Here is a 57671-nt window from a genome sequence, read left to right as displayed (position 1 = left end):
ACACCGAACGGGGCCACGCCGCGGTCGTATCCGGGCGCGAACGACAGGGCGCCGCCGGCCCCCGCGATGCAGTGCGCGGCGGTGAGCACGAGGTCGCCGTCCGTGCTGTCCAGTACAGAGCCGGTGCAGACATGGATCGGCGTGCCGGCCAGGAACAGCGGACCGACGCGTGGGTCCGGTGCGGCGGGCGCGGCGGTGGCCGGGACCCCGGCCACCCAGGCAGCCAGCAGAAGGACCGCTGCGACTGCCCCCGTGCCGAACGCGCAGGAGGGTGTGAGCACAGGACCATCATGCTCCGCCCGGCGTGCGCGGGCGGGCCGATTTCTGCTGCCCGCCGTACGGGTCAGCCGCGTTGCGGAAGCTGCTGCAGCGCCCACTGGTTGCCGTCGGGATCGGCGAAGTACACGAAACGCCCCCACGCCAGATCCTGAACCTCGCTGACGGGAACACCGCGGGACGACAATTCCGCGTGGGCGGCATCGGCGTCGTCGATCACGATCTGCAACCCGTGCACCGAGCCGGGCGGCGTGTCGACCAGGCCCTCGCCGACGGCGATCGAGCACGCCGAACCGGGCGGGGTGAGCTGGACGAACCGCACATTCTCGTCCACGCGGTGATCGTGGTCGACGACGAAGCCGACCTGGTCGGCGTAGAACGCCTTGGCCCGGTCCACGTCGGACACCGGCAGGATGATCAGCTCGATTTTGAAGTCCATGACCGGATGCTAGCGACGGTCTCCGACAACCGGGCCGAAACTGGCCGGCCCACGCTCACGCCTGCTGCGCGGCCTTCTCGGCGGCCTGCGCCTGCGCGACCTGTTGCGGGGTGAAGCGGATGAACAGCGCGGCGAATCCGGCGATGAGGGCGCAACCGGCGCTGCCGACGAGAGCGAAGGTGTAGCCGTTGCCCAGTGCCTCGAGTTGCGCCGGGTTCATGTCCGCGACCTTGCCGGAGACGCCGCCGAGCGACAGAGTGCGCGAGGTGGCCATCGCCCCGATGACGGCGAGGGCGAGGGGGCCGCCGAGCGTCTGCGCCACCTGCGCGATGGCGGCGAGCGGACCGATCTCGGTTTCCGACACTCCGGCGATGGCGCACAGCGGGAGCGGGACGACGGCGAGTCCGACGCCGAACCCGATCCCGATGACCGGTACGAACAGGTTGGCCAGGTAGGTGGCGGAACTGTCGAGGGTCGACCCGTACAGCAGCCCGACCACCATGATCGCGGCGCCGGCGACCACCAGCCATCGCGGCTGGATCCGCACGGCGAGCTTGGACGCCACCGCGGCGGCGCTGCCGAGGCCGAACGCGAACGGGATGAACGCGAGCCCCGCTTCGAGGGGGCTGTAGCCGAGGATGTCCTGGACGAACAACGCCACGAACGCGGCGACCGTGAACATGACGGCACCGGCGAAGAAGATCGCGACGAGCGTCGCCACCCGGTTCTTGTCGTGGAACAGCGAGAACGGCAGCAGCGGGTTGTCGGCGGTCCGTTCGACGTAGAGGAACGCGCCGAACAGCAGCAGTCCGGCGACGAGCGCGCCGACCACGTACGGACTGCCCCAGCCGAGTTCCGGGCCCTCGGTGAGCGCGAACACGACCCCCGTCGCGGCGACCGTCGCGAGGACCGCCCCGGGAACGTCGAGGGCCAGGCGTTCGCCCGCGGTCTCCTTGAGCGCCACGAACGCGCACCCGACGATGACGACCCCGATGGGCACGTTGATGAGGAAGATCAGGCGCCACGACACCTCGGTGAGGGCGCCGCCGATGATCAGGCCCGCGATCGACCCGATGCCCGTCATGGCCGCGAAAATCGCGATGGCCTGGTTACGCGCGGGTCCGGCCGCGAACGTGGTCGCGACCAGGGCCAGCGCCGTCGGCGACGCCACCGCGGCGCCGACGCCTTGCAGGAACCGGGCGGCGATCAGCATGAACTCGCCGACCGCGAGGCCGCACAACAGTGAGGCGACGGTGAACAGGGCGACACCGCCGACGAACATCTTCTTCCGGCCGAACGCGTCACCGAGCCGTCCGCCCAGCAGCATGAGGCCACCGAACGCGAGCGCGTACGACGTGAGCACCCAGTTGCGACCGCTGTCGCTCAGACCCAGGTCGGCCTGCAGCGGCGCGAGCGCCAGGTTGGCGACGGTGCCGTCGAGGACCACCATCATCTGCAGCCCGCTCAGCACGACGATCGCCAGCCCCATCACGCGGGTGGCGGCGGGCGGATTCACCGCGGTTCTCGCCGCAGACGGGTTCGACGACGGCGCGCCTTCGGGTACTCGGGATTCAGACACGGGGGTTCACGTTACCCAGCGTCCACAGAAAACCCGGCCACGGGCCCGATGACCACGATGGCGGGGGGACGGATCTGCTCTTCCTTGACCCGCGCGGCGACGGTTTGGAGATCGGCCCGGAGGGTGCGCTGCGTCCGGAGGGTTCCCTCCTGGATCACCGTGACCGGGGTGTCCACGGGACGCCCGCCGTCCATCAGGACCGTCGCGAACGCCTCGATGCGTTCGACGGCCATCAGCAACACGATCGTGCCCTTCAACCGGGCCAGCGCCGACCAGTCGACGAGTGAATCCGGGTGGTCGGGGGCGACGTGACCGCTGACGACGACGAACTCGTGGGTGACGCCTCGATGCGTGACCGGGATACCTGCGGCCGAGGGCACGGAGATGGCGCTGGTGATGCCGGGGACGACCGTGACGGGCACACCCGCGGCGGCGCACGCCTCCAGTTCCTCGTAGCCGCGCCCGAACACGTACGGGTCGCCGCCCTTGAGTCGCACCACGAACTTGCCGGCCTTCGCGCCGTCGATGAGGGCGGCGTTGATCGCCTCCTGCGCCATCGCGCGGCCGTAGGGAATCTTCGCGGCGTCGATGACCTCGACGTCCGAGCCCAGTTCGGCGAGCAGTTCCGGCGGGGCGAGGCGGTCGGCGACCACCACGTCGGCACGGGCGAGCAGTCGGCGGCCGCGCACGGTGATGAGGTCGGGGTCGCCCGGGCCGCCGCCGACCAGTGCGACGCCGGCCGCGGGCGACTCGGCCGTGTCGGCGACCGCACCGGACTGCAACCCCTCGACGAGGGCGGTGCGCACGGCCGCGGACCGGCGGTGGTCGCCGCCCGCCAGCACACCGATGCTCATCCCGTCGTAGCTCGCGCTCGCCGGGGTGACGGCCGTCCCGTAGCGGGCGTTGTCGGCGCGCACGCAGAACACGCGGTTCCGTTCGGCCTCGGCGACGATTGCGGCGTTGGTGTCCGGTTCGTCGGTGCACGCGATGGCGTACCAGGCGTCGGCGAGGTCGCCGTCCCGGTATTCGCGAAGTTCCACTGTGATCTGTCCCGCAGTCGCCATGCCCTCGACCGCCGGTGTGACCTCGCGGCTGATCAGATGCACCCGCGCGCCCGACGCGATCAGGAGCCCGAGCCTGCGCTGTGCCACCGTTCCGCCACCGACCACGACCACACGACGATCGGCCAAATTGAGTCCGACCAGGTAGTTGGTCTCGTCTCCGGTGGCAGCAGTCACGCGCTCTCCCCGTTTCTCCTGAAATTCCTGCACGGCTTGTCTCGAACCTACGAAACTTTACGGGCTGCCGCGACGACGACGCCATTCGCGGACCACTTGGTCACGATCAGCGGCCCACCGCCCGCGCCGAGCACGGCCGCCGCTTCCGCGACGCTCGGCGATCCCGTCGCCGAGTGCACCCGGTCCGACGGGTTGGCCACCTCGACGGTGGCGAGTTCCGCCGCGGCGAATCCGCGGACGGGGACACCCAACTCCGACGCGGCGTCCAGGAGGGCCGGTTCCGCAGCCTTGCGGTCGAGGGTGCACAGGCAGTGCAGAGTCGCGTCCGAAGATGGGCTGGCGGACGCCAGCACGTGCCGGACGGCGGCGAGGATGTCGGCGCGGCCTGCTGCCGCGCGGAACCCGACGCCGACGCAGACGTCAGCCATGAGCGGAGAACGTGCGCGCCGCGGCAACGAAACGGGCGACCGCCTGCGGGTGACCGGCGGGATGGGTGTGCAGGTACGAGGCGTGCACACCGCCGCGCACGAAGCCCTCGCGCGCCGGGGGGCCGTCCCAGGGGCGCCATCCCCACGCCGGCGCGAAGCCGTCCGCCTCCGCCGCGGCGAGCGAGGTGCGATGGAACTCGTGGCCGACCACCCGCTCACCCGCCGCGAAGAGGATGGAGTCCGTCACGGCCACCGCTTCGCGGTACCCGAGTGTCAGGCGAGACCCGAACGTGGCGTCCACCCCGACCACGGAGGCCATGGCGTGGCCGTCGAGGGTGCGCGCGAGGTAGAGAAGACCGGCGCATTCGGCATGGATCGGCGCCCCCGCAGTGGCGAGTTCGCGGATCTGCGCCAGGAGCGCGGCGTTCCCGGCGAGCGCGACGGCATGCTCCTCGGGGAAACCGCCGGGCAGCACCACGCCGCTCGTACCGGGCGGCAACGGATCGTGCAGGGGGTCGAACGTGGTCACGTCCGCACCGGCCGCGCCCAGGAGTTCGCGGTGCTCGGCGTACCCGAACGTGAACGCGCGCCCCCCGGCGATCGCCACGGTGGGTCGCGGGCCGGGCGGAGGTGATCCGACCTCGGCGGCGGGATCCCACACCGGGCCGTCGACCGTCGAGGACGCGAGCGCGCGGATCGCCGGGAGGTCGAGGTGGCGGGCGGCGAGGCGGGTCATCGCGTCGACGGCGTTGACCGCGTCGGCGCCGTGTTCGGCGGCCGGGATCAGCCCGAGGTGGCGTGAGGGGACCTCCAGTTCGGCCATCCGCGGCACGGCGCCGAGCACGGGGAGCCCGACGCGGTCGCACGCCTGCCGCAGCACCTGTTCGTGCCGCGGGCTGCCCACCCGGTTGAGAATCACTCCGCCGATGCGGACACCGGAGTCGTACGTCGAGAAGCCGTGCAGGACCGCCGCGAGGCTCTGACTGTGGCCGCGGGCGTCCACCACGAGCACCACGGGCGCACCGAGCAGCGCGGCCACCTGGGCCGTCGATCCCTCGGCCGACGGCTCGTGGGACGCGGCGTCGATCTTGCCGTCGAACAGGCCCATGACGCCCTCGACGACCGCGAGGTCGCACCCCGAACTCCCGTGCCGGTACAGCGGGGCGATCCGCTCCGCGCCGACCATGACCGGGTCGAGGTTGCGTCCCGGACGTCCCGCCGCGAGCCCGTGGTAGCCGGGGTCGATGTAGTCGGGGCCGACCTTGAACGGCGCCACCGCACAGCCGGACTCGCGCAGCGCTCCCACCAGACCGGTTGCGACGGTGGTCTTTCCGCTGCCCGACGCGGGTGCGGCGATGACCACCGCGGGTACTGCGGGGAGGGTGGTCACCACTCGATGCCTCGCTGGCCCTTCCGGCCGGCGTCCATCGGATGCTTGATCTTGGTCATCTCCGTCACCAGATCCGCCGCGTCGATCAGCGCCTGCGGGGCGTCGCGGCCCGTGATCACCACGTGCTGGTTACCCGGCCGGTTCCGCAGGACCTCGACCACCTCGTCGACGTCCACCCACCCCCACTTCAGGGGATACGTGAACTCGTCGAGCACGTAGAAGCGGTGCTCCTCGGCGCCCAGCCGGCGCGCGATCTCGGTCCACCCCTCCGCGGCCGCGGCGGCGTGGTCTTCCTCGCTGCCGTGCTTACGCGTCCACGACCAGCCCTCGCCCATCTTGTGCCACTGCACCGCGCCGCCGACACCGGTGTCGTCGTGCAGTTGACCGAGCGCGCGGAAGGCCGCTTCCTCCCCCACCTTCCACTTGGCGCTCTTGACGAACTGGAACACCCCGACGTCGAATCCCTGATTCCAGGCGCGCAGCGCCATGCCGAACGCGGCAGTCGACTTCCCCTTGCCCGGTCCGGTGTGGACCGCGAGCACGGGAGCGTTGCGCCGCTGACGCGTGGTGAGGCCGTCGTCCGGAACGTTCTCGGGAACACCCTTGGGCATGTGTCTTCTCTCTCCCTACCGAATTCCGCGTCCGGGTCAGGCCGCGGCGCGGACGACGCCCGCGACCTGCTGCGCGGACAATTCGCCGAGCCGGACGTAACCACCCCGCAGCAGGCGGGACAGCTCCGCGGCCAGCCCGAGCCGGACCATCCCGGTCTCGCAGTCGACGACCACCGACGCGACCGCGCTGTCGGCGAGCAGCCCCGCGGCCACCTTCGCCCGGTGCAGTGCATCCTTGCCGCCGGTCGCCCGTCCGTCGGTCAGCGCGACGACGAGGGCGCGGCGCTGCGGGTCGCGGAGCCGTTCTCGCAACACGACTTCGCGCGCGCGCAGAAATCCTTCTGCCAGTGGCGATTTGCCGCCCGTCTTCATTCCCTGCAGGCGGCGGACGGCGATGTCGACCGATGAGGTGGGCGGCAGGACGAGTTCCGCAGCACGCCCGCGGACCGTGATCACCGCCACCTTGTCGCGGCGCTGGTAGGCGTCGCGGAGCAGTGAGACGACGGCGCCGGTCACGGCCGACAACCGGTCACGGGCCGCCATCGACCCGGAGGCGTCCACCACGAACACCACGAGGTTGCCCTCGCGGCCTTCGCGGATCGCTCCGCGCAGATCGACGGAATCGAGGATCATCCGCCCGGCGGTCCGGCCCCGGGCCACCTGCTGCCCGGCGGCGGCGAACAGCGTGCCCACCAGGTGGAGTCCGTGCCCCGACTCGGCGGTCGAGCGCACCGCGCGACCGCGGGACGAGCGGGAACGGGAACGCCTGCCGGGCGCGCCCTCGCCGACTCCGGGTACCTCGAGAAGCTTGGTGGTGAACTGGGTGCCGGTCGGCGCGGCCGGGCGCTCCGGCGGTGCCGGTGCGCCGCCTCCGGGCCCGTCGGGATCGTCGGGTCCCTCGGGGTCGGTGTCCGTGCCGTCCGCCGCAGGCGGTGCGCCGGGCGGAGATCCGGGTTCCTGCTCCGGCGGTTCCCCGGCGCCGGACCGCGCGTCCTCGTCGGCCTGCCGGAGCGCGTCGTCGAGTTGCTGTTCGTCGAGACCGGGTTCGTCGAACGGATCCCGTCGGCGACGATGCGGCAGGGTCAGTTCGGCGGCCACCCGCACGTCCTCCGCCTCGACGGCCCCCGCGCCCCGCCACGCGGCGTGCGCGGTCGCGGTGCGGGCGAGAACGAGATCGGCGCGCATGCCGTCCACATCGAACGACGCACAGAGAAAAGCGATTCGGCGCAACTCGACGTCGTCGAGCACGACGGCGTCGAGCCGGTCGCGGGCCTCGAGGATGGCGGCGGCGAGGGCGGCGTCCTGCTCGGCGTAGCGCTCGACGAACCCTGCGGGATCGCGTTCGAAGTCCAGACGACGTCGGACCACCTCCATGCGCACGTCCACCTCCCGCGACGCCACGACGTCGACAGCGAGCCCGAACCGGTCGAGGAGCTGCGGCCGGAGTTCGCCCTCCTCCGGATTCATCGTGCCGACCATGACGAACCGGGCGGCGTGCGAATGCGAGATGCCATCGCGCTCGACGTGAACGCGGCCCATCGCCGCGGCGTCGAGGAGCACGTCCACCAGGTGGTCGTGCAGGAGATTGACCTCGTCGACGTAGAGCACACCCTGATGAGCGGCCGACAACAGTCCGGGTTGGAACGCGCGCTCACCGTCGCGCAGAACCTTCTCGAGATCGAGGGAACCGACGACGCGGTCTTCCGTGGCTCCGACGGGCAACTCGATCAGCCGCGCCGGGCGGGTGCCGTTCTCGTCCTGCACCGCCGGCAACAGGGCGGTCAGAGCGCGGACGACCGTCGACTTGGCCGTCCCCTTCTCACCGCGGACGAGGACGCCGCCGATACCGGGATGGACAGCGCAGAGGACGAGCGCCAGCCGCAACCGGTCCTGGCCGACCACCGCACTGAACGGAAATCCCCACGAAAAGTCGGGTCGAACCTGGTCCACTTCACGATCCGTACGCACGCTGCATCCCTTCACGTCCCGGTTTCCTCGCCGAGAGCTTTGGCCGGTACGAACGCCGCGGCAATCTGGCTGGGAGACCGGATCGGCAACCAGGGTGGTGGCAGCCGGTCAGAGATCCGTCACAGTGGCGGGACCGCGCCTGATTCGAACAGGACTTCCCCGCGGACATTCACCTGACGACCCTAGTCGGCGCTCACTTCCCCGCGCTCGACGGGGCCGCCTCCGCAACCTCGTACGTATGGGCGGCACCGCCGCCGCGACGCATGGGGACGTGCGGAATGCCGTCCTCGACGAACTCTTCGCCGTCCGGGCGGAAACCGTGCTTGGCGTACATGTCCACCAGGTATGTCTGCGCGTTGATGCGGCACGGCGCGTCACCGACCTCGGCGAGCGCGGCGCGCAGCAGACGCGTGGTGTGTCCCTGACCGCGCGCAGGCCGCGCCGTGCACAGCCGGCCGATGCGGAACGACTTGTTGCCGTCGGCGTGCTCCTCGAGGAGGCGGAGCGTGCAGACCACCTGACCGTCCTGCTCCAGCCAGAAGTGGCGCGTCTCGGCCAGCAGGTCCCGGCCGTCGAGTTCCGGGTACGGGCACGCCTGCTCGACGACGAAGACCTCTACGCGGAGCTGGAGCAACTCGTAGAGCGTCTTGTTGTCGAGATCGAGTGCCCACGAACGCTTGAGTGCTGCAGTTGCCGTCATGACAGGCAACTATCGCACAGCGCCCGCGAGTGTGCCCGACCGTGGACCTCGGCCGGGCGGTCGGTCAGACCGCGACCGACGCGTCCTCGACCTTGCTGGTGTCGAGCTGGAGCACCTTCGACGTCCAGTCCCACACCTGCGAGAACAGGCCGGTGTCGTCGGAGAGCTTGATGCCGAGCGAGGGCACCATTTCCTGGAGCTTCGGCTTCCACGACTCGTACTGGGTCGGGAAGCAGCGCTGCAGCACGTCGAGCATGGCGGGCACCGCGGTGGACGCACCCGGCGACGCACCGAGCAGGCCCGCGATGCTGCCGTCGCCGGCGTTGACGACGGCGGTGCCGAATTCGAGGACGCCACCCTTGCCCTTGGCCCGGCGGATGACCTGGACGCGCTGGCCCGCGGTGATCAGCTCCCAGTCCTTGCCGAGCGCCTTCGGGACGAACTCTCGGAGGGTCTCGATGCGGCCGGCCTCGGACATCGCGAGCTCACTGATCAGGTACTTGACGAGACCGAGTTCGCTGACGCCGACGCCGAGCATCGACAGCAGGTTGTTCGGCTTGACCGAGCTGAGCAGGTCGGTGACGCGGCCCTGCTTGAGGAACTTGGGCGACCAGCCGGCGTACGGACCGAACAGCAGTCCGGGCTTGTTGCCGATCACGCGGGTGTCGAGGTGCGGAACCGACATGGGGGGCGCTCCGACGGCGGCCTTGCCGTAGACCTTGGCGCGGTGCTGGTCGATGAGCTCCGGGTTGGTGCAGCGCAGGAACGCGCCGCTGACGGGGAACCCACCGAAGCCCTTGGCCTCCTCGATGCCGGACTTCTGCAGCAGGTGCAGTGCACCGCCGCCGGCGCCGACGAACACGAACTTGGCGCGCACGACCTTCTTCGCACCGTTGCGGCGGTTGGTGACCTTGACCACCCAGCTGCCGTCGGACTGCTTGGTGAGGTCGGTGACCTCGTGCCCGAAGTGGACGACGCCGCCGGACGCGCCGACGTAACCGAGGAGCTGCTTGGTGAGGGCGCCGAAGTCGACGTCGGTGCCGTCCTGGGTCCAGTTGAGGGCGATCGGATCGCTGAAGTCGCGGCCCTTCGCCATCAACGGCAGGCGACGGGTGAACTCGTCGGGGGCGTCGATGTACTCCATGCCCGCGAACAGGGGGTGGCCGGCGAGGGCGTCGTAGCGGGCCCGCAGGTACTTCGCGTTGGCCTCGCCGTGCACGAAGCTCACGTGCGGGATGGGGTTGATGAACTCCTTGGGCTGCGTCAGCACACCGGTCTCGACGCCGTGCGCCCAGAACTGCCGCGACACCTGGAACTGCTCGTTCACGTTGACGGCCTTCGTGATGTCCACGCTGCCGTCGGCGTTCTGCGGGGTGTAATTGAGCTCACACAGTGCGGAGTGCCCGGTGCCCGCGTTGTTCCACGGGTCGCTGCTCTCGGCGGCTACTGCGTCGAGCCGCTCGAATGTGGTGATCGACCAATCGGGCTGCACCTGACGCAGGATCGCTCCCAGCGTCGCGCTCATGATGCCCGCGCCAACCAGCACTACATCCGTTTTCGTCTCTACCGCATTCTGATCTGACACTGGAGTATCGACTTCCTTGTCCATAGCCGTACGCGCATACGCCTGCCGTGTTCGCCGGATAGGTTACCCGCGCGTATGAGCGAAAATCACCTGCCCCAATTGTGCGCCTCCCCGCACCCCCGAAACGCACATTAGATTGTGATCTGTGACTACTTGGGCTCCCGACGTTCTCGGCGACGGTTATCAACAGCTGACCATCCCTCTCGGCACCGACCCCGACGGGGAGGGCGAGGTGAAGGCGACACTGATCCGCTACCAGCCCGCGCAGGAAACGAAGAAGACCGGCCGCGCCGTGCTCTACGTCCACGGATTCACCGATTACTTCTTCCAGAAGCACCTGGCCGAGCACTTCGCCGAACAGGGTTATGCGTTCTTCGCACTCGATCTGCGCAAGTGCGGGCGCTCGCTCGAACCGGGACAGACGCCGCACTTCGTCTCCGATCTGAGCCTCTACGACGCCGAACTGGACGAGGCGTTGCGCCAGGTCCGGGAACAGACCGCCGACGGCGAGGTTCTGCTGGTCGCGCATTCGACGGGCGGCCTGGTGCTGCCGTTGTGGCTGCACCGCCTGCAGCGCAAGGCGGGCGGCACCGCGGCCCTCGGCATCAGCGGGGTCATCCTCAACAGCCCGTGGTTCGATCTGCAGGGTCCGTCGTACCTGCGGAACGTCGGGACGGTGGCCGTCGACGCGGTCGGGCGGGTCAAGCGCAAGTCGATCATCCCGAAGACCGGGCTCGACACGTACGGCGTGAGCCTGCACGTCGAGGGCAACGGCATCTGGAACTACAACCTCGACTGGAAGCCGCTGAGCGGTTTCCCCGTCACGTTCGGGTGGCTGCGCGCGGTGCGCCGCGGGCACGCGCAGTTGCACCGGGGACTCGACATCGGGGTTCCGGCCCTGATCCTGCGTTCCAAGGCATCGTACTTCGCGCCGCGATACGACCCCCGGGTCGATACGGCGGACGCCGTCCTCGACGTCCGGCAGATCGCACGCTGGGCGGGGTGCCTGGGCGACCGCACGACGATCGTGCCGATCGCGGGCGCCCGGCACGACGTGTTCCTGTCCGCCGACCAGCCCCGCGCCGAGGCATTCGCCGAGGTGGACCTGTGGCTCGAGTGGCTGCACGGCCACAACGCGGCGGAGGCGAACCGGTGACCCATTTCGATCTGGCGATCATCGGCTCGGGGTCCGGCAACTCGCTGCCCGACGAACGGTTCGCGGACATGAAGGTCGCGATCCTGGAGGAGGGCACGTACGGCGGGACATGCCTGAACGTGGGCTGCATCCCGACGAAGATGTTCGTCTACGCCGCGGAGGTGGCCCGCACGGTCACCGGTTCCGCCAAGTACGGCGTCGACGCGCAACTCGAGGGTGTGCGCTGGCCCGACATCGTCAAACGGGTCTTCGGCCGCATCGACCCGATCTCGGCCGGCGGGGAACGCTACCGCGCCGAGGACAGCCCGAACACGACGCTGTTCCGCGGGCACGCGACGTTCGTGGGTCCGCGGACCCTCGACACCGGGACCGGAGAGGTGATCACGGCCGATCAGGTGGTGATCGCCGCGGGATCGCGGCCGATCATCCCCGACGTCGTCCACGCATCGGGTGTGCCGTTTTACACGAACAACGACATCATGCGGCTGCCGGAACTGCCCGAGCGGATGGTGATCATCGGCGCGGGATTCATCGCCGCCGAGTTCGCGCACGTGTTCTCCGCGCTGGGCACCCGGGTGTCGCTGATCGCACGCAGTCCCCGCCTGCTGCGCCACCTCGACGAGGACGTCTCCCGCCGATTCACGGATCTCGCCGAGCAGAGATGGGACGTGCACCGCGGGCACGCCGTGGCGGCCGTGCGCCGGGACGGTGACGGCGTCGCCGTCGAACTCGCGGATGGCACCGTCGTCTCGGGCGACGTTCTGCTGGTGGCCACCGGCCGGCAGTCGAACGGGGACGCCGTCGGGGCCGCCGCCGGTGGCGTCGACCTCGACGACGAGGGACGCGTCGTGGTCGACGAATTCCAACGGACCAGTGCCGAAGGCGTTTTCGCGCTCGGGGACGTCTCCTCGCCGTACCAGCTCAAGCATGTCGCCAACCACGAGGCCCGGGTCGTTCAGCACAATCTGCTGCAGGACGCGTGGAAGGACACGTCGGGGCTGCGCGCCTCGGACCACCGGTTCGTTCCCGCCGCCGTGTTCACCGACCCGCAGATCGCGCACGTCGGGCTCACCGAGGCCGAGGCCCGCGAGGCCGGCTGGGACGTCACGGTGAAGGTGCAGGCATACGGCGACGTCGCGTACGGGTGGGCGATGGAGGACGACGAGGGTCTCTGCAAGGTCGTCGCCGAACGGGGCACCGGGCGTCTGCTGGGGGCGCACGTGATCGGCGCCCAGGCGCCGACAGTGATCCAGCCGCTGATCCAGGCGATGAGCTTCGGTTTGACGGCGCAGCAGATGGCACGGGGACAGTACTGGATCCACCCGGCGATGCCCGAAGTGGTCGAGAACGCTCTCCTCGGCCTCGACGTGCCGTTCGAGTGACGGTCGCCAGATCCGTCGCGCTGTTCGCCGTCGCGGCACTGTTCGAGATCGGCGGCGCGTGGCTGGTGTGGCAGGGCGTCCGCGAGCACCGGGGCTGGATCTGGATCGGCGCCGGTGTCGCGGCGCTCGGAGCGTACGGGTTCGTCGCGACGATGCAGCCGGACGCCAACTTCGGCCGCATCCTCGCCGCCTACGGCGGGGTGTTCGTCGCGGGCTCGCTGATCTGGGGCATGGTGGCCGACGGTTTCCGCCCGGACCGCTGGGACGTCTCGGGCGCCCTCATCTGCCTGCTGGGCATGGCTGTCATCATGTACGCCCCACGCTGAGCCCGGCCGGGCTCGGCGTGGGGCCGCGCCGGGTCTACCAGGGGCTGGTGCGGAGCACGATCTCGGTCGCGAGTTCCGCCGCCGCGGCCGCCGGGACGTTGCTGACACCGTCGAGTTGGACGACGCGGAAGTCGGAGTAGACGAAGCGTCCGCTGGCGTCCGCCTCGGCGCGCCGATCGGGGTCCCCGACCATCACGGTCGTGGGGAGTTCGACCGCCGGACAGTCGGATCCGCGCACCGCACCCGCGGCGTCGGGCGCCGCCGGATGTCCCCGGTCGGCGACGACGAGACTCGCGAAGCGCCCGAACTGGCGCGCCGCCAGCGACCAGGCCAGTTCGGCCCCTTCCCGGCTGCCGACGAGGTTGACCCACCCGACCTTCAGCTCGTCGAGCAGGCCCATGACCGCTGTTTCGTCTAGACCGGTGATGTCCTCGGGCACGATCGTGCGCAGGTCCGAATTGTGCAGGCGCTCGCAGACGCCGTCATAGACATCCGGCCCGTCGCCGGCCCCCGGTAGCAGGAGAACGGTGTGTTTGCTCTCCGGTCCGTCGATCCGGACCGTGCAGTTTCCATTTCCCACCGCCACGTGCGTCAGTTCCATGGGCTAAAAACTACGCGATCGGGGACCCCTCGCGCTCGAACCGCCCTGGTTCGCTGGTTCGCGACATGAGTACAGTTCATCGATCCGCTCGTCACCGTACCGCCTCGGCGCGGTGCCTCGGCAAACGATTCGGTGACTTCGCCGCACTCGACGGGATCGATTTATCAGTGCAGGAGAACAAGATCTACAGACTCATCGGCCGCAACGGCGCGGGCAAGACCACGTTCATGCAGATCCTCATCGGCCAGGAGTTCCCGACCTCGGGCACGGTCGAGGTCTGCGGGCAGGAGCCGCACGAGAATGCCGGGTGCTCGCGCTGCATCACCGGTGGTGGTCGGCCTGTTCACGCTCAGCGTCGGCACGCTCCTCACCGCGTGGCCGGTCGTCCGCCGCGCGACGGCCTAGCGCAGCAGGGTCGACGCGATGGCCGGCAGCCCGGTCGGGGCGCCCGCGCCGAGCAGCGTCTCGAGGGCGTGCAGATCGAGGTTCTGCTCCACCAGGTCCGCCAGCAGATCGAGTTGAGCGGTCCGGATCGCGGCGACGTCCGTGTCCGGGGCGGTGACGAAACCGGTTCTCCCCGCATGCTCGGCCACGTCGTCCAGCAGAAGCCGGCGGAAGCGGTCGGTCTCGAGCAGACCGTGCCAGTGCGTGCCGTACACGGCGCCGCGGATACTGCCCTCCGCGGCGCCGCTGCTCGCGTGGAGCAGCGGCGGATCACCATTCCGGCGCACGCGCCCATGATGGATCTCGTACCCGGACACCGGAACTCCGTGGGCGTCGCCGCGGACCTGGGCGAGCACCTTGTCCGGGGCGAACTCCACCTCGAGGTCGAGCAGTCCCAGGCCGGGCACCGCACCGCGGCCGGATTCGACGTCGTCGACGATGCCGGACCCGAGCATCTGGTAGCCGCCGCAGACACCGAGAACCGGGCCGCCGCGTTTCGCATGCACGGTGATCGCGTCCGCGATGCCGGTGCGGCGCAACCACTCCAGATCCGACACGGTCGACTTGCTGCCGGGCAGCACGATCAGGTCGGTGTCCTCGAGTCGCGACGGATCGCTGACCCAGCGCACCGACACCCCCGGTTCGCACGCGAGCGCCTCGACGTCCGTCGAATTGGAGATGCGGGGCAGGCGGATCGCCGCCACGCGCAGCCAGTCGTCGCCGACCGGTGGTGCCGGACGCCCGACCGGCGCGTCCCCCACCACACCCAGCGAATCCTCCGCGTCGAGCCACAGGTCCTCGGCGAAGGGAATCACCCCGAACGTCGGGCGACCCGTCATCGCCGTCAACTGCTCCAGACCCGGCGCGAGCAACGACACGTCGCCGCGGAACTTGTTGATCACGAAACCCGCGATCAGCGCCTGATCCTCCGGTGCGAGGACCGCCACCGTGCCGAACAGGTGAGCCAGCACCCCACCGCGGTCGATGTCGCCGACGACGAGCACCGGGAGGTCCGCCGCGCGGGCGAGGCCCATGTTCGCGAGGTCCGTGGCCCGCAGGTTGATCTCGGCGGGAGACCCCGCTCCCTCGCACAGCACGACGTCGTACTCGGCGCGCAGCGATTCCAGTTCCTCGGCCACCACCGCGCGCAGGTGCTGCCGGTGCTCGATGTAGTCGCGGGCCCCGACCGTCGTGACGGCACGCCCGCGCACCACCAGTTGCGACGTGCGGTCGCTGCCCGGTTTCAGCAGCACCGGGTTGAAGCGGACGCTCGGCTCGAGTCCGCAGGCCGCGGCCTGCAGGGCCTGCGCCCGGCCGATCTCGCCGCCGTCCAGCGTGACAACGGAGTTGTTCGACATGTTCTGCGCCTTGAACGGCGCCACCCGGACACCCCGCCGCGCCAGCATCCGGCACAGTCCGGCCACGAGCACACTCTTGCCCGCGTCGGACGTGGTGCCGGCGACGAGCAGGGCGCCCCTCCACCGACTCTCGCTCAAGGCAGGGTGAGGATCTCGTTGCCGGTCTCGGTGACCACGATGGTGTGCTCGAACTGGGCCGTCCACTTGCGGTCCTTGGTGACCACGGTCCAGTCGTCGTCCCACATGTCCCAGCCGATGTCACCGAGGTTGATCATCGGTTCGATCGTGAACACCATGCCGGGTTCGATGACCGTGTCCACGGAAGGCTCGTCGTAGTGGAGGATGACGAGGCCGTTGTGGAACGTGGTGCCGATGCCGTGCCCGGTGAAGTCGCGGACCACGCCATATCCGAAGCGGTGCGCGTACGACTCGATGACGCGGCCGACGACGTTGAGTGCCCGGCCCGGCTTGACGGCCTTGATGGCGCGCATCGTCGCCTCGTGGGTCCGCTCCACCAGCAACCGGTTCTCCTCGGCGACGTCGCCGGCGAGGAACGTGGCGTTGGTGTCTCCGTGTACGCCGCCGATGTAGGCGGTGACATCGATGTTGACGATGTCACCGTCCTGGATCACCGTCGAATCCGGGATACCGTGGCAGATCACCTCGTTCAGCGAGGTGCAGCACGACTTGGGGAATCCCTTGTAGCCGAGCGTCGACGGGTAGGCGCCGTGATCGATCATGTACTCGTGGGCGATGCGGTCGAGTTCGTCGGTGGTGACGCCCGGCGCCACCGCCTTACCGGCCTCCTGCAGGGCCTGCGCGGCGATCTTGCTCGCCACCCGCATGGCCTCGATGGTCTCCGGGGTCTGGACCCACGGCTCGTTGCCTTCCTTCGCCGTGGGCTTCCACGCGTACTCGGGACGCTCGATCCCCGCCGGTACGGCGAGGACGGGAGACACGATTCCGGGGCTCAGTGCTGTGCGGACAGACATGGGTACCAGGTTAGACCCGCACCTGGCCGGGGCGCCCCGGGACCCGCCGCGCTGACGCACCCGTGCGCCTTTCCGGTAGGGCGGGTTCAACCGGTCGTTGCAACATCCCTGATGATGGAGGGTGTTGCAGATGGTGATGATCGGTCGTCCGCCGGCGTCGGAGCAGTCGCGGTTGATGTTCTGGCAGTGTCGTACGCAGGGTGCCACGGTCGTGGAAGCGGCGTGCGCCGCGGAGGTGACCGCGTCCACCGCGCGCCGGTGGATCATCGACTCCGGTGGGGTTCGTCCCCGCCGGAGTCCACCCCGATCCGCCCGGTTCCTGTCCCTCGAGGATCGCGAACAGATCGACGTGATGGTCCGCGACCGGTGCAGCATCACCGCGATCGCGGCGGCGTTGGGGCGGCATCGCACCACGATCAGCCGGGAGATCGAGCGGGGCACCAACCGGCGCGGCTACTACGTCGCCTCCACCGCACACCGGGCCGCGCAGGCGAGGTCCCGGCGCCCGAAACCGGCGAAGCTCGCCGTCCACGACCGGCTGCGGGCGTTCGTGGAGAAACAGCTGACGAAGAAGTTCTCACCCGAGCAGATCTCCCGGACCCTGGTGCGCAGGTTCCCGAACGACCCGGAGATGCGTGTGTCCCACGAGACGATCTACCTCTCGCTCTACATTCAGGCCCGCGGCGGCCTCAAACGTGAGCTGACCAGCGCACTCCGGACCGGGCGGGCGTTGCGTAAGGGCCACCGCAAACCCGGCGAGCGGCGCGGCCGGATCCCGAACATGGTCAATGTGTCCGAGCGCCCNTCCGAGGCCGAGGACCGGAAGGTCCCCGGGCACTGGGAGGGCGATCTGATCATGGGCGAGGGCAACCGGTCGGCGATCGGCACCCTGGTCGAGCGCAGCTCCCGGTTCGTGATGCTGCTGCATCTGCCCGGCGGGCATTCCGCCCAGAACGTGCGGGAGGCGATGGCCGCGCAGATCGGGGAGCTGCCGGAGGCGTTGGCGCGGTCGGTCACCTGGGATCAGGGCACCGAGATGACCCAACACGCCCAGTTCACCGTCGACACGGGGGTGCAGATCTACTTCTGCGATCCGCACTCCCCGTGGCAACGGGGCACGAACGAGAACACCAACGGGCTGCTGCGCCAGTACTTCCCCAAGGGCACCGACCTGTCCGTGCATTCCGCCGAGCACCTACGGTTCGTCGCCGACGAACTCAACGACCGTCCCCGCAAAACCCACGACTGGCATACTCCAGCCGAGAAGCTCAACGAATTATTCGATGGTGCAACGACCGCATGAATTCGCCTTGCTCCAGCTACCAAAAAGGCGCACGAGCGGCGGAGCCGCCTAAATCAGGCGCCAGTCCTCGAGACCCTCGTACAGCGGGAAGTCGGCGGCGAGCTTCGACACGCGAGCCTTCAGCGTCTCGACGTCGGACGCACCGGCGAGCGCGGTGCCGATGATGTCGGCAACCTCGGTGAACTGCTCGTCGCCGAATCCGCGCGACGCGAGCGCGGCCGTGCCGATCCGGAGTCCGGACGTGACCATCGGCGGGCGCGGATCGAACGGCACGGCGTTGCGGTTGACGGTGATGCCGACCTCGTGGAGGAGGTCCTCACCCTGCTGGCCGTCGAGCTGCGAGTTGCGCAGGTCGACGAGCACGAGGTGGACGTCGGTGCCGCCGGTGAGGACACTGACGCCCTTGTCCACGACATCCGAGCCGGTCAGACGCTCGGCGAGGATCTTCGCACCGGTGAGGGTGCGCTGCTGACGGTCCTTGAACTCATCGGTGCCGGCAATCTTCAGGGAGACGGCCTTGGCGGCGATGGCGTGCATCAGCGGCCCGCCCTGCTGGCCGGGGAACACGGCGGAGTTGAGCTTCTTCGCCCACTCCTGCTTGGCGAGGATCAGACCGGAGCGGGGTCCGCCGAGCGTCTTGTGGACGGTGCTGGACACGACGTCGGCGTAGGGCACGGGGGACGGGTGCAGCCCGGCCGCGACCAGGCCCGCGAAGTGCGCCATGTCGACCCACAGGTACGCGCCGACCTCGTCGGCGATGGACCGGAACGCGGCGAAGTCCTCGTGCCGCGGGTACGCGGACCAGCCGGCGACGATGACCTTCGGCTGCGCGGCGACGGCGATCTTGCGGACCTCGTCCATGTCGATGCGGTGGTCTTCCTTGCTGACCCCGTACGACTCGACGTCGTAGAGCTTGCCGGAGAAGTTCAGCTTCATGCCGTGTGTGAGGTGGCCGCCGTGCGCCAGGTCGAGGCCGAGGAGCTTCTCACCCGGGTTCATCAGGGCCATCAGGACCGCTGCGTTGGCCTGTGCGCCGGAGTGCGGCTGGACGTTCGCGAAGTCGGCGCCGAACAGTTCCTTCGCCCGGGTGCGGGCGAGGTCCTCGACGATGTCGACGTGCTCGCAGCCGCCGTAGTAGCGGCGGCCCGGGTACCCTTCGGCGTACTTGTTGGTGAGGACGCTGCCCTGAGCCTGGAGGACGGCGCGGGGAACGAAGTTCTCCGAGGCGATCATCTCCAGCGTGTCGCGCTGACGGGCCAGCTCACCTGCCATGGCCTGGGCGACTTCGGGGTCGAGTTCGGCGAGGGGGGCCGTGTTGACGTCGGTACCGGGCACAGCGGTCATCGAGGAATCTCCAAGCTGGATGCGGAAGCGAATGCTCCCAGTCTACGAACTACCCGTGAGGACTTCCTAACCGCCCGCGGTGAGGTATCCCTCACCGGCACGCAGGACGCTGGGAACGAGCGGCTCGTCGAGCAGTCGGCGGAACCGTTCCGACCGCTCTGCGCCGACCGGCACCTCCGCCAGCCAGCCCCCGAGCAGCCGGTACCCCTCCACGTAGGTGCTGGTATACGCCCGCCACAGCGGCGAGGACAGGAAGCGCAGCGACTGCCGGGCCCGCTCCGGCGTCGACAGGCTCCACCGCTGCAGGAACGCCGCGACGTCGTCGTGGCTGCGGCCCTCGTCGTGCAGCATCATCGCCGCGTCCTGCCGCACCCCGAGCAACTGTCCGGACGCACCGGACAGGCGTTGCGCCTGCTCACCGTCGAATCGCAGACCGAGGTCGGCGTAGATTTCCTGCGCCCACAGCCCCCAGTCGGACCCGACGATCGATTCGAGCGCGAGGTCCGCGAGGCCCTCGGCCATCAGGCACTGCGGGGTGTTGACCACGAACAGCGTCTGCTCGAGTTGTCCCGCGCCGACGAGTCCGGCTTCCTTCCGGCAGTGCTCGGTGTGGTGACCGGGGTACGACTCGTGCGCGATCAGCCGCGGCAGGTTCGCCATGTGCTGCTCGAGGTCGGAGTTGATCGCGACCTTCGAGCGGTAGTCGCCGAGGTAGTAGTTGAACCCGGACCACGGCTTGTCGCCCACCACCTCGTACTCCACCACCTCGGAGTCGGGCAGCGCGTAGTGCTGTCGCACCAGGTCGCGCAGGGCGCTGGAGAAGGCGTCGACGCATTCCTGCAACCGGTCGGCGGGAATCGCATCCTTCGCCCGGTGGACCCGGATGCGTTCGGCCAGCGGCCCCGGTCCGGGCAGCACGGCGTCCATCTTCCGGTGCGCCTCCCGGTACTGCTCCTCGTCACCGCGTTCGATGCGGACGTCGAAGTACGCCTCGACCTCGTCGACGAAGCCGACGTCGTCACCCGCGAATTTGCGCCCCGAGCATTCGAGGGCGCGCAGGTGGACGTCGACGAACCGGGTCCGTTCCTCGGACAGACCCGCCGACGGCAACTCCGCGCGGAGGTTCGCCGCCGTGCGGGCGAGATCCCGCGGATCGGGCTTCGGTGCGTTCTCCACCTGCCTGCGCAGCGCGGGATCGCCGGTGTACGCGTCGACGAATCCCTCCTCCAGCCGGTCGAAACCCAGCCCGAGCAGCAAGTATTCGCGAACGAACGAATCGGATTCCATGCCGTCCGACCTTAGTCGCAGACGCGTCTGCCTGACCCGCCGACAGCGCAGCCTGTGGCACCAAGCACAATCCGACTATGCAACCGCTACTCGCCAGCGCAACGACGACGGCAGAGATTCTGGGCACGGACCGCTCACTCCCCCGTGTACCCGAGTGTGAGCGGAACTGATGGCGCGGACGAGCGAGTCCAGTCCGTACGTCGAATTCGACCGGAAGCAGTGGCGCACACTGCGTAAGTCGACGCCGCTCGTCCTCACCGAGGAAGAGCTGTACGGACTGCGTGGCCTCGGCGAGCAGATCGACCTCGAAGAGGTCGCGGAGGTCTACCTGCCACTGTCGCGTCTCATCCACCTGCAGGTCGCGGCCCGGCAGCGACTGTTCGCCGCGACCGCGACGTTCCTCGGCGAAAAGCATCCCGACCAGCAGGTGCCGTTCGTGATCGGCGTGGCAGGCAGCGTGGCGGTCGGCAAGTCCACCACGGCGCGTGTCCTCCAGGCGCTCCTCGCGCGCTGGGAGCACCATCCCCGTGTCGACCTGGTGACGACGGACGGGTTCTTGTACCCGACGGCCGAACTGAACCGCCGCGGGATCATGCACCGCAAGGGCTTTCCCGAGAGTTACGATCGCCGCAAGCTGCTGCGCTTCGTCACCGAGGTGAAGTCGGGGGCCGAAGAAGTGGCCGCGCCGGTCTATTCGCACATCTCGTACGACATCATCCCCGGTCAGTACCACCTGATCCGGCAGCCGGACATCCTCATCATCGAGGGTCTCAACGTGCTGCAGACCGGTCCGCGGCTGATGGTGTCGGACCTGTTCGACTTCTCGATCTACGTCGACGCCCGGATCGAGGACATCGAGAACTGGTACATCCAGCGCTTTCTCGCGCTGCGGAAGACGTCGTTCTCCGACCCCGACGCGCATTTCCACCACTACGCCGGACTGTCCGACCGGGACGCGACGTCTGCCGCGCAGGAGATCTGGCACAACATCAACCGGCCGAATCTGGTGGAGAACATCCTGCCGACGCGGCCGCGCGCGACGCTCGTGCTGCGCAAGGATGCCAATCATTCGATCAATCGGCTGCGTCTGCGCAAGCTGTAGGTGAGTGGCGAAGTGTCCTCCGGCACGCTTCGCCGCTCACCTACACGCCGAAGCGGCGGTGCCGGGCGGCGTAGTCACGCAGCGCCCGGAGGAAGTCGACGCGGCGGAACTCCGGCCAGTACGCCTCCGTGAACCAGATCTCGGAGTATGCGCTCTGCCACAGCAGAAAGCCCGACAGCCGCTGTTCCCCCGACGTGCGGATCACGAGGTCGGGGTCGGGCTGGCCGGACGTGTAGAGATGGCCGTCGATGCTGTCGATGGTGATCGATTTCACGAGTTCGTCACCCGCCAGTCCGGCGAGGAGTTTCTCGCTGAGCAGCGACTGCACGGCGTCGGCGATCTCCTGGCGCCCGCCGTAGCCGATCGCGACGTTGACGTGGGTGCCGGTGCGACCCTCGGTTCCGGCGGCCGCGTCCCGCAGGCGGCGGGACTGTTCGGCGGGCAGGAGGTCGAGGGCGCCGACGATCTTGACGCTCCAGTTCTTGTCCGGTCCGGAGATCTCCTCGACGACGTCGGTGATGATCTCGAGCAGGGTGTCGAGTTCCTCGGGGTCGCGGCGCAGGTTCTCGGTGGACAGCAGGTAGATGGTGGCCATCTCGATGCCCGCGGCGTCGCACCAGCCGAGCATTTCGGAGATCTTGAGGGCGCCCATGCGGTGGCCGTGGCTGACGTCCTCGAAGCCGTTCTCCCGCGCCCACCGCCGGTTGCCGTCGCACATCACGGCTATGTGCCGGGGGTGCTGTAGACCGTCGAGCCGCTTCAGTAGCCGACGCTCGTAGATGCTGTACAGCAGTCCTCGCGCACTCACCTGGAGATCACCATGACAGGCAAGACTACGCCGCGGCCGTAGGTGATCCGCGACGGCCGTCACACAGCGCACGACTTCCTGCTACCGACGGGTACGCTCTCACCACAAGCTAACCTACGGTTGCGTAGGTTAGCGCCACGCACAGCGAGAAGAGGTGTTCAGTGACCGCTTTCGGCCTCGACGAACTACCCGTCAAGCCCCGACTGCGAGGGTGGATCCACCTGTGGGCGTTCGGCGTCTCCGTGATCACCGGCCTCGTCCTCGTCACGCTGTCCGGCACGCAGGTGTCCGGGGAAGCAGCGCTCGCCACCGCCGTCTACAGCCTCACGGTGTGCGGTGTGTTCGGGGTCAGCGCCACCTACCACCGCATCCACTGGAACACCGTCGCCGCCCGCACGTGGATGAAGCGGGCGGACCATTCGATGATCTTCCTGTTCATCGCGGGCAGCTACACGCCGTTCGCGGTGCTGGGTCTGCCGCCCGACACGGGGCGGACGCTGCTGATCGTCGTGTGGGCGGGCGCACTCGCCGGGGTCGCGCTGAAGATGCTGTGGCCGACGGCGCCGCGCTGGGTCGGGGTGCCGCTGTACCTGCTGCTCGGCTGGGCCATCGTCCCGGTCGCACCCGAACTGACGCACGAGGTGGGCGTCCTCCCGATGCTGCTGCTGCTGATCGGCGGCATCCTGTACTCGGTCGGGGCGATCCTCTACGCCACCAAGTGGCCCAACCCGTGGCCCACCACGTTCGGGCATCACGAGTTCTTCCACGCCGCCACCGTCATCGCGGCGTTGTGCCACTACATCGCCGTGTGGCTGGTGGTGTTCCGGTAGGCCGGACTACCGGCTCAACGCGACGGCGAGATCCTCGGCCGTCGACACCGGGCGGTCGCACACGAACCCGCGGCACACGTACGCCGCCGACAGACCGCCGACCAGCGGCCGGTCGGCGAGCAGCGGGGACGAGTCCGGTTCGCCGCCGACCACGACGGCACCACCGGGAGCGAGCCTGCGCGCCTCCCGCAGCAGCGCGGAATCGCCGTCGGTGGCCACCGCCACCTGGATCGGGCCGCGCACCGAGGCCTCGGCCACCGCGAGCCAGTGCCCGGCCGATCGCGGTGCGCGCTCCAACAACAGCGCCACCCGGTCGAGCGATGCGGCGGCCGCGGTCGCGTACCGGCCCGAGGCGTCCGCGTCGGCCACCGCGGCCGCGGTGAGCAGCGCCTCGGCCAGGCACGACGCCCCGGACGGCGTCGCACCGTCGACCGGGTCGCGGGGACGGGTCACGAGGGTTTCGGCGTCGTCGGCGGTGTCGAACCAGCTGCCCGGCCGCTCGTCGTCGGCGAAATGGATCAGTGCGCGGTCGAGCAGCGACTGCGCATGCGACAGCCATTCGGTGCCGCCGGTCGCCTGATACAACGCGAGCAGCCCCGTCGCCAGGCAGGCGTAGTCCTCGAGCACCCCGGCCGGCTCGCCCACCGACGCTCCCAGGGACGCCCGCCGCAGCCGATCGTCCACGACGTGCAGGTCCAGCACCGCATGCGCGCACGCGGCGGCAGCGTCCACCCATTCCGGTCTGCCGAGTCCGGCGCCCGCCTCGGCCAGTGCGGTGATCGCGAGGCCGTTCCAGGCGGTGACCACCTTGTCGTCGCGGCCCGGCTGCGGCCGCGTCGCACGCCGGGCGAGCAGGGTGTCCCGAATCCGGCGCCAACGATCCCAGTCGTCCGGGTCGCGCGGGAGTTGCAGGACCGACGCGCCCGCCTCGAACGTCCCGTCCGCGGTCACCGCGAACACCCGGGCCGCCCACTCGCCGTCGTCCGGTCCGAGAACGTCGACGAGTTGCTCCGGGGTCCACACGTACGTGAGTCCCTCGACGCCCTCGGTGTCGGCGTCGAGGGCGGACGCGAACGACCCGTTTTCCGTGCGCAGATCGCGCAGCAGGAATTCGACGGTCTCCTCGGTGACGCGGACGGCCAGGTCCGAGCCCGTCCGCCGGCCCAGGTGTGCGTAGGCGCGCAGCAGCTGGGCGTTGTCGTAGAGCATCTTCTCGAAATGCGGCACCACCCACGCGGCGTCGACCGAATAGCGGGCGAAGCCGCCGCCGAGCTGGTCGTAGATTCCGCCGCGCGCCATCGCCGACGCCGTTCGCATCACGACGCCGAGCACGTCGGCGTCGCCGGACCGCTCGTACGTGCGCAGCAGGCCTTCCATCAGCGCGGACGGCGGGAACCTGGGGGCTCCCCCGAACCCACCGCGTTCGGCGTCCTCGTCCCGCAGCACGGTCCCGGCGGCCGCATCCAGCAGGGCCGCGGTCACCCGGACGTCACCTTCGGGAATGCCCCCGGCCCCGCGCCGCAGTTCCGCGACCACCGAGGCGGCCGCCTCGTCGACGTCGCCGCGGCGGTCCCGCCACGTGTCGGCGATGGCTCCCAGCAGCTGGGTGAACGACGGCATCCCGCCGCGTGGCTCGGCCGGGTAGTAGGTGCCGCAGTAGAACGGGGCCCCGTCCGGGGTGAGGAAACACGTCATCGGCCAGCCGCCCTGGCCGGTCATCGCGACCGTGGCGTTCATGTACACGGCGTCGAGGTCGGGACGCTCCTCGCGGTCGACCTTGACGCACACGAAATGCTCGTTCATCAGCGACGCCACCGCCTCGTCCTCGAAGGACTCGTGGGCCATGACGTGGCACCAGTGACACGCCGAGTATCCGATCGACAGCAGGATCGGGACGTCCCGTTCCCGCGCCCACTCGGTCGCCTCGGGACCCCACTGCTGCCAGTGCACCGGGTTGTCGGCGTGCTGTCGCAGATAGGGGCTGGTGGACCCACCGAGCGTGTTGCGTTCGCGTGGGTCCATGTCCAGCTCCTGTTCGACTACTTCTGCAGGTTCGGCGGGGTGTCCGTGGGCTTCGGCGGTTCGGTCTTGCCCGCGCCGCCGCCGTGGATCGCGCCGCGGTCGGTGCCCTCGTCCACTTCCTGGTCCGGTTCGGGGTGTTCCGGCTCGAACGTCTCGGGCAGGTTCTTGAGCTTCTTGTTCATCGACCGCACCAGCAACACCACGCCCGCGAGCAGCGCGAGAATGACGACGAGGCCGATGGGCGACGCCTTGCCGAACTCGGGACCGGACGGGGTACTCGGCGTCTGCGCGAGGATGTCCGCCGCGCCGGCCACGATGTTCACCGTCAACGCATTCACTGCTGTCCGTCCTCGTGGATGCCCGCGAACAGATCGCTCTCCGGGATGGAGGTGGTGACCCGCGTCTTGGCGAGCTCGAATTCCTCGGTCGGCCAGATCTTCTGCTGGATCTCGAGCGGAACCGCGAAGAACGAGCCGTTCGGGTCGATCTGCGTCGCGTGGGCCCGCAACGCGTCGTCACGCTGAGGGAAATAGTCGCCACACGTGATCTGGGTGGTGACACGCGCCATCAGGTCACCCTGCTCGGTCTTCCACTTCTTGAGCCACTCGGCCATCGGGAATTCTTCGCCGCGGCGGTCGTATTCCTCCTGGAACTGCAGGAGACGCTTCCGGATGAAGCCGTGCGAGTAGTAGACCTTCTGCACCTTCCACGGCTCCCCGGCGTCAGGGAACTGCTCGGGGTCGGCGGCGGCCTCGTAGGCGGCCATCGACACCTCGTGGCAGCGGATGTGATCGGGGTGCGGGTACCCGCCGTTCTCGTCGTACGTGGTCATGACGTGCGGACGGAACTCGCGGATGACGCGCACCAGCGCCTCGGTCGACTCCTCGAGCGGAACGAGCGCGAAGCAGCCCTCCGGCAGCGGCGGCTTCGGGTCGCCCTCCGGCAGTCCGGAGTCCACGAATCCCAGCCACTGGTGCTGGACTCCGAGGATGCGGGCGGCCTCGGCCATCTCCTCGATGCGCACCTCGTGGATGCGGTCCCTCACCCCGGGCACGTCCATCGCGGGGTTGAGGATGTCGCCACGTTCACCACCGGTCAACGTCACGACCTTCACTTCGTTGCCCTCTGCGGCGTAACGGGCCGTTGTCGCCGCACCCTTGCTCGACTCGTCGTCGGGATGCGCATGGACGGCCATGAGCCGGAATCCGCTCACGTATTCGTTCACCTCAACTTCGCCAGTAGCCGTTGCCGGCTTGTCCGTGTCGCGCGCTCTCGCCTCCGCCATCGCTGACGGCGCACCGACGCACGTCCTCTATAGTTCCACCCGAGAGTTCCGCTTGCAGCCGTGCCCCCGCTCGAGTGCTGTGAGTTACGTGGAACCGGAGCGGTACGAGAGTTGAGAGATGACGAGAACGCTTCCCCCGGGCCGATACACAGCCGCGGCAAAGCCTCCGCGCCCGAATCGCTGGCTCGTGTGGGCGCTCTCCGCGGCGGTCGTCGTCGTCGGCGTGATCGTGGCGTTCGTCGCATACGAGAAGTTCGCCGTCTCCGAGATCGACAGTGAAGCCACGTCGTTCGATCTGGTGAGTGAGTCGCAGCTCGACATCACGTTCACCGTCACCCGGGAGGATCCGTCGCGGGCCGCGGTGTGCATCGTCCGCTCCCGCTCCAAGGACGGTTCCGAGACCGGCAGGCGCGAGGTCTACATCGCCGGCGGCGACAGCCAGACGGTGAAAGTCACCGCTCCCGTCTACACGTCGCGCCCCCCTGCGATGGGCGACATTTACGGCTGCAGCCTGGACGTTCCGGCCTATCTGACCGGCGGCTGACACCCGCGCAGCCGAGCGACCGTTCGGATTATTCGGGGTTTGCGCTCCCCGATCGTGCTAGAATCGCCTGGTACACGGTTCCGTTTGGAACCGTGTATTGCTGCATTGGCGGCAAGGCGGAAGACGAACGGCCACGGCCGTCGAATCCGCCGAGCCGTTGATCACTGCTGTTGCAGTGGTCTGTCGAGGGAGCCCGGCGGCTCCAACTACGAGGGAGTGATCGAGATGACCGAGACCCAGGTGACCTGGCTGACCCAGGAGTCACATGACAGGCTCAAGAGCGAACTCGACCAGCTCATTGCCAATCGTCCGGTCATCGCCGCCGAGATCAACGAGCGTCGCGAAGAGGGCGATCTGAAGGAGAACGGCGGCTACCACGCGGCCCGCGAAGAGCAGGGTCAGCAGGAAGCCCGCATCCGTCAGCTCCAGGAACTGCTGAACAGCGCGAAGGTCGGCGAGGCCCCCACCCAGTCCGGTGTCGCACTGCCCGGTTCCGTGGTGAAGGTCTACTACGACGGCGACGAGAAGGACACCGAGACGTTCCTGATCGCGACCCGCGAAGAGGGTGCACGCGACAACAAGCTCGAGGTGTACTCGCCCAACTCCCCGCTGGGTGGCGCGCTGCTCGAGGCGAAGGTCGGCGAGACCCGCGAATACACGCTGCCCAACGGCAGCAGCATGAAGGTGACGCTCGTCAGCGCGGAGCCGTACCACAGCTGATCTCGGATCAACCGCCGAAAACTCCGGTCCGGGCCCAGTGCCCGGGCCGGAGTTTTCTGCATCGAGCGCTGCGGAATGTGATCAGAAGACCCGGCGGGCCTTCATGTCGGCGAACACGGGACCGATGCGCACCACGTCGCCCGTCGTCGGGGCGTGCAGCATCTGGCCGTTTCCGACGTAGATCGCCACGTGACCCGGACCACCCGACTGCCAGTTGCCGAACAGCAGGTCTCCGGGCCGGGCCTCCGACAGCGGCACCTCCACACCGACGTTCCACTGCGTTTCCGACGTGCGGGGCAGTTTGACGCCGGTGGCGGCGTACACGGCGAACGAGGTCAGCCCCGAGCAGTCGAACCCGCCGCCGGACGGTCCGTTGATGTTGCCGCCGCCCCACACGTACGGCAGGCCGATGAACCGCATGGCCGCCTCCACGACGCGGCTCGTGTCACCGGCGGCCGCACCGTAGAAGAACGGCGACAGCATCCGCGCGAACGAATCCTCGAGGGATCGGATGCGTGCGACGTACGGCTGCGTTTCGTGCTCGTAGTCGAACTTGCCGGCGGGCATGCCCCCGGCGGTCCGGACCGCACCCCCACCGGCGTTGTAGGCGGCGATCGTGAGGTCGAGGGTGTCGCCCTTGACCACACCCTCCTTCTTCCACCCGTCGATCTGCCCGAACAGGTCGCACAGCATCTGACCGGACGCCATCATCGGGTCGGCGACGCCGTTGATGTCGACCTTGCCGTCGCCGTCCGCGTCCTTGCCGTACTTGGCCCAGGTGTCGGGCATGAACTGGCCGGGGCCGCGGGCACCCGCGCGGGACACCGGTGACGTCGCGCCGTAGCGGAACCCGTTCTCGACCGAGTACAGGGCCGCCAGTGTCGGCGGCTTGATGCCCTCGCACAGCGATCCGGCCTTGCGGATCCACGGCGCGAAGACGGCGATGGCGCCGACGGGCGCGAGCGAGACACCGGGAAACCCGGCGGGGACGGACGGGATCAGCGATCCGAGTCCGCTGATGAGCGCCGGTACGCCCGGCAGAGCGGCGAGGCCCCCGATCGCGGTTCCGACGTCGGGGGCACTCATCACGGGCGGCTGGTCGAGCGGGGTGTCCGGCAGGGCCAGCGGCGGAACCGGGGCAGGCGGCGGCGCCGCCTCGACGGCGGGCGGCGGCGGAATGTAGGGGTCGGTTGCCTGCTTCACGACATCCGAGGCCTGCGCCACCATCTGCTCGGCCTGCGCACGGGCCGGATCCGGGAGGGTTGATATTGCGTCGTTTACCTGTTTCTGAACGTCGGGTGAGGCCTGCTCGACCACCTGAATTGCTTCTGCTGCCTGATCTTTCACCGGCTGCGGTATGTCCGCTCCCTGAACGATGGCCCCCGCTGCGGTGGTGATCGCCACGATGATCGCCGCTGCATCAACTGACATACGTGCGCTCCTCCTCCTCGGTGCACCTAACCGAGTGAGTTCACGTTACGACGGGGCACAGCAGATGCGAGGCGATTCTGCGGGATTGATCCGTTTCCTACCGTGACCTGCGGGAGAGCGGCACCCGGCGAATCCCGCCGCCCTGATCACCCACTCGCCGGCACGAAACGTTCGCTGAGGATCTCGACCAGGTAGGCCGGATCCGTGGTTTCGTCGTCCAGCGCCGCGAGCAGTGCCGCGCGCCGATCCTGCGAGATCGGTTCGATTCCGCCGAAGATCTGCCACGTGTCCCCCGCCGGGACGACGCGGGCACAGATCAGATTCCCGGCGTGCAATTGGTGGCTTGCGGCGACTTCCCGGATGTCGCGGCGGTCGCCGGTGCGCAGGTCCCGCAGTGTCAGACCCTCGCCCGCCCGGACCTCCTCCACCTCGTGCAGCGACCGTTCGACTTCCTGCCACTGCCGCGCGAGTGCGAACTCGTCCGGGGGCAGCAGATATCCGCGGCATTCGACGAAGTCGGCGAACGCACCGCCCTCGAAGAGAGCGATGTCTGCGACCAGCGGATCCTCCAATGCCTGGTACAACGCTGCGTCGCCCGCCCAGTTCTCGGAACGGATCTCGGCGTACTCGACGATCTGATCGCGCCAGCCGAGTTCCTGCGCGTGCAACTTCGCCTTCTGGTACAGCCATCCGGCCCGCTCGGACAACGCATGATCACCCTTGCCGAGGTGGCACGTCTTGTACTTCCTTCCCGACCCGCACCAGCAGGGATGATTGCGGCCCAGCCCCGGCCGCGGCGTCGGCTGAAAGTTTTCGAGCACCGCGTGCAGCGGCTCCGCGTCCCCGCCGGCCATCCGGTTCAGCAACGACAGCCCGCGGACGGCATCGCCGCGATCCGACGCGAAACGGGCAAGGTCGAACAGAGCGAGGTCGAACGCTCCGTCCAGGACGAGAGCGTGTTCGTAGTGTTCTTCGGCCTGTTTCGGGAAGCCCTGCATCTCGGTGGCCCGGCCGGCGATCCACGACGCGGCGGCTTTCACGTCGCGCGGTCCCGACGCGAGCAGCCGATCCGCGGCGAGCAGGAGTACCTCGGGATCGACGTCGACGTCGAACAACTCCTGAGCGGCGACTTCCATGACAGCCGGATCGGCGAGGGCGGCGTAGAGCTCCGGCTTGTCGAAGAACCTCGCCTGGATGTCCTGGTTCTCGTCTTCCTCGAGAGCCGTGACCAGCGACACCAGCATGGCGACGGCCACCGCCGCATCCATCGGCACCCCGAGCTCGTCGGCGTACACGCCGATCATCAGGTCCCGGGCGTAGACCTCGAAATCGAATCCGCGAGCCGCGACGAGTTGCCCGGACCGGTCCAAGCCGACGGCCTCGACTATGTCCGCCAACGGCAGCGTCGGCACGGTGAACGCTGCCGGATCGTCGACCAGGAGGTGCCAGACCTCCTCCTCGAGGTCGAGCACCGACGTCTCGCTCAGCCGACGAGTGAGCCGCAGCGCAAGGTCGGGTTCGTCCTCGACCGGCTCGCCGACGAAGTCCAGGCGCACTCCGCTGTCCGTGGCGATCACCGCCAGGAGATCCCCCGGAGAACACTGCGCGAGGGTGCCCCGGGGAAGGACGAGCACCTCCGCCTCCGACCAGCTCTCGCCATCGACCCCTCGCGCGGCCAGTTCGTCGGCCTCGTCCTCGAAGAACACGACCTCGAAGCCGTCGACGTCGGGGTCCCCGGATGCGAGGTGCAGGAGTGAGCCGAAATCGTCCGGCTCCACGACGTCGGCCGCGATCTCCTCCGCGGTGAGGCGGTGCGTGAGGACGCGTCCCGCGAGCAGAATGTCGAGCGCCACCCGTCGGTCGTCGGGAAGGGTTCCGAGAAGTGGCGCGTCGAACTCCTCCACGTAGTCGATCAGGTCGTCGACACCTCCCCAACCCGAATTCGCAAGCGCGGCTGCCAGCTCCCGTTCGGACAGCGGGCCGCGCTCCCGCAGCACACCCAGAGCGGCGTCGAGCAGTTCGTCATGGTCCGCGATCACGGATCCGATCGTAGTGACGACTCCGTCACTACGGTGGCTGTCGGGCACGACTGGCCACTCGGCGCGGAGAGTCAGATTCTTCCCAGGTTGTTCTAAGGTTCGTCGGGGAAGCTGGTCGGCATGAGTGAAGACCGACGGATTTCCCGCCTGCTTCCCGTTCGCCGCGTCTTGGCGGCAGCCGGAATCGCCGGACTGGTCGCCGGTGGCGGTATGGCGGCGGCCGCAGATCCCGCGACCCCCGATTCGACGGTGGCAGCACCCCTCGTCTCGGCCGGATTCGGCGCACCGGACGCCGTGTCCAGCGGTTCCTGAGATTCCGCCACCGGAGAACCACCACATGACCAGCGCACGCAGCGCAACCGAATGGTCCACCTGGGGTGTGCACGCACGGATCGTCGTCACCGACCCCGACGCCCTGAGCTCGGCGTCGAACCTGATCCGCGGTTACCTCGCGGCCGCCGACGCCGCCGTCAACCGCGACCGCGCGGACGCCGAGATCCGCGCGCTCGACGAGGGCCCGAACACGGTGACCCCGATGTTCGCGCGGTTCCTCACCGACGCCCTCGCCGCAGCGCGCACCACGGACGGCGCCCTCGACCCCACGGTGTCGGCGCCCGCACCCCACTCGTGGCGGTCGATCACCGTCGACGGCACCGAGGTCACGCTGCCTGTCGGGGTGGAACTCGACCTGACGGCCACCGCGCGGGCGAGTTCCGCCGACCACTGCGCGTCGACGACGGCGGAGTTGCTCGGGTGCGGCGTCCTGGTCGCGCTCGGCGGCGACATCGCCACGGCCGGGACCACACCGCCGGGCGGCTGGCAGGTCCAGGTCCAGGATCTGCCGGGCGATCCCACCTGCCAGGTGTCGATCCCGTCCGGTGCGGCCGTCGCGACCGCCAGCACCGTCAAGCCCCTGCACCCCGACTCCGTCTCGTTGTGGCGGACCGTGTCGGTGGTCGCCGGGTCCTGCACCACCGCGCACGCGTCGAGCACGGCGGCGGTCGGGATGGGCGGCGGCGCGATCGACTGGCTCACCAACCTGGAGTTGCCGGCCCGGCTGGTCGATCAGGAGTTCCGGGTGATCACCCTGGGCGGGTGGCCGAGCTAGATCCGGCCTACTCCTGCAGTCGGACCGCGTACCGGGCGTCGCGCAGGGCCTCGAGGAGATCCTGCCGGTGCCCGGGACCGCGGGTCTCGACGGTGAGGAACACCTCGACCTCGTCGAGTGCGAGCGCGCCGCCGGTGCGGGAGTGGACGACGTCGACGACGCTGGCGCCGTTGCCGCTGATCACGCCGAGGAGGCTGACCAGACCACCCGGTCGGTCCGGAATGGTCACGTGCACACCGAGATACCGGCCGGCCGCGCGGAGACCGTGATTGACGACGTGGGTGAGCAGCAACGGGTCGATGTTGCCGCCGGACAGCACCGCGCACACCTTGCCGGTGAGTCCCAGCTCTTCGGTGGAGCAGCTGATCAACGCGGCGACCGCCGCCGCGCCCGCGGGCTCCACGATGAGCTTCGCGCGCTCGAGGCACAGGAGAAGAGCCCGCGACAGGGCGTCCTCACTGACAGTGACGATCGCGTCGACCTGGGAGCCGACGTGGGCGAACGGCACGTCGCCCGGACGGCCGACCGCGATACCGTCCGCCATCGTCGACATCGTCTCCAGCGGAATCGGGCGACCCTCGGCCAGCGACCGCGGCCAGGCCGCCGCCTGCTCGGCCTGGACGCCGACGACCCGCACGTCGGGCCGCATGGCCTTCACCGCGGCGGCGATGCCCGCGATCAATCCGCCCCCACCGGTCGGGACGACAATCGTGCCGACGTCGGGTTCCTGCTCGAGGATCTCGAGTCCGACGGTCCCCTGCCCGGCGACGATGTCGACGTGGTCGAAGGGATGGATGAGGACCGCGCCGGTCTCGTCCGCGAACGCCTTCGCCGCGACGAGCGCGTCGTCCACCGTGTCGCCGGTGAGATGGACGGTCGCCCCGTACGCCTTGGTGGCGACGAGTTTCGGCAGGGGTGCACCGGTGGGCATGAAGACGGTGGACGGGATGCCCAGTTCGGTGGCCGCCCAGGCCACACCCTGCGCATGATTGCCGGCACTGGCCGCCACGACCCCGCCGGCCCGTTCCGCGGCCGAGAGATTCGCGATCCGGTTGTATGCACCACGAGGCTTGAAAGATCCTGTGCGCTGCAAATTTTCACACTTCAACGACACGACGTGCCCGCATCGTTCCGACAGCGCCCGAGACGCGATCACCGGCGTCCGGCGCATGACGGGGTCCAGCAGCTTACGAGCTGCTCTGATCTGATCCAGCGTGACAGGCTCCACGCGGGCCAGCATATGGCGCTCCGCGCCCCGTGCGCCTTTTTGGTTGGGCGGGTTCAACCGGTCGTTGCAACATCCCTGATGATGGAGGGTGTTGCAGATGGTGATGATCGGTCGTCCGCCGGCGTCGGAGCAGTCGCGGTTGATATTCTGGCAGTGTCGTACGCAGGGTGCCACGGTCGTGGAAGCGGCGTGCGCCGCGGAGGTGACCGCGTCCACCGCGCGCCGGTGGATCATCGACTCCGGTGGGGTTCGTCCCCGCCGGAGTCCACCCCGATCCGCCCGGTTCCTGTCCCTCGAGGATCGCGAACAGATCGACGTGATGGTCCGCGACCGGTGCAGCATCACCGCGATCGCGGCGGCGTTGGGGCGGCATCGCACCACGATCAGCCGGGAGATCGAGCGGGGCACCAACCGGCGCGGCTACTACGTCGCCTCCACCGCACACCGGGCCGCGCAGGCGAGGTCCCGGCGCCCGAAACCGGCGAAGCTCGCCGTCCACGACCGGCTGCGGGCGTTCGTGGAGAAACAGCTGACGAAGAAGTTCTCACCCGAGCAGATCTCCCGGACCCTGGTGCGCAGGTTCCCGAACGACCCGGAGATGCGTGTGTCCCACGAGACGATCTACCTCTCGCTCTACATTCAGGCCCGCGGCGGCCTCAAACGTGAGCTGACCAGCGCACTCCGGACCGGGCGGGCGTTGCGTAAGGGCCACCGCAAACCCGGCGAGCGGCGCGGCCGGATCCCGAACATGGTCAATGTGTCCGAGCGCCCNTCCGAGGCCGAGGACCGGAAGGTCCCCGGGCACTGGGAGGGCGATCTGATCATGGGCGAGGGCAACCGGTCGGCGATCGGCACCCTGGTCGAGCGCAGCTCCCGGTTCGTGATGCTGCTGCATCTGCCCGGCGGGCATTCCGCCCAGAACGTGCGGGAGGCGATGGCCGCGCAGATCGGGGAGCTGCCGGAGGCGTTGGCGCGGTCGGTCACCTGGGATCAGGGCACCGAGATGACCCAACACGCCCAGTTCACCGTCGACACGGGGGTGCAGATCTACTTCTGCGATCCGCACTCCCCGTGGCAACGGGGCACGAACGAGAACACCAACGGGCTGCTGCGCCAGTACTTCCCCAAGGGCACCGACCTGTCCGTGCATTCCGCCGAGCACCTACGGTTCGTCGCCGACGAACTCAACGACCGTCCCCGCAAAACCCACGACTGGCATACTCCAGCCGAGAAGCTCAACGAATTATTCGATGGTGCAACGACCGCATGAATTCGCCTTGCTGTAGCTACCAAAAAGGCGCACGGGCGGCGAAGCCGCCTACTTCAGCGCCTGCTCGATGTCGCCCACCAGATCGGCGGCGTCCTCGATGCCGACGGAGAGGCGCACCAGGTCGTCCGGCACCTCGAGGAGCGAACCGGCGGTGGAGGCGTGGGTCATGGCGCCCGGGTGCTCGATCAGCGATTCGACGCCACCGAGCGACTCGGCCAGCGTGAAGATCTCGGTGCGCGAGCAGAAGTCCAGCGCAGCCTGCTTACCGCCGGCGAGGCGGACCGAGATCATGCCGCCGAAGCGGCGCATCTGCTTCTCCGCGACCTTGTGGCCGGGGTGCGACTCGAGCCCGGGGTAGATCACCTGCGACACCGCGGAGTGCCCGCTGAGCAGTTCGACGACCTTCTCTGCGTTGTCGCTGTGCCGCTCCATGCGCAGCGACAGGGTCTTGATGCCGCGGAGGGTGAGGAACGCGTCGAACGGTCCGGGGACCGCGCCTGCACCGTTCTGCAGGAACGCGAACGCCGTGTCGAGTTCTTCGTCGTTGGTGACGAGTGCGCCGCCGACGACGTCGGAGTGCCCGCCGATGTACTTGGTGGTCGAGTGCAGCGCGACGTCGGCGCCGAGTTGCAGCGGCTGCTGCAGGTACGGCGACGCGAACGTGTTGTCGACGACGATCTTCGCGCCGGCTTCGTGCGCGATGTCGGACAGCGCCTCGATGTCACCGATGTTGAGGAGCGGGTTGGTGGGCGTCTCGACCCACACGAGCTTGGTGTTGGGCCGGATGGCCGCCCGGACCGCGTCCACATCGGACACCGCGGCGGGCGTGTACTCGATGCCCCACTGCGTGAAGACCTTGTCGATCAGACGGAACGTTCCGCCGTAGGCGTCGTTCGGGATGACGAGGTGGTCGCCGGGGCGGAGCGCGGCGCGGAGCAGGCAGTCGGTGGCGGCCATGCCCGAACCGAAGGCGCGACCGTACGTGCCCGACTCGAGGGCGGCGAGGTTGGCCTCGAGCGGTCGTCGGGTGGGGTTGCCGGTACGGGCGTATTCGAATCCGTTCCGCATGCCGCCGACGCCGTCCTGTGCGAACGTCGAACTCGCGTAGATGGGGACGTTGACGGCGCCCGTCTGCGGGTCCGGGTCGAATCCTGCGTGCACGGCCTTGGTGGAGAACCCCTGCCAGCTGATGTTGTCCGCTTTGCTGCGCTGCTCACTCATGGCCCCCAGCCTAGTGGGGACCTAATTCTCCAGATACTCCGCGATGGCGAAGGCGACGTCGAGCTTGGTCGCGCCGCTGACGGAGGGGTCGAGCGCGTTGACGATGATGCTGTGCTCGGGTGTGAGCAGGGCCATGGCCACGACGTCGAGGACCACCCCGCCGAACTCGGCGGACCGGGGGTCGGCGACGACGTTCGTCCCGTTCCGCATTTCGGCGATGACGGCAGGATCGGTGACCTGCGGCCTGACCGACGCGGTGAGGGTGCTCATCACGTTGGTCGGCCCCTTGGACCACGAGCAGGTCGGGTCGGTCGATCCGGGGAGGACGGCCTCGGTGAGATGCGGCCGGTCCGAGACGAGCCGTCCGAGTGCTCTCGTCAGCGCGGTGCAGTCGGCCGACGCCTCCGACGGTGATGTGCCCGAGGACACCGATCCGACGTCCGGCGATCCCGGCTGTGCGACGGCGGCACCGTCGATGCTGTTCCCGCATCCGGCGACGGCGAACCCGAGCAGGGCCACCGGGACCACCAGGACACGACGCAGACGAGCACTCACTATCAACTACCCGGTCCTGAAGGGCGCGGGTTTGCTGCTCACGTTCCAACTGGCTGCTAGAGGGGTGGCTGCTATAGGCACGGTTGATTGGGCGGCCCGGTAATTGTCGTGTCCGAGTGCGGCAATGTTGGCGGCGGCGTTATGGTCGGCGTGGCCGGCCCATCCGCAGCCGCGGCACCGGAACAGTGCTTGACTGTGCCTGTTCGCGGTGTCGCAGTGCCCGCAGAGGTGACACGTCTTACTGGTATTGCGAGGGTTGACCACCTGCACCGGCACTCCCGCGGCTTGCGCCTTATAGGTGATCTGGTCGCGCAGTTGCGCGTATGCCCAGGAGTGCAATTGTTGCCGTTGTCTGCGTGCGAGCCGTACCCGGTCCCGGATTCCCGACAGGTCTTCTACCGCGATCCCTTGACCGGNGCGTTGNGCCTGGGCAACAATCGTTTTCGAGAGTTGGTGATTGATGTCGGTGGCGTACCGAGTCTCCTTCCTACGCCGTTTCTTCAGTTTCCGTTTCGCGGACTTGGTCCCCACCTTTTGCAGCGCGGACCGGATGGTTCCGTTCTTTTTCCGGCGGGCGGTGACCGCACCACCGGACCACCGGACGTCGAGTTCGGCCGGNTCGTCNGCGGTGGTCACCGCCAGGTTCACGATCCCCAGGTCCACNCCCAGCCACCCGGTGGGGTCGTCGGCGGGGACCANCTGCTGCGGTGCGTCGGTGTCGACGGTTGCGTGCAGGTAGAAAGATCCGTCGCGGAANATCAGATCCGACTCGCCNTTGCGGTCGGCGAGCATTGTCAGCTGCCACGGCGCGCACACGAATCCGACGTTGCGCATCCGGCCNGCGGTCGTCCAGATCGACACCGTCGATCGATCGATCTGCCACGACAAGCACCGATCGTCGAACGGNTGGCCCGCGTCCTGACGGAACACGATCGCCTTACCTGCAACCTTCGCATACCGTGTCGATCCCGGCGTGCCGTAATTCCCGTTNCGCAGGTTCGCTGTCCGGGTCGCGTACGCATCCGCGACCTTCTTGATGACCCGGATCGCCGGTTGCGCCGACAACCCGCACGCTTTGAGCTGGGCATAGACCTGCTTTTGCAGCGCGAACGGGCGCCGATCAGCGGCGGTGTGCGCGAGCTGCGCAACCATGTTCGCCCCCGCATTGCACAACTCCAGTGTCGATGTCAGCGCCACATACTGCTCCGGGGTCGGAGCCAGCTTCACGACAACGATCCGCTTCACACCCTGCACCCTTCCGTTCACCGACCCGATGCGAGTAGATCATGGCAGCGGTGTGTGACAAGTTCGGCGCAACGTTGACCGCGTTCACCGGAAAAACCGACCACGTCCACCTATTAATCCACTACCCACCCACCGTGCAACTCTCCACCCTGGTCAATAGCCTCGAGGGCGTCTCCGCNCGATACCTGCGCNAAGAGTTCCCCGACCACATCCAGAAATACCTGTGGGGCAACCACTTCTGGTCACCGTCCTACTTCGCNGCCTCCGCAGGCGGAGCCCCACTCGCCACCATCGCCGAGTACATCACCAACCAAGAACGACCCGAACCCACACCAGAAACCGACCCCGCTACGCGCCATCGCGCAATACAGAATCAGCTTCCTCCCGGCCCGAAAGGGCCAGGCTTCCTCTGATTAATCCGGTGAAGGAAAGAACATGGCTCGCTCCGACGTCCTGGTCTCCACCGACTGGGCTCAGCAGAATCTGAAGGCCCCCAACATCGTGTTCGTCGAGGTCGACGAAGACACGTCCGCCTACGACAGTGGCCACATCGAGGGCGCCATCAAGCTCGACTGGAAGAAGGATCTGCAGGATCGGGTCCGCCGCGACTTCCTCGACCGTGAGCAGTTCTCCGATCTGCTGTCGGCACGCGGCGTCGCCAACGACGACGAGGTCGTCCTCTACGGAGGCAACAACAACTGGTTCGCGGCGTACGCCTACTGGTACTTCAAGCTCTACGGCCACGACAACGTCAAGCTGCTCGACGGCGGCCGCAAGAAGTGGGAGCTCGAGAAACGCCCCCTCTCCGAGGACACCGTCACCCGCCCGTCCACCACCTACCGGGCGTCCGAGCCGGACCTGTCGATCCGCGCATTCCGCGACGAGGCCGTCGACGCGATCGGTGTGCTGAACCTGGTCGACGTCCGGTCTCCCGACGAGTTCACGGGCAAGATCCTCGCGCCGGCGCATCTGCCGCAGGAGCAGAGCCAGCGTCCCGGCCACATCCCGGGCGCGCTCAACGTTCCGTGGAGCAAGGCCGCGAACGAGGACGGCACGTTCAAGTCCGACGAGGAACTCACCGCGATCTACGGCGAAGCCGGCCTCGACGGATCTCGGGACACCATCGCCTACTGCCGGATCGGTGAGCGCTCCAGCCACACCTGGTTCGTGCTCAAGGAACTGCTCGGACACAAGAATGTCAAGAACTACGACGGCAGCTGGACCGAATACGGCTCGCTCGTCGGTGTGCCGATCGAACTGGGCAAGTAGCGGAGCGCGGGAGCAAGCACATGAGCGCAGCACCAACGCAAACCCACACCATCCCCGCCGGCGTCGACCTCGGCAAGGAAACCGCCATCACCGGCAAGGTCGTCACGGGCGACGGAGAACCTGTCGGTGGAGCCTTCGTTCGACTCCTCGACGGCACAGGCACGTTCACCGCCGAGATCGTCGCCTCCGGTACCGGGGACTTCCGTTTCTTCGTCGCACCGGGCGACTGGACCGTGCGGGCTCTCTCACCGGTCGGCAACGGCACGGCCTCGGTGAAGCCCACGACCAGCGGCCTCCACACCGTCGACATCACCCTCACTGCATGACATTTCGCCGCCGAACACCACCCCGAGAACGGCGACTCAGGATCCCTCGCCCTGAGATTCCACGACCCAGGCCGCGATCTGCGCGCGCGAGTTGAATCCCAGTTTCGTGAGCAGGTGCTCCACGTGCCCCTGCGCGGTGCGGGGGGAGATGACCAGCCGAGCCGCGATCTCTTTGTTGGTCAGTCCCTCGGCGATGAGGGCGGCGACTTCACGCTCCCGCTTCGTCGGTTTCGGGGACGGACCGGTGGAGGTCGACGAGGGTAGAACCTGCTCGCCCAGTGCGTAAGCGACGGCTGCGTCGAAGCCGAGCGCTTCACCCTTGCGGTGGGCAGCGGTGAACGCCGGTTCGGTCATCGCGCTTCGCGTCAGACGTTCGCACTCGTCCTGGTACACGCTCAGTCCGGGCACCAGCACCGTCGAACTGCCCACCGACCGGGTGAGCGCCTCAGCGGCTCCCATCAACACGACTGCCCGTTCCATGTTCTGTTCCTCGGCGGCGATCCAGGCGAGTGCCTGCAGGCACACACTGGAATTGAGCCGGTCGTTCACCCGGCGGTTCACCTGGAGCGCCTGCCCGAGGAGCCGTACCGCCCGGGCCGTCTCCCCTTTCTGCCACACGGCGACGGCCAGCGCCCACAGCGAATACGACCGGTACACCGATTCGCCCTGCGCCTCGGTGATCGCGAGGATGCGCTCGTGGCATTCGACGGCACGTTCCGTGTCGTTCAACAGGTCGTAAATCATGCCGAGACCCACGACGGCGGCCACCTCGAAGACGTCGTTGCGTGCCGTGAACACATGTATGGCCTTCTCGAGATGTGTGCGCCCCTCGGGAAGGCGGCCCGCGAACAGGGCCGCGTATCCGATCGCGTAGTCGAGATGCGCGCGCACCTCGGGATCGGGCGTCCGGGCGGCGAGCGCCCGCGCGTCCTCCGCCAGGGTGTCCGACACCGTAATGTCGCCCTGCACTCCGGCCAGCACGGCGGCGCTGTACAGAGCCTTGGCGCGATCGATCGTGGGCTCGGACGGCTGCCGGGCAAGGAAACGACCGAGCCACCGGCGCCCCTCGACGAACAGCCCCCGGGCCAGCCAGTACGGGTACAACGCGGCCGCGATCCGAACTCCGATGTCCGGGCTGTCGGACAGGCAGAAGTCCAGCGCTTCACGAATATTCGGCAGTTCCCGACCTAGTTTGGCGATCAACGGAAGTTGCCGGGAACTGATCCATTCGGATTCCGCTTCGACCGCGAGGCGGTCACACCAATCCCGGTGCCGACGGCGCAGTTCGGTGTACACGCCGCTCTCCTGCGCCTTGTCGCGCCCGTAGGCGCGCACGGTCTCGAGCATCCGGAATCGCACCGCGGTGCCCGACTCCTCTCTCGTCAGGATCGACTTGTCGACGAGAAAGGTCACCGTGTCGAGGAGGTCGTCCACGTCGGCATCGTCGCAGACCTGTTCCGCCGCCTCGAGTTCGAAACTGCCCGCGAACACGGACAGCTGCGCCCACATCCGTTGTTCCACAGGCGTGCACAGGTCGTAGCTCCAGTCGATACACATCCGCAGCGTCTGCTGCCGCGACGGCGCGTCCCGGCTGCCGCGGGTCAGCAGCAGGTAGCGATCGGTCAGGCGCTGCAGGATCTGGTCGGGAGTCATCGCACGCAGCCGTGCCGCCGCCAATTCGATCGGCAACGGCAACCCGTCCAGCCGCTGACAGATTCGGGCGATCGTGACCTTGTTGTCCTCGGTGAGTTCGAAGCCGGGGACGGCGGCGATACCGCGTTCGACGAACAGCGTGACCGCGTCGTTGCGGGGCAGCCCCTTGGGGAGATGGTCGGGGTCGGGGACGGGCAGCGGAGGGATCAGCAGCGCCACTTCCCCGCCGATGCCGAGCGGTTCGCGACTCGTCGCGAGGATCCGTAGTTGCGGGCACGCGCGAAGCAGGATTTCCGCGAGTTTCGCGGCCGCGGCCACCACCTGCTCGCAGTTGTCCAGCACGAGCAGCAGGTCCCGCGGAGCGAGGAACTCGACGAGCACCTCGTGGGGGTGTCGCGCCGACTGGTCACGCAGCCCCAGGGCGGTGACCACCACCCCGGCCAACAGCGAATCATCCAGCAGTTCACCCAGTTCCACCAGCGTCACACCGTTCGCGAAGTTCCGTTGCGCCTTGGTGGCCGCACGAATGGCGAGCCGGGTCTTCCCCACCCCGCCGATCCCGGTCAGCGTCACCAGCCGCGACGTCGACAGCAAATTCGTCGCCTCCGCCAGTTCCGTACGGCGGTCGACGAAGCTGGTCAGCTCCAGCGGGAGTCCGCCCGTCCGGCCCGAGTCCGCCGGCGATCCCGCGGGCCGGCGCCACGCGCCTTCTCCCCCGGAACCGGCGCGCGGTTCCGACGTGCTGCCCTGCACTGCAGCTGTTTCCGCATACATTGCCATTTCGTCGACCGGGAAGCCGTGACGCAGTTGCGCGTCGCGGAGTTGCCTGCCCAGTTCGACGGCGGACGGGCGGGCCCCGGGTTCGGACGACATGGCACGTTCGATGACCGCGCTGATGTCCTCGGATACGCCGTGCTCGCGCGGGTTCGGGACCGGCTCGGACGCGATCCGCAGGAACTGCGCCACGAGCTGTTCACCGCTGCGGCGTTCGAAGGCCGCGTGACCGGTGATCGCCGCGAACAAGGCGGCGCCGAGGCCGTAGACGTCGGCGGCGGGACTGGGAGCGTCGCCCGCCACGACCTCGGGGGCGGTGAATGCCGGCGACCCCGTCACGATGCCCGCGCTGGTCTCGAACCCGCCCGCGATGTGGGCGATGCCGAAGTCGGTGAGTGCGGGCTCGCCGTAATCGGTGATGAGGATGTTCGCCGGTTTGACGTCGCGATGGAGGATTCCGAGGCGATGGGCGGTCTCCAGGGCGCCGGCCATCTTCACCCCGAGCCGCAGCGCCTCGTCCACCGGGAGCGGTCCGTGGCGGCGGATCCGTTCGTCGAGCGAACCCTGCGCCTGGTACGGCATCACGATGTAGGGCCTGCCGTTCTCGGTGACGCCGGCGTGCAGAACGTTGACGATGTTGGGGTGACCGGTCAGCCGGCCGGCCGCACGCTGCTCCCGCAGGAACCGGGCGCGGTTCTCCTCGTCGAGGTCGGCGGTGAGGACCTTGACCGCCACGGTGCGGTCGAGCGCAGTTTGGGTACAGCGGTACACGACCCCGAATCCGCCGCGGCCGATCTCGTGGGCGTCCTCGAATCCGGCCGTCGCCAACTCCGCCGTGACCGAACCGGACACGTCGCGCTGGGTGGCGAACGGATCGACGTCAGTCATCGACTACATCGATTCGTCCCATTCGAAACACGGTCGACGCATGCCACACTGCCCACCTCTCGACGTTGTACCCCAGGATATCGCCGTCCGCCCCCGCCGATGGCCGACTTGCGTTCTACCCGAGTGTGGACGGGGACGCGACGCGATAACCGGCCGGTCGGTTCGATCGGTGACCCCTCCGGGTTTCCGCTACAACTGGACACTCGCCCAGTCGTTTTGGGGATCGACCCCGGTCGAATCGTTTCTCCCGCAGTGAATAGTCCCGCACAGATCGGGTAACCGACACCTACGCTGTTCCGCGGGCCCGGCGGCCCCCCGGACCAGCGAGGCCCCCTGACCGGTCACCCCTCGGCTGGAGGGCCACAGCCGCCCGCGGCCGGGGAGCCCCCCTCTTCCTCGCCTGCGGGCGGCACCATGCGGTCACACTCGTCCGGCGCACTGATGACCTCATCGGCGTTCCGCCACGGCGGATCAATGAGATCGTGCTCGGCAAGCGGTCGATTACCGCAGATAGTGCGCTGCGGCTGGCGACGGTGTTCGGGAACAGTGCGCAGTTCCGGCTCAACCTCCAGGACCGCTACGACCTCGACCTCGCCGCAGTCAAGCTCGGCGACACACTCGCCGGCATCGTCCCACTCTCGGCGTGAGACGCCAGTCCCGGACGGCCGACACCGCGTAGTCTTCGCGGATTGAATTGTGCAACACACCATTCGACATCACGCATGTCGGACGGTGCTTGCTCGGGGTGAGCAGTCCGATCAGCTGTGGCTGTGCAGCGGGGTTCCCGCGAGAGCGAGGTGCGCCTCGCCGAGCGCCTCGGCCTGGGTGGGATGTGCGTGAACGAGTGCCGCGACCTCGTTCGGGTAGGCGCCCCAGTTGACGATCAGTTGTGCCTCGCCGATGAGTTCACCCACGCGTTCTCCGACCATGTGGATACCGACGACCGGTCCCTCCGTGGCTCCGGCGCGCACGAGTTTGACGCCGCCGCCGGTTCCGAGGATCTGGCTTCGGCCGTTGCCGGCGAGGTCGGAGACGACGGTGGCGACGGCGCCGTGACGTTCGCGCGCCTGCTCCTCGGTGAGCCCGACCGACGCGACCTCGGGGTTCGAGTACGTCACCCGGGGAATTCCGCTGTCCTCCACGGAGGTCGGGTGCAGGCCTGCGATCGTCTCGGCGACGAAGATGCCCTGCTGGAATCCGCGGTGCGCGAGCTGCGGTCCGGCGACGATGTCGCCGACCGCGTACACGTCCGGCTGCGAGGTGCGCAGGAAATCGTCGACCGTGACGAACCCGCGGGGGTCGACGGCGACGCCGTGCTCGGTGAGTCCGAGGCCGGCGGTGCGGGGTCCGCGGCCGACCGCGACGAGCAGCAGGTCGGCCTCGATCGTGTCACCCGACTCCACGGTGACGCTGACCGTGCGGTCGTCCTGAACGGCTTTCGCGAATCGGGTGCCGGTCATGACCGTGATGCCGCGCTTGCGCAGGGCCCGGGTGAGTTGCTTCGAGGCCCATTCGTCCTCGGCGGCGATCAGCCGGGGCAGCGCCTCGACGATCGTGACGTCCGCGCCCAGGGATGCCCAGATGCCGGCGAACTCGACGCCGATGACACCGCCGCCGAGTACGACGACGCGACGCGGAAGTTCGGGGAACGTCAGGGCTTGGTCGCTGGTGAGGATTCGGCCGCCGATCTCGAGTCCGGGCAGACTCCGGACCTCCGAGCCGGTCGCGAGGACCAGTGCTGCGCCGGTGATCGTGCGGTCGCCGACGTGGACGGTGCGGCCGCCGCCGTAGCGGCCGGTGCCCTGGACCACCTCGATCCGGTGACTGCGGACCAGACCCTGCAGGCCCTTGTAGAGGCGTTCGACGATCGCGTCCTTGTACGCGTGGACGCCGTCGAGGTCGATCCCGTCGAGTGTCGCACCGATCCCGAGGGCCGACGCGTGGGCGACGGTGTCGGCAACCTCGGCGGCGTGCACGAGCGCCTTGGTGGGGATGCACCCGCGGTGCAGGCACGTGCCGCCGACCTTGTCCTCTTCGATCAGGGTGACGGACTTGCCCAGTTGCGCGGCACGGAAGGCGCAGGCGTACCCGCCGGATCCACCGCCGAGGATCAGGACGTCCGGTTGGTCGAGCATGGGGAAACTCCCTGGGTCGGGCACGTCATGGGACGTGCAGGAAAGGTCGAAGTGGCCGGGTTTCAGCTCAGCGCGATCAGCGTCATCGGGTCCGCCAGGATCTGGCCGACGGCGGCGAGGAATCGCGAACCCTGCTCACCGTCGACCAGTCGATGGTCGAACGACAGGCTCAGCGTCGTCACCGACCGCAACGCGATCTCGCCCCGGTATTCCCACGGCTGCCTGCGGATCGCCCCGAAGCACAGGATCGCCGCCTCGCCGGGGTTGAGGATGGGCGTGCCCGCATCGACGCCGAAAACACCGACGTTGGTGATCGTGATCGTGCCGTCGGCCAGGTCGGCCGGCCCGGTCTTCCCCTCCTTGGCGGTGGTCGTCAGATCCGACACGGCGATCGCGAGGTCGCGCAGACCGAGGGTGTGTGCGTTCTTGATGTTCGGCACCATGAGTCCGCGCGGGGTGGCGGCCGCGATGCCGAGGTTCACGGACCGTTTGACCACGATCTCCTGCGCGTCCTCGTCCCAGAACGAATTCAGAGTCGGGTTGGTGCGCAGCGCCACGAGCAGGGCCTTGGCCACCAGCGTCAGTGGTGTCAGGCGCACGTCGGTGAAGTGTTTCGTTTTACGAAGCTCGGCCAGCAGTTCGATGGTCGGGGTGACGTCGACCGTGACGAACTCGGTGACGTGCGGGGCGGTGAACGCGCTGCGGACCATCGCCGCGGCGGTGTGCTTGCGGACGCCCTTGATCGGGATGCGTTCCTCGTCGGTGTCGGGCGCGGCCGTCGGCGTCGGCACCGGGGTGGCGTCGCGATGGCGTTCGAGGTCGTTCCTGGTGACTTCACCGTGCACCCCGGTGGCGTCCACCTCGGTGAGGTCGACTCCGCGTTGCTTCGCGGCGAACCGCACGGGCGGCGACGCCAGCGGACGCGTCGGGTGCGGGGCGGGCACGTCGTCGACGCGAGCGGCCGTGGTGGTTGCGTGCCTCCGGCGGCGCCGACTGGACGAGTCCTCGGCCACGCCGTAGCCGACGAGGACCGGGGTCCGCTCGGCCGGGGGCGCGGGGTCCGCATTCGGTTCCTCGCCGGCGATCTCGACGTCGATGAACGGGCTGCCGACGTCGACGGTCGTCCCCTCCTCCGCGTGCAGCGCGACCACCGTTCCGGCGTACGGCGAGGGCAACTCCACGGAGGCCTTCGCCGTCTCGACCTCGGCGATGTTCTGGTTGAGCGTCACGGTGTCACCCACCGCGACCAGCCAGGTCAGCAGTTCGGCGTCGGTGAGGCCCTCGCCGAGGTCGGGCAGCAGGAATGTCTTGACAGTGGGCATGAGAACTCCTGGTGCTTACGCGGTGAAGATGCGGTCGACGGCGTCGAGGATGCGGTCGACGTCCGGCAGGAAGTGCTGTTCGAGTTTCGCCGGCGGGTAGGGGACGGTGAATCCGCCGACGCGGGCGACCGGGGCCTCGAGGTGGTAGAAGCAGCGCTCACCGATGCGGGCGGCGATCTCGGCGCCGATGCCGAGGAACACGGGCGCCTCGTGGGTGACGACCAGGCGTCCGGTGCGCTGCACGGAGGCGGCGACGGTATCGACGTCGAGCGGGGAAATGGACCGCAGATCGATCACCTCGACCGACCGGCCCTCGCCGGCGGCGACCTTCGCCGCCTGCAGTGCCGTCGTCACGAGCGGCCCGTACGCGACGACGGTGACATCGCTGCCCGGGGCGACCACCCGGGCCTGGTGCAGTGGATTCGCCTCGGCGGCCGGGTCGATTTGCCCCTTCTCCCAGTATCGGCGCTTGGGTTCGAAGAAGAGCACCGGATCGTCCGACGCGATGGCCTGCTGAATCATCGTGTGCGCGTCGCCGGCGTTGCTGCAGGTCACCACGCGCAAACCCGCGGTCGCGGCGAAGTAACCCTCCGGGGACTCGGAGTGATGCTCGATGGCGCCGATGCCGCCGCCGTAGGGGACGCGGATGGTGATCGGCATCTTGACGTTGCCGCCGGTGCGGTAGTGCAATTTGGCGACCTGCGAGACGATCTGGTCGAAGCCGGGGTAGATGAACCCGTCGAACTGGATCTCGCACACCGGCCGGTAGCCGCGCATCGCGAGACCGACTGCGGTGCCGATGATCCCGGACTCGGCGAGCGGGGTGTCGATGACGCGGTTGGGACCGAAGTCCTTCTGCAGTCCGTCGGTGATGCGGAAGACACCGCCGAGTTTGCCGATGTCCTCACCCATGAGCACGACCTTCGGGTCGTTCTCGAGGGCGCGGCGCAACCCGGCGTTGAGGGCCTTGCCGAGCGGGAGCGTGGTCGGGGCGGCTGTGCTCATGCGTCGGTTCCTTCGAAACTGTCGAGGTAGGCGGCGAACTGACGCCGCTCTTCGTCGACGAGGGGATGGGGTTCGGCGTAGACGTTGTCGAACAACGACATCGGCTCGGGCTCGACGGTCTCGAGGCACCCGCGGCGCAGCGCGGCGGCGGTGTCGTCGGCGCGCTGCTGCACCGCGGCGAGGTAGGTGTCGTCGATTGCGCCCGCCGACTCGAGGAGGGCGCGGATGCGGTCGAGGGGGTCCTTGCGTTTCCATTCCTCGTCGAGCGCGGCCGGGCGGTACCGGGTCGGGTCGTCGGACGTGGTGTGCGGGCCCATCCGGTAGGTGACGGCCTCGATCAGGGTCGGTCCGCTGCCTTCCCGTGCCCGTTCGAGCGCGGCGCGGGTCACGGCGATGACGGCGAGGACGTCGTTGCCGTCGACGCGCACGCTGGGGACGCCGAAGCCGCGGCCCCGCGCGGCGATGCTCACCCGCGACTGCAGACTGACCGGTTCCGAGATCGCCCACTGGTTGTTCTGGCAGAAGAACACCACCGGCGCGTTGAAGCTCGCGGCGAACCCGAAGGCCTCGGAGATGTCGCCCTGGCTGGTCGCGCCGTCGCCGAAGTAGGTGATCGCGGCGCCGGCGGAGCCGTCGAACTGCATGCCCATCGCGTACCCGGTGGCGTGCAGCGCCTGCGCGCCGACGATGATCGCCGGGGTTGTCATGTTGTACTCGAACGGGTTCCAGCCCGAGTGCGTCGACCCCCGCCAGAACCGGAGCATGTGGGTGGGATCGACGTCGCGGCAATACGCCACCCCGTGTTCGCGGTAGCTGGCGAAGACGAAGTCGCCGGGATCGAGTGCGCGTGCCGACCCCACCTGCGCCGCCTCCTGCCCCAGCAGCGGCGCCCACAGCCCCAGCTCGCCCTGACGCTGCAGCGCGGTCGCCTCCGCGTCGATGCGCCGCACCACGACGAGGTCCTCGTACAGCGCGAGCACCGCGGCGACGTCCACGTCTTCGACGTACCGGGAGTAGTCGGGATGATCCACTCGCGCACCGGTTTCGGTGACCAGTTGCACCACATCGTCGTTGTCGAACACGAAAACCTCCGAAGGGGGATGGAACGGGAGGCACCGCCGCCCTTGCGTGACCGTCCCGGTCAGAATGATGCGTTCATGCAAACATCGGGATCCAGCATGCGCAAGTGTTGTCATTCAAATTAAGCACAATGCCCAACTCCAGGCATGGAGGGTGTGGGATACTGCGCTACATGACGAGACTCGATCGAACCGACGCCCGCCTGCTGCTCGCCCTGTGCGACGCACCCCGCGCAACCGGCGTCCAACTGGCCACCCTGCTGGGGATGGCGCGGAATACCGTGCAGGCACGAATGTCTCGCTGGGAGGAGCAACGCGTGCTCGCGCCCGTGGATCGCTGTGTGTCACCCCGCGACCTGGGGTACCCCTTACAGGCGTTCGTCACCGCGGTGGTCGATCAGCACCGCCTCGAGGACGTCATCGAACACCTGCGGGACATCGCGGAGGTGGTGGAGGTCGTCGGCATCTCCGGAGCGGCCGACCTGCATATCGGCGTGGTCGCCGTCGATGCCGACGACCTGTACCGCGTCGCCGGCCTCATCCTCGCCGTGCCCGGGATCGAGCGCACCACGGTGTCCGTCGCCATGCGCGACGCCATCCCCTACCGGACCCGCCCACTGCTCGAGCGGATCGCCGAGGAGCGCTGACCCCCGGCGCCCGCTCAACGGCTCGCGGTCGCCACACGGGTATCGGCGTCTTCGATACTGCGCGTGGTACTCACCCGAGATCTGAGGACGAGAACCAGTATCACGGCGACGAGCATGACCGCCCCCACGACCCACAGGCCGGCGCGGGAATTCCCGGTGGCGTCGAACAGCCACCCGGTGACGTACGGGGCCCCGAAACCGCTCAGGTTGCCCACCGAGTTGACGACGGCGATGCCTGCCGCGGCGCCCGCACCGGTCAGGAATGTGCTGGGTAGGTACCAGAACACCGGCAGCGCGCAGAACACACCGACCGCGTTGACGGTGACCGCGATCATCGTCGTGAGCGGCGACTGCATGTACAAGGCGACGGGGATGGAGACGGCTCCGATCAGGGTGGGGACCGCGACGTGCCAGATCCGCTCACCCGTCCGGTCGGAGTGCCTGCTCCACAACACCATTGCGACGGCGCCGACCGCGAACGGAACCGCGACGATCAACCCGGTGGTGAACAGCGAGAAATCGGTGGCGAACGTCTTCTTGAAACCGGCGACGATGCTGGGCAGGAAGAAGCTGAGCGAGTACAGCCCGTAGGTGATCCCGAAGTAGACGAGGCCCAGCATCCACACACGGGAATCCGTGAGTGCCCGACGCACCGATCCAGTGATGTGGGAACCGGATTCCGAAGCCTCGGATTCGAGTTCACGCGTGAGCCAAACCTTTTCGTCCTCATCCAGCCACTTGGCCTGCGACGGCCGATCCGTCAGGTAGAACCAGGTGACCACCGCGAGCAGGACGGCGGGAATCCCCTCGAACAGGAACATGACGCGCCAACCGGACAGTCCGAATATGCCGTCCCAGTATTGGATGACGGCGCTCGACAACGGTGCCCCGAGCGCCGACGATACCGGGAGCGCGAGGAGGAACAGGCCCATCAGCCGGACCCGATAGGCGCGGGGAAACCACAGGGTCAGGTAGAGCAAGACTCCCGGAAAGAAGCCCGCCTCGGCGATACCCAGCAGCATGCGCAGCCCGTACAGCGATCCGACATTGGGCACGAAGGCCATGGCCGCCGCGATGATTCCCCACGTTAGCATGATCCGGGCGATCCAGCGGCGTGCCCCGAACCTGTGCAGCGCGAGATTGCTCGGCACCTCGAACAGGAGATAGCCGATGAAGAACAACCCGGACGCCAGGCCGAACATGGTCTCGGTGAGTCCGAGTTCCGCGCTCATGGTCAGCTTCGCCAGCCCGATATTGGTCCGGTCGAGGTAGTTGACGAAATAGGCCAGGCCGAGGAACGGAATGAGCCGGCGAGCGACCTTCCGGACCACTCTCGCCTCGATCTCGGGTTTCTGCAGTACAGACGACATGAATGTCTCGGCTTTCTGGGGATCGGTCGCCCGAGCGGGCGAATGGAAAAGAATCGTCGGGCTCGGCCGACTGCGGCCACGCCGGTACGCCGCGTCTCACGGCTCGATTGCACGCCGTGCGCGTCGGAGAGTTCGTGCGAAAAGCGGTTTAGGAGAAGACCTTCCCGGGGTTCAAAATTCCGCGCGGGTCGAGGGCGTTCTTCACCGATCGGTGCATGTCCAGCACTACCGGATCGAGTTCCTGGGCAAGGCCTTCCATCTTCAGCAGACCGACGCCGTGTTCGCCGGTGACGGTGCCGCCGAGTGCGAGTGCGGCGTCGATGATCTCCGCGAACGCTGCCTGCGCGCGGGCGCGGGCGGGCTCGTCGTCGCGGGGGGTGATGAGGAGCGGGTGCAGGTTTCCGTCGCCGGCGTGTGCGATGTTCGCGATCGTGGTGTCGTGGGCGATGCCGATCTGTTCGATGCGTGCAAGCATTTCGGGGACAGCCCGTTTCGGCACGCACACGTCTTCGGTGAGGACCGGTCCGAGCCGCTCCATCGCCGGGTAGGCCAGGCGGCGCGCGGCGAACAGTGCATCCGCCTCCTCCTGGTCGGTGGATACGGCCGACCAGGTGGCTCCGGCCTCGTCGAAGCACGACAGCATTTTTTCCGCCTCTTGATCGCCGATGACGCCGGCGGTGTCGATGCGGCCGAGGAGGACGACGTTCGCCTCCACCGACAGTCCCATCTTCTTCCACGCGTCTACGGCGATGAGGCACTGCTTGTCCACCAACTCGAGCGCGGACGGAGTGAGTCCCGCCGCGGCCACCGCGCTGACGGCCCGCCCCGCGTCGACGATGGAGTCGAAGTAGCCGGCCACCGTGCGCTGCGGGTCCTGCAGCGGCCGCAACTTGACCGTGATTTCGGTGATGACGCCGAGTGTTCCCTCGGAGCCGACCATGAGACCCGCCAGGTCGTATCCGGCGACCCCCTTGGCGGTCTTGCGTCCGAGGCGCACGAGTTCACCGGTGCCGGTGACGATCTGCATGCCGAGCACGTAGTCGCGGGTGACGCCGTACTTGACACAGCACAGTCCGCCCGCGTTGGTGGCGACGTTCCCTCCGATCGTCGACCACGGCGCGCTGGCCGGGTCCGGCGGATACCAGAGTCCGTGTTCGGCGCACGCGGCACGCAGATGATCGTTCACCACGCCGGGTTCGACGACGGCGTATCGCTCGAGGGGGTCGATCTCCTTGATCGCGTTCATGCCCTCGAGCGCGAGGACGACGCAGCCTGCGGTCGCGTTCGCCCCGCCGGACAGACCGGTGCCGGCGCCCCGGGTGACGACGGCGGTGTCGTGCTCGAGGCAGGCGCGCACGACGGCCTGGACTTCGAGCGCTGTTCGGGGCCGGACGACGGCGAGCGGGGCGGCGTACGGCGCCCACTCCGCCTCGTCGTGCTGGTACCGGGCTACGACGTCGGGGTCGCGCACGACTCGATCCGCCGGAAGGGCTGCCAACAGAGCATCGATCAACATGACGAGAACCAGTCCTTTGCGGGCGAGAAGGTGATGGGTCAAACGTAGCTGTGATCTGGATCTCGGCCAATGTAGATTTCATCTATCGAATCGAGGAATCCATGGATGGGGACACCAGTGAGCACTGCCGATCGCGGCTGAATGGAACTGCTGCTCGACGACGCACCCCTCGACGAACTCGAGACGCTCCGACGCGCGCTGATCGACGACTCCGACCCGTCCGACCGGGCGACGGTCGAACGCGAAGCCAACGCCGCCCTGCGGCTGCGCGCACAGCTCGACCAGCGCCGACAGCGCAGCAGGGAACTGGCGGCGCTCAACGACATCGCGGTCCGGCTGACGACGGTCCGCGACGACCGGGCGCTGCTGCAGGAGGTGGTCGACCAGGCGCGGCAACTGCTCGGTGTGGATCTCGCCTACATGGGGTCGGTCTACGACGAGGAATTCGTCATCGAGGTCACCAGCGGGGCACTGACCCCGAATCTCGTCGGCATCCGACTGTCACTCGACGAAGGACTCGTGGGCCTGATCGTCCGCCGGTCCGCACCGGAGTGGACGCCCGACTATCAGAGCGAACCGGCCTTCCGGCACATCACGGGCGCCGACAGCGCGGCGCGGTCGGAGAACATGCGCGGCCTGCTCGGGGTCCCCCTCCGCGTCGCCGACCGCGTCATCGGTGCGCTGTTCGCGTGCAAGCGTCAGGAGCGGGCGTTCACCGAAACCGAGATCGCGCTGTTGTCGGCGCTCGCGGCGCATGCGGCGATCGCGATCGAGAACGTGCGCTCGCTGGAACGCGACCGAGACACCGTCGCGCGGCTCGAAGCGGTGAATGCCGAATTGTCGCAGCGCACGAACGAACTCGAACAGATTCTGCAATGGGACCGGACGCTGACCCAGGTGGTGCTGCTCGGCGCGGGAGTGCAGCGCCTGGTGCAGGAGGTGGCGCAGCTCTCCCGGCAACCGGCATATTTCGTGCTGGACGAATCCGCCCTGCCGGTGGACCTGATGCCGCACGCCGACGACGTGGCGGCCGCGGTCCGCGAATTGCGCGCAGGCGGGAAGGACCATGTCGCACGGCACGGGGTGCTGGCGCAACGCGTCGCGGCGGCCGGGGAGATGCTCGGCGCCCTGCTGTCCCTGGGCGCGGAGCAGCCGACCACCCGTCTGCTGCTCGAACGGGCCGCACCGGCGATCGCGCTGTCGCTCGCCGAGGAACGCGCGGCCGGTGAGGCGACGCGTCGCGCGCGGGACGCGTTTCTCGTCGACCTGCTGACGCATCCGGCCGCTACCGAGCAGGACGAGCGCAGGCAACTGCGGCTGGCCGGGTTGAACCCCGACACGACGTACTGCATCGCGGTGGCGACCGCCGCCGGGCCGGACACGTCCATCCGCACCGCCCTGGAAACCTTGCCGCTCCCGTCGGGAACCGTTGCGGCGGAACACGGCTCCCGCGCACTCGCCGTCATACCGGCCAAGGACTCCGCGTCCGTCCAGTCAGTGTTCACCTCCGGGCCACTCGACGCGACGATCGGTATCGCGGAACCCGCGCGCGGTGCGAAGGCGCTCGCGCACGCCTACGTCGAAGCCCAGCAGACCGTCGACGTGCTCGACACCCTCGGACGCGCCGGGGAGGTCTCCTCGGCGCGCGGTCTGGGCATCTACCGGATCCTGCTGAGTCACATGGCGCGTGAGCACCTCGACGAACTGACCGAGGCCCAGCTGGGACCGTTGATGGCGGAGCAATCCAAACGTGGAGTGCCGCTGCTGGAAACGCTGTCGGAGTATCTGGCGCACGGTCGTCACCACTCGGCGACCGCGTCGAGCCTCGGCGTGCACGTCAACACCCTGTACCAGCGTCTCGACGCGATCGATCGGCTCCTCGGCCCGGACTGGCGGGACCCCGACAAGGCGCTCGACCTGCAGGTGCTGATGCGGTTACGGAGAACGGCGGACCTACTCGGCGCCCGAACTCGGTGACCCGGCTCAGGCGCTGATGCCGCCCGTGAGGATTGCGGCGAGTTCGGCGTAGGCGTGCGCGTCGTCGAGCCCGGTGCTGTCGCGGACCCCGCGTTGCTGGATGCGGACCATCATGGTGGCGGCGAGGTCGGCGGCGAACGCGGCATGCACGTCGCGGAAGTCTCCGGCGGCGACGCCCTCGGTGATCAACTCCTGGACCCGACCGGCCGCGAACCGCGTGTTCCGTTCGTAGACCTCCCGCGCCGGCGGGAACGCGTCGAGGTCGGCCATGAACTGGTCGGACGCGGCCGCGAGGGCGTTGCCGACGGCCGACAGGTACGCGGTGATCCGCTCGCGGGCCCCACCGATCTGTTCGATGCGCGACTCGACGTCCTCGGTCGCGCGGCGGAAGAAGTGCACCGTGGCGGCCCGGACCAGCTGCTCCTTGCTGCCGGCGAGGGTGTACAGCGTCGACTTCGAGCAGCGCAGCCGGTTCGCGATCTCGTCGAGGGTCAGGTGTGCGAACCCCTCGACCAGGAAGAGGTCGACGAGGGCGTCGAAGAGCTGGGTGCGCCGTCGGGTGGCGAAACCGGGTCGGGTGGGCTGCTCCATGACAGAAATAGTACTGGGAGGTGCCTTGCAGTACTATTTCGCAATCAGTACTCTGGGCCGTAATCCAGTACTGCTTTCCGTAGCCTTCTCAAGGAGAAACCGTGGCCGTCGATCGTTTGCTGCCTACTGACGAAGCCCGTGACCTGATCCAGCTCACGCGCGACGTCGCCGACAAGGTCCTGACGCCGATCGTCGACGAGCACGAGAAGTCGGAGACCTACCCCGAAGGCGTGTTCGCCACCCTCGGCGATGCCGGACTGCTGAGCCTGCCGTACCCCGAGGAGTGGGGCGGCGGCGCGCAGCCGTACGAGGTGTACCTGCAGGTGCTCGAGGAGATCGCCGCCCGCTGGGCCGCCGTGGCGGTGGCGGTCAGCGTCCACAGCCTCGCCTGCCACCCGCTGATGGCGTTCGGCACCGACGAGCAGAAGCAGCAGTGGCTTCCGGACATGCTCGGCGGCAACACCGTCGGTGCCTACAGCCTGTCCGAACCGCAGGCCGGATCCGACGCAGCCGCCCTGGCCTGCAAGGCCGCCGCGACCGACGGCGGGTACGTCGTCAACGGCGCGAAGGCCTGGATCACGCACGGCGGCATCGCCGATTTCTACAACCTCTTCGCCCGCACCGGTGAGGGCTCGAAGGGAATATCCTGCTTCCTGGTCCCGAAGGACACCGAAGGGCTCACGTTCGGCAAGCCCGAGGAGAAGATGGGCCTGCACGCCGTGCCGACCACGTCCGCGCACTACGACGACGCCTTCGTGCCCGTCGAGCGGTGCATCGGCGCGGAGGGACAGGGACTGCAGATCGCTTTCAGCGCACTGGATTCCGGCCGGCTGGGCATCGCCGCCGTCGCCGTCGGCCTCGCGCAGGCCGCCCTCGACGAGGCCGTCGCCTACGCCCAGGAACGGACCGCGTTCGGCAAGAAGATCATCGACCACCAGGGCCTCGGGTTCCTGCTCGCCGACATGGCCGCCGCCGTCGACTCGGCGCGCGCCACGTACATCGACGCCGCCCGCCGCCGCGACGCCGGCCTGCCGTACTCCCGCAACGCGTCCGTCGCCAAGCTCGTCGCCACCGACGCCGCCATGAAGGTCACCACCGACGCCGTGCAGGTCCTCGGCGGTTACGGCTACACCCGCGACTTCCGCGTCGAGCGGTACATGCGCGAAGCGAAGATCACCCAGATCTTCGAGGGCACCAACCAGATTCAGCGACTGGTCATCAGCCGCACCCTCGCCGCGAACTGACGAACCCACCCCCGAAAGGCCTTTCCGCACATGACCACCTCCGTGATCGTCGCCGGCGCCCGCACCCCGATCGGCCGGCTGCAGGGCTCACTCGCCGGATTCTCCGGCGCCGACCTCGGCGCCATCGCCATCGAGGGGGCGCTCGGCAAGGCCGGTGTCGCCCCGGACCGAGTCCAGTACGTCATCATGGGACAGGTCCTCACCGCCGGTGCCGGGCAGATGCCGGCCCGTCAGGCGGCCGCGAAGGCCGGCATCCCGATGAGCACGCCGTCGCTCAACATCAACAAGGTGTGCCTGTCGGGGGTCGAATCGATCATCCTCGCCGACCAGTTCATCCGGTCCGGCGCGTTCGATGTGGTCGTCGCCGGCGGCATGGAGTCGATGAGCCAGGCCCCGCACCTGCTGCCCGGTTCGCGTGGCGGGTTCAAGTACGGCGACGTCACCCTCGTCGACCACATGGCCCTCGACGGATTGCACGACGCATTCACCGACCAGCCGATGGGACTGCTCACCGAGGCGGGCAACGACAGGGACGTCATCGCCCGCGAGGACCAGGACGCGTTCGCCGCCCGCTCGCACCAACTCGCCGCGAAGGCGTGGGACAGCGGGGTCTTCGACGACGAGGTCGTCCCCGTCGAGATCCCCGCACGCAAGGGTGAGAGCACCTGGCTGCGCCGCGACGAAGGCATCCGGCCGGACACCACCGCCGAAACCCTGGCGCGGCTACGGGGTGCGTTCCGTGACGGCGGCACCGTGACCGCGGGCAACGCGTCGACGATCAACGACGGCGCCTGCGCCGTGGTGGTGATGAGCAAGGAGCGTGCCGAGGCGGAAGGCCTGACCTGGCTGGCCGAGATCGGCGAGCACGGGATGGTCGCCGGGCCGGATTCGGGACTGCAGTTCCAGCCGTCCGGGGCGATCGCGAAAGCCTGTGAGGCAGCCGGTATCTCACCGACCGCACTGGATCTGATCGAGATCAACGAGGCGTTCGCCGCGGTCGGGATCGCGTCCACCCGCGAACTCGGCGTCGACCCCGAACGCGTCAACGTCAACGGCGGCGCCATCGCCCTCGGGCACCCCATCGGAATGTCCGGCGCCCGGATCACGCTGCACCTCGCCCTCGAATTGCAGCGCCGCGGCGGCGGCACCGGCGCGGTCGCCCTCTGCGGCGGTGGCGGACAGGGCGACGCCCTGATCCTGCGCGTCCCCTGACCTCGCACCGCGGCCACACGACTCAGCGCGGCTCCGTCGACGCGATCCGCACCGCGAGAAGGAGATTGACGACGTCTTCCACCCGACGGAGGTCCTTGCCGGTGCGCTCGGCGATCCGCCCCAGCCGGTAGTACATCGTGTTCACGTGAATCTGTAGCGCGGAGGCGGCCTCCTTCGCGTTCATGTCGTGGGCGACATACGCCGTCAGGGTCTCGATGTAGATCGCGCCCGCCGACAGGTCTTCGGCGATGAACGCACGCAGCTGGGGCTCGACGAGTCGGCGCGCGGTCGGGTCCGCGCGCCGCACCAGATAGTCCAGCGGCGAGAGGTCGTCGAAGATCTGGACCTTGCGCCGGTCTCCCAGGTGGTCGCAAGCGACCTGTGCCTCCAGCAACGCTTCGGACGTCTGGTCGAAACCGAGGTGTGCCGAGCTGATACCGATCGACGCCGTGGTCCGGGTGGTCCCGAGCTCGGTGGCTGCGCGAGTGACCTTCTGCGACAGGGCGCCGGGGCTGAATCGTTCGACCGGGACGAGTCCGACGAGTTCCTGCCGCCACGGCACCAACATCCCCGACAGATGCCGCGAGAGCACCCTGCGTGCGTCGAGGATCGGATCCGCGTCGTCCGCCTCCGAACTCGCCCGGCACACGATGACGACGAACCCGGCGCCGTCCTCGAGACCGGCCCGGCGCATCGCCTCCAGGCGGACCGGCACGGCGGGCACGTTCCCCGCGAGCAGATCCTCGAGACAGTCGAGTGCGATGCGCTCCTGGTCGGCCACCAGGTATTGCTGCGCCTGCAGGTAGGTGGTCGCGGCGGCGGAGCAGCCCGCCTCGATCGTGCGCATG

General features: G+C 68.6%; 53 protein-coding genes and 1 pseudogene (2 of these 54 cut by a window edge). 20 read left to right on the top strand and 34 right to left on the bottom strand.

Translation table 11 applies throughout. The features are described from left to right. From CA951_RS04490 to mqo, 10 genes are all read right to left on the bottom strand, one after another. On the bottom strand, positions 1-281 hold the 5' portion of the coding sequence (locus tag CA951_RS04490; RefSeq protein ID WP_087555713.1) for a serine protease. It extends 481 nt beyond the left edge of the window; only the first 281 of its 762 coding nucleotides appear in the window; it begins with the start codon at positions 279-281; the stop codon falls past the left edge of the window. 62 nt (positions 282-343) lie between these two features. Beyond that, the gene (locus CA951_RS04485; RefSeq protein ID WP_087555712.1) at positions 344-715 is read right to left on the bottom strand and encodes a glyoxalase superfamily protein; all 372 of its coding nucleotides are present in this window, start codon (positions 713-715) and stop codon (positions 344-346) included. Between the two features lie 55 nt (positions 716-770). Beyond that, on the bottom strand, positions 771-2204 hold the full coding sequence (locus tag CA951_RS04480; RefSeq protein WP_256973354.1) for an MFS transporter: 1434 nt from the start codon (positions 2202-2204) through the stop codon (positions 771-773). 101 nt (positions 2205-2305) lie between these two features. Beyond that, a complete protein-coding gene (cobA, locus tag CA951_RS04475) occupies positions 2306-3532 on the bottom strand; it encodes a uroporphyrinogen-III C-methyltransferase (RefSeq protein ID WP_087555985.1) in 1227 nt (408 codons plus the stop codon). A gap of 47 nt (positions 3533-3579) precedes the next feature. Continuing rightward, a complete protein-coding gene (locus CA951_RS04470) occupies positions 3580-3960 on the bottom strand; it encodes a cobalamin biosynthesis protein (protein ID WP_087555710.1) in 381 nt (126 codons plus the stop codon). Further along, on the bottom strand, positions 3953-5353 hold the full coding sequence (locus CA951_RS04465; RefSeq protein ID WP_087555709.1) for a cobyrinate a,c-diamide synthase: 1401 nt from the start codon (positions 5351-5353) through the stop codon (positions 3953-3955). The genes CA951_RS04470 and CA951_RS04465 overlap by 8 nt, the downstream gene beginning before the upstream one ends. Next, positions 5347-5961, bottom strand: a complete 615-nt coding sequence (cobO, locus tag CA951_RS04460) for a cob(I)yrinic acid a,c-diamide adenosyltransferase (RefSeq protein WP_087555708.1) — start codon at positions 5959-5961, stop codon at positions 5347-5349. The genes CA951_RS04465 and cobO overlap by 7 nt, the downstream gene beginning before the upstream one ends. Before the next feature lie 36 nt (positions 5962-5997). Next, positions 5998-7911 (bottom strand): VWA domain-containing protein, encoded by a 1914-nt coding sequence (locus CA951_RS04455; RefSeq protein WP_087555984.1) that lies wholly within the window; start codon positions 7909-7911, stop codon positions 5998-6000. Positions 7912-8122: 211 nt separating this feature from the next. Beyond that, positions 8123-8629 carry a GNAT family N-acetyltransferase gene (locus CA951_RS04450; RefSeq protein WP_087555707.1) on the bottom strand — a complete coding sequence of 169 codons (507 nt, stop codon included), beginning with the start codon at positions 8627-8629 and terminating at the stop codon, positions 8123-8125. A gap of 64 nt (positions 8630-8693) precedes the next feature. Then, on the bottom strand, positions 8694-10238 hold the full coding sequence (gene mqo / locus CA951_RS04445) for a malate dehydrogenase (quinone) (protein ID WP_087555706.1): 1545 nt from the start codon (positions 10236-10238) through the stop codon (positions 8694-8696). Positions 10239-10359: 121 nt separating this feature from the next. Here mqo and CA951_RS04440 point away from each other — a divergent pair, with 121 nt between their 5' ends. From CA951_RS04440 to CA951_RS04430, 3 genes are read left to right on the top strand one after another with little or no spacing between them, the layout of a single operon-like run. After that, the gene (locus CA951_RS04440; protein WP_087555705.1) at positions 10360-11370 is read left to right on the top strand and encodes an alpha/beta hydrolase; all 1011 of its coding nucleotides are present in this window, start codon (positions 10360-10362) and stop codon (positions 11368-11370) included. Then, the gene (gene mtr / locus CA951_RS04435) at positions 11367-12752 is read left to right on the top strand and encodes a mycothione reductase (RefSeq protein ID WP_087555704.1); all 1386 of its coding nucleotides are present in this window, start codon (positions 11367-11369) and stop codon (positions 12750-12752) included. The genes CA951_RS04440 and mtr overlap by 4 nt, the downstream gene beginning before the upstream one ends. Further along, complete coding sequence (locus CA951_RS04430; protein ID WP_087555703.1) at positions 12749-13078, top strand: YnfA family protein; 330 nt, start codon at positions 12749-12751, stop codon at positions 13076-13078. Before mtr ends, CA951_RS04430 begins: the two co-directional genes overlap by 4 nt. 34 nt (positions 13079-13112) lie before the next feature. On the opposite strand, the gene CA951_RS04425 is transcribed toward CA951_RS04430, so the two are convergent. After that, the gene (locus tag CA951_RS04425) at positions 13113-13679 is read right to left on the bottom strand and encodes an alpha/beta fold hydrolase (protein WP_087555702.1); all 567 of its coding nucleotides are present in this window, start codon (positions 13677-13679) and stop codon (positions 13113-13115) included. A gap of 65 nt (positions 13680-13744) precedes the next feature. On the opposite strand from CA951_RS04425, the pseudogene CA951_RS45045 reads away from it, so the two are divergent. Beyond that, positions 13745-14122: pseudogene (locus CA951_RS45045) on the top strand (ATP-binding cassette domain-containing protein); the annotation flags it as partial. Here the strand turns inward: CA951_RS45045 and CA951_RS04415 are convergent. After that, entirely contained in the window at positions 14081-15619 is a 1539-nt protein-coding gene (locus CA951_RS04415; RefSeq protein ID WP_087555701.1) for a cobyric acid synthase, read from the bottom strand. The pseudogene CA951_RS45045 and the gene CA951_RS04415 sit on opposite strands and share 42 nt — an antisense overlap. Next, complete coding sequence (map, locus tag CA951_RS04410; protein WP_087555700.1) at positions 15616-16473, bottom strand: type I methionyl aminopeptidase; 858 nt, start codon at positions 16471-16473, stop codon at positions 15616-15618. Before map ends, CA951_RS04415 begins: the two co-directional genes overlap by 4 nt. A 130-nt stretch (positions 16474-16603) precedes the next feature. Between map and CA951_RS04405 the strand changes: the two genes are divergently transcribed. Next, a complete protein-coding gene (locus CA951_RS04405; protein WP_087555699.1) occupies positions 16604-17776 on the top strand; it encodes an IS30 family transposase in 1173 nt (390 codons plus the stop codon). Positions 17777-17824: 48 nt separating this feature from the next. Here CA951_RS04405 and glyA read toward each other — a convergent pair whose 3' ends face one another. Together glyA and CA951_RS04395 are read right to left on the bottom strand one after the other, a co-directional pair. Beyond that, positions 17825-19120 (bottom strand): serine hydroxymethyltransferase, encoded by a 1296-nt coding sequence (gene glyA / locus CA951_RS04400; RefSeq protein ID WP_087555698.1) that lies wholly within the window; start codon positions 19118-19120, stop codon positions 17825-17827. A gap of 66 nt (positions 19121-19186) precedes the next feature. Then, positions 19187-20407 carry a DUF885 domain-containing protein gene (locus CA951_RS04395; protein WP_087555697.1) on the bottom strand — a complete coding sequence of 407 codons (1221 nt, stop codon included), beginning with the start codon at positions 20405-20407 and terminating at the stop codon, positions 19187-19189. A 169-nt stretch (positions 20408-20576) separates the two neighbouring features. Here CA951_RS04395 and coaA point away from each other — a divergent pair, with 169 nt between their 5' ends. Then, positions 20577-21509 carry a type I pantothenate kinase gene (gene coaA / locus CA951_RS04390; protein ID WP_005238987.1) on the top strand — a complete coding sequence of 311 codons (933 nt, stop codon included), beginning with the start codon at positions 20577-20579 and terminating at the stop codon, positions 21507-21509. A 40-nt stretch (positions 21510-21549) separates the two neighbouring features. Here the strand turns inward: coaA and CA951_RS04385 are convergent, their stop codons facing one another. Next, the gene (locus tag CA951_RS04385; RefSeq protein ID WP_087555696.1) at positions 21550-22317 is read right to left on the bottom strand and encodes an isoprenyl transferase; all 768 of its coding nucleotides are present in this window, start codon (positions 22315-22317) and stop codon (positions 21550-21552) included. 161 nt (positions 22318-22478) lie between these two features. Here CA951_RS04385 and CA951_RS04380 point away from each other — a divergent pair, with 161 nt between their 5' ends. Continuing rightward, positions 22479-23147, top strand: a complete 669-nt coding sequence (locus CA951_RS04380) for a hemolysin III family protein (protein ID WP_087555695.1) — start codon at positions 22479-22481, stop codon at positions 23145-23147. 6 nt (positions 23148-23153) lie between these two features. Here the strand turns inward: CA951_RS04380 and CA951_RS04375 are convergent, their stop codons facing one another. Genes CA951_RS04375 through mca form a run of 3 tightly spaced genes read right to left on the bottom strand, consistent with a single transcriptional unit; the run spans position 23154 to position 26382 of the window. Further along, positions 23154-25169, bottom strand: a complete 2016-nt coding sequence (locus tag CA951_RS04375) for a thioredoxin domain-containing protein (protein WP_087555694.1) — start codon at positions 25167-25169, stop codon at positions 23154-23156. A 17-nt stretch (positions 25170-25186) separates the two neighbouring features. Further along, positions 25187-25507 carry a hypothetical protein gene (locus tag CA951_RS04370; RefSeq protein ID WP_072940693.1) on the bottom strand — a complete coding sequence of 107 codons (321 nt, stop codon included), beginning with the start codon at positions 25505-25507 and terminating at the stop codon, positions 25187-25189. After that, positions 25504-26382 (bottom strand): mycothiol conjugate amidase Mca, encoded by an 879-nt coding sequence (gene mca, locus CA951_RS04365; RefSeq protein ID WP_087555983.1) that lies wholly within the window; start codon positions 26380-26382, stop codon positions 25504-25506. The genes CA951_RS04370 and mca overlap by 4 nt, the downstream gene beginning before the upstream one ends. Positions 26383-26572: 190 nt before the next feature. On the opposite strand from mca, the gene CA951_RS04360 reads away from it, so the two are divergent. Further along, a complete protein-coding gene (locus tag CA951_RS04360; protein ID WP_087555693.1) occupies positions 26573-26998 on the top strand; it encodes a DUF4307 domain-containing protein in 426 nt (141 codons plus the stop codon). A gap of 225 nt (positions 26999-27223) precedes the next feature. After that, complete coding sequence (greA, locus tag CA951_RS04355; protein WP_005238978.1) at positions 27224-27718, top strand: transcription elongation factor GreA; 495 nt, start codon at positions 27224-27226, stop codon at positions 27716-27718. Positions 27719-27799: 81 nt separating this feature from the next. Here greA and CA951_RS04350 read toward each other — a convergent pair whose 3' ends face one another. Together CA951_RS04350 and CA951_RS04345 are read right to left on the bottom strand one after the other, a co-directional pair. Next, complete coding sequence (locus CA951_RS04350; RefSeq protein WP_087555692.1) at positions 27800-29149, bottom strand: bifunctional lytic transglycosylase/C40 family peptidase; 1350 nt, start codon at positions 29147-29149, stop codon at positions 27800-27802. Between the two features lie 146 nt (positions 29150-29295). Next, positions 29296-31188: a YecA family protein gene (locus tag CA951_RS04345; RefSeq protein WP_143543019.1), complete on the bottom strand. Its 1893-nt coding sequence runs from the start codon at positions 31186-31188 to the stop codon at positions 29296-29298. 120 nt (positions 31189-31308) lie between these two features. Here CA951_RS04345 and CA951_RS04340 point away from each other — a divergent pair, with 120 nt between their 5' ends. Both CA951_RS04340 and CA951_RS04335 read left to right on the top strand, forming a co-directional pair. Beyond that, positions 31309-31500, top strand: a complete 192-nt coding sequence (locus CA951_RS04340) for a hypothetical protein (protein ID WP_009479096.1) — start codon at positions 31309-31311, stop codon at positions 31498-31500. A gap of 25 nt (positions 31501-31525) precedes the next feature. Further along, entirely contained in the window at positions 31526-32296 is a 771-nt protein-coding gene (locus CA951_RS04335; protein ID WP_087555690.1) for an FAD:protein FMN transferase, read from the top strand. 7 nt (positions 32297-32303) lie between these two features. Here CA951_RS04335 and ilvA read toward each other — a convergent pair whose 3' ends face one another. Next, positions 32304-33536: a threonine ammonia-lyase gene (ilvA, locus tag CA951_RS04330; RefSeq protein WP_087555689.1), complete on the bottom strand. Its 1233-nt coding sequence runs from the start codon at positions 33534-33536 to the stop codon at positions 32304-32306. A gap of 85 nt (positions 33537-33621) precedes the next feature. Between ilvA and CA951_RS04325 the strand changes: the two genes are divergently transcribed. Continuing rightward, positions 33622-34794, top strand: a complete 1173-nt coding sequence (locus tag CA951_RS04325; protein WP_087555688.1) for an IS30 family transposase — start codon at positions 33622-33624, stop codon at positions 34792-34794. Between the two features lie 48 nt (positions 34795-34842). Here CA951_RS04325 and CA951_RS04320 read toward each other — a convergent pair whose 3' ends face one another. Genes CA951_RS04320 through CA951_RS04310 form a run of 3 tightly spaced genes read right to left on the bottom strand, consistent with a single transcriptional unit; the run spans position 34843 to position 37815 of the window. Then, positions 34843-36015, bottom strand: a complete 1173-nt coding sequence (locus CA951_RS04320) for a cystathionine gamma-synthase (RefSeq protein WP_087555687.1) — start codon at positions 36013-36015, stop codon at positions 34843-34845. Between the two features lie 21 nt (positions 36016-36036). Continuing rightward, positions 36037-36570, bottom strand: coding sequence for a hypothetical protein (locus CA951_RS04315; RefSeq protein ID WP_087555686.1), 534 nt, complete (start codon positions 36568-36570; stop codon positions 36037-36039). Positions 36571-36576: 6 nt separating this feature from the next. Next, positions 36577-37815 carry an RNA-guided endonuclease TnpB family protein gene (locus CA951_RS04310; protein WP_087555685.1) on the bottom strand — a complete coding sequence of 413 codons (1239 nt, stop codon included), beginning with the start codon at positions 37813-37815 and terminating at the stop codon, positions 36577-36579. Positions 37816-37865: 50 nt separating this feature from the next. Between CA951_RS04310 and tnpA the strand changes: the two genes are divergently transcribed. From tnpA to CA951_RS04295, 3 genes are read left to right on the top strand one after another with little or no spacing between them, the layout of a single operon-like run. Beyond that, positions 37866-38228, top strand: coding sequence for an IS200/IS605 family transposase (gene tnpA / locus CA951_RS04305; protein ID WP_218780480.1), 363 nt, complete (start codon positions 37866-37868; stop codon positions 38226-38228). A 22-nt stretch (positions 38229-38250) separates the two neighbouring features. Further along, positions 38251-39084, top strand: coding sequence for a sulfurtransferase (locus CA951_RS04300; RefSeq protein WP_087555684.1), 834 nt, complete (start codon positions 38251-38253; stop codon positions 39082-39084). 20 nt (positions 39085-39104) lie between these two features. Next, entirely contained in the window at positions 39105-39410 is a 306-nt protein-coding gene (locus CA951_RS04295) for a DUF1416 domain-containing protein (protein WP_087555683.1), read from the top strand. Positions 39411-39446: 36 nt separating this feature from the next. On the opposite strand, the gene CA951_RS04290 is transcribed toward CA951_RS04295, so the two are convergent. Then, complete coding sequence (locus tag CA951_RS04290; RefSeq protein WP_087555682.1) at positions 39447-42725, bottom strand: protein kinase; 3279 nt, start codon at positions 42723-42725, stop codon at positions 39447-39449. Between the two features lie 449 nt (positions 42726-43174). Here CA951_RS04290 and CA951_RS04285 point away from each other — a divergent pair, with 449 nt between their 5' ends. Further along, the gene (locus CA951_RS04285) at positions 43175-43372 is read left to right on the top strand and encodes a HigA family addiction module antitoxin (RefSeq protein ID WP_087555681.1); all 198 of its coding nucleotides are present in this window, start codon (positions 43175-43177) and stop codon (positions 43370-43372) included. 111 nt (positions 43373-43483) lie between these two features. On the opposite strand, the gene lpdA is transcribed toward CA951_RS04285, so the two are convergent. The 4 genes from lpdA to pdhA all read right to left on the bottom strand — a co-directional run bounded on the left by lpdA (position 43484) and on the right by pdhA (position 48269). Then, complete coding sequence (gene lpdA, locus CA951_RS04280) at positions 43484-44860, bottom strand: dihydrolipoyl dehydrogenase (protein WP_087555680.1); 1377 nt, start codon at positions 44858-44860, stop codon at positions 43484-43486. Between the two features lie 62 nt (positions 44861-44922). Further along, a complete protein-coding gene (locus tag CA951_RS04275) occupies positions 44923-46182 on the bottom strand; it encodes a dihydrolipoamide acetyltransferase family protein (RefSeq protein ID WP_087555679.1) in 1260 nt (419 codons plus the stop codon). Positions 46183-46197: 15 nt separating this feature from the next. Then, positions 46198-47187, bottom strand: coding sequence for an alpha-ketoacid dehydrogenase subunit beta (locus tag CA951_RS04270; RefSeq protein WP_087555678.1), 990 nt, complete (start codon positions 47185-47187; stop codon positions 46198-46200). After that, complete coding sequence (pdhA, locus tag CA951_RS04265; RefSeq protein WP_087555677.1) at positions 47184-48269, bottom strand: pyruvate dehydrogenase (acetyl-transferring) E1 component subunit alpha; 1086 nt, start codon at positions 48267-48269, stop codon at positions 47184-47186. Before pdhA ends, CA951_RS04270 begins: the two co-directional genes overlap by 4 nt. 170 nt (positions 48270-48439) lie before the next feature. Here pdhA and CA951_RS04260 point away from each other — a divergent pair, with 170 nt between their 5' ends. Beyond that, entirely contained in the window at positions 48440-48913 is a 474-nt protein-coding gene (locus CA951_RS04260; protein WP_072946680.1) for an Lrp/AsnC family transcriptional regulator, read from the top strand. Between the two features lie 14 nt (positions 48914-48927). Here CA951_RS04260 and CA951_RS04255 read toward each other — a convergent pair whose 3' ends face one another. Both CA951_RS04255 and CA951_RS04250 read right to left on the bottom strand, forming a co-directional pair. Continuing rightward, positions 48928-50283, bottom strand: coding sequence for an MFS transporter (locus CA951_RS04255; protein WP_087555676.1), 1356 nt, complete (start codon positions 50281-50283; stop codon positions 48928-48930). Between the two features lie 148 nt (positions 50284-50431). Further along, complete coding sequence (locus CA951_RS04250; protein WP_087555982.1) at positions 50432-51799, bottom strand: FAD-binding oxidoreductase; 1368 nt, start codon at positions 51797-51799, stop codon at positions 50432-50434. 141 nt (positions 51800-51940) lie between these two features. Here CA951_RS04250 and CA951_RS04245 point away from each other — a divergent pair, with 141 nt between their 5' ends. Further along, on the top strand, positions 51941-53776 hold the full coding sequence (locus tag CA951_RS04245; RefSeq protein ID WP_087555675.1) for a GAF domain-containing protein: 1836 nt from the start codon (positions 51941-51943) through the stop codon (positions 53774-53776). 6 nt (positions 53777-53782) lie between these two features. Here CA951_RS04245 and CA951_RS04240 read toward each other — a convergent pair whose 3' ends face one another. Beyond that, positions 53783-54367, bottom strand: a complete 585-nt coding sequence (locus CA951_RS04240) for a TetR/AcrR family transcriptional regulator (protein ID WP_087555674.1) — start codon at positions 54365-54367, stop codon at positions 53783-53785. Between the two features lie 101 nt (positions 54368-54468). Here CA951_RS04240 and CA951_RS04235 point away from each other — a divergent pair, with 101 nt between their 5' ends. Then, positions 54469-55611 carry an acyl-CoA dehydrogenase family protein gene (locus CA951_RS04235; RefSeq protein ID WP_087555673.1) on the top strand — a complete coding sequence of 381 codons (1143 nt, stop codon included), beginning with the start codon at positions 54469-54471 and terminating at the stop codon, positions 55609-55611. Positions 55612-55641: 30 nt separating this feature from the next. Further along, positions 55642-56823, top strand: a complete 1182-nt coding sequence (locus CA951_RS04230; protein WP_087555672.1) for an acetyl-CoA C-acetyltransferase — start codon at positions 55642-55644, stop codon at positions 56821-56823. 22 nt (positions 56824-56845) lie between these two features. Here the strand turns inward: CA951_RS04230 and CA951_RS04225 are convergent, their stop codons facing one another. After that, positions 56846-57671: the 3' portion of a CdaR family transcriptional regulator gene (locus tag CA951_RS04225; RefSeq protein ID WP_087555671.1), read on the bottom strand. It continues 404 nt past the right edge of the window; 826 of the gene's 1230 nt are visible here — the last part of the coding sequence; its start codon lies off the right edge, out of view; it ends in the stop codon at positions 56846-56848.

This window comes from Rhodococcus sp. NCIMB 12038 (genome assembly GCF_002165735.1).
Classification (GTDB): domain Bacteria; phylum Actinomycetota; class Actinomycetes; order Mycobacteriales; family Mycobacteriaceae; genus Rhodococcus_F.
The sequence above is the reverse complement of the archived record's forward strand: the minus strand, read 5'-3'. Positions and strand labels throughout refer to the sequence as shown.

Excerpts from the sequence above, each read along its gene's own strand:
- mqo (WP_087555706.1), bottom strand. The coding sequence starts at position 10,238 with ATGGACAAGGAAGTCGATACTCCAGTGTCAGATCAGAATGCGGTAGAG.
- CA951_RS04350 (WP_087555692.1), bottom strand. The coding sequence starts at position 29,149 with ATGTCAGTTGATGCAGCGGCGATCATCGTGGCGATCACCACCGCAGCG.
- greA (WP_005238978.1), top strand. The coding sequence starts at position 27,224 with ATGACCGAGACCCAGGTGACCTGGCTGACCCAGGAGTCACATGACAGG.
- CA951_RS04425 (WP_087555702.1), bottom strand. The coding sequence starts at position 13,679 with ATGGAACTGACGCACGTGGCGGTGGGAAATGGAAACTGCACGGTCCGG.
- CA951_RS04470 (WP_087555710.1), bottom strand. The coding sequence starts at position 3,960 with ATGGCTGACGTCTGCGTCGGCGTCGGGTTCCGCGCGGCAGCAGGCCGC.
- CA951_RS04360 (WP_087555693.1), top strand. The coding sequence starts at position 26,573 with ATGACGAGAACGCTTCCCCCGGGCCGATACACAGCCGCGGCAAAGCCT.
- CA951_RS04450 (WP_087555707.1), bottom strand. The coding sequence starts at position 8,629 with ATGACGGCAACTGCAGCACTCAAGCGTTCGTGGGCACTCGATCTCGAC.
- CA951_RS04260 (WP_072946680.1), top strand. The coding sequence starts at position 48,440 with ATGACGAGACTCGATCGAACCGACGCCCGCCTGCTGCTCGCCCTGTGC.
- CA951_RS04320 (WP_087555687.1), bottom strand. The coding sequence starts at position 36,015 with ATGAGTGAGCAGCGCAGCAAAGCGGACAACATCAGCTGGCAGGGGTTC.
- CA951_RS04335 (WP_087555690.1), top strand. The coding sequence starts at position 31,526 with ATGACCAGCGCACGCAGCGCAACCGAATGGTCCACCTGGGGTGTGCAC.
- glyA (WP_087555698.1), bottom strand. The coding sequence starts at position 19,120 with ATGACCGCTGTGCCCGGTACCGACGTCAACACGGCCCCCCTCGCCGAA.
- CA951_RS04275 (WP_087555679.1), bottom strand. The coding sequence starts at position 46,182 with ATGCCCACTGTCAAGACATTCCTGCTGCCCGACCTCGGCGAGGGCCTC.
- CA951_RS04300 (WP_087555684.1), top strand. The coding sequence starts at position 38,251 with ATGGCTCGCTCCGACGTCCTGGTCTCCACCGACTGGGCTCAGCAGAAT.
- CA951_RS04395 (WP_087555697.1), bottom strand. The coding sequence starts at position 20,407 with ATGGAATCCGATTCGTTCGTTCGCGAATACTTGCTGCTCGGGCTGGGT.
- CA951_RS04240 (WP_087555674.1), bottom strand. The coding sequence starts at position 54,367 with ATGGAGCAGCCCACCCGACCCGGTTTCGCCACCCGACGGCGCACCCAG.
- coaA (WP_005238987.1), top strand. The coding sequence starts at position 20,577 with ATGGCGCGGACGAGCGAGTCCAGTCCGTACGTCGAATTCGACCGGAAG.
- ilvA (WP_087555689.1), bottom strand. The coding sequence starts at position 33,536 with ATGCTGGCCCGCGTGGAGCCTGTCACGCTGGATCAGATCAGAGCAGCT.
- CA951_RS04255 (WP_087555676.1), bottom strand. The coding sequence starts at position 50,283 with ATGTCGTCTGTACTGCAGAAACCCGAGATCGAGGCGAGAGTGGTCCGG.
- lpdA (WP_087555680.1), bottom strand. The coding sequence starts at position 44,860 with ATGCTCGACCAACCGGACGTCCTGATCCTCGGCGGTGGATCCGGCGGG.
- CA951_RS04250 (WP_087555982.1), bottom strand. The coding sequence starts at position 51,799 with ATGTTGATCGATGCTCTGTTGGCAGCCCTTCCGGCGGATCGAGTCGTG.
- CA951_RS04270 (WP_087555678.1), bottom strand. The coding sequence starts at position 47,187 with ATGAGCACAGCCGCCCCGACCACGCTCCCGCTCGGCAAGGCCCTCAAC.
- map (WP_087555700.1), bottom strand. The coding sequence starts at position 16,473 with ATGTCTGTCCGCACAGCACTGAGCCCCGGAATCGTGTCTCCCGTCCTC.
- CA951_RS04375 (WP_087555694.1), bottom strand. The coding sequence starts at position 25,169 with ATGGACCCACGCGAACGCAACACGCTCGGTGGGTCCACCAGCCCCTAT.
- CA951_RS04485 (WP_087555712.1), bottom strand. The coding sequence starts at position 715 with ATGGACTTCAAAATCGAGCTGATCATCCTGCCGGTGTCCGACGTGGAC.
- CA951_RS04290 (WP_087555682.1), bottom strand. The coding sequence starts at position 42,725 with ATGACTGACGTCGATCCGTTCGCCACCCAGCGCGACGTGTCCGGTTCG.
- CA951_RS04230 (WP_087555672.1), top strand. The coding sequence starts at position 55,642 with ATGACCACCTCCGTGATCGTCGCCGGCGCCCGCACCCCGATCGGCCGG.
- CA951_RS04480 (WP_256973354.1), bottom strand. The coding sequence starts at position 2,204 with ATGGGGCTGGCGATCGTCGTGCTGAGCGGGCTGCAGATGATGGTGGTC.
- CA951_RS04340 (WP_009479096.1), top strand. The coding sequence starts at position 31,309 with ATGAGTGAAGACCGACGGATTTCCCGCCTGCTTCCCGTTCGCCGCGTC.
- cobO (WP_087555708.1), bottom strand. The coding sequence starts at position 5,961 with ATGCCCAAGGGTGTTCCCGAGAACGTTCCGGACGACGGCCTCACCACG.
- CA951_RS04245 (WP_087555675.1), top strand. The coding sequence starts at position 51,941 with ATGGAACTGCTGCTCGACGACGCACCCCTCGACGAACTCGAGACGCTC.
- CA951_RS04295 (WP_087555683.1), top strand. The coding sequence starts at position 39,105 with ATGAGCGCAGCACCAACGCAAACCCACACCATCCCCGCCGGCGTCGAC.